The sequence below is a fragment of the Scytonema hofmannii PCC 7110 genome (assembly GCF_000346485.2).
Taxonomy (GTDB): domain Bacteria; phylum Cyanobacteriota; class Cyanobacteriia; order Cyanobacteriales; family Nostocaceae; genus Scytonema; species Scytonema hofmannii.
Map to the genome: position 1 here is coordinate 11,535,878 of NZ_KQ976354.1, position 57,671 is coordinate 11,593,548.

44 protein-coding genes and 1 pseudogene (2 of these 45 running past the window's edge) are annotated in these 57,671 nt (G+C 41.3%); 33 read left to right on the plus strand and 12 right to left on the minus strand.

Annotated features, from left to right (window positions below; genetic code table 11):
* Window positions 1-756: the beginning of a GumC family protein gene (locus tag WA1_RS48585; RefSeq protein ID WP_017742365.1), read on the minus strand. Its footprint begins 1,539 nt before the window's first position; 756 of the gene's 2,295 nt are visible here — the first part of the coding sequence; the start codon lies at window positions 754-756; the stop codon falls past the left edge of the window.
* A 384-nt stretch (window positions 757-1,140) separates the two neighbouring features.
* Here WA1_RS48585 and WA1_RS48590 point away from each other — a divergent pair, with 384 nt between their 5' ends.
* From WA1_RS48590 to WA1_RS48610, 5 genes are read left to right on the plus strand one after another with little or no spacing between them, the layout of a single operon-like run.
* Entirely contained in the window at window positions 1,141-2,481 is a 1,341-nt protein-coding gene (locus WA1_RS48590; RefSeq protein ID WP_017742364.1) for an O-antigen ligase family protein, read from the plus strand.
* Window positions 2,475-3,407, plus strand: a complete 933-nt coding sequence (locus WA1_RS48595; protein WP_017742363.1) for a glycosyltransferase family 2 protein — start codon at window positions 2,475-2,477, stop codon at window positions 3,405-3,407. The genes WA1_RS48590 and WA1_RS48595 overlap by 7 nt, the downstream gene beginning before the upstream one ends.
* Before the next feature lie 31 nt (window positions 3,408-3,438).
* On the plus strand, window positions 3,439-4,617 hold the full coding sequence (locus WA1_RS48600; RefSeq protein WP_017742362.1) for a glycosyltransferase: 1,179 nt from the start codon (window positions 3,439-3,441) through the stop codon (window positions 4,615-4,617).
* 16 nt (window positions 4,618-4,633) lie between these two features.
* Window positions 4,634-5,857, plus strand: coding sequence for a glycoside hydrolase family 5 protein (locus WA1_RS48605; protein WP_017742361.1), 1,224 nt, complete (start codon window positions 4,634-4,636; stop codon window positions 5,855-5,857).
* A gap of 8 nt (window positions 5,858-5,865) precedes the next feature.
* Window positions 5,866-7,017, plus strand: a complete 1,152-nt coding sequence (locus tag WA1_RS48610; RefSeq protein ID WP_017742360.1) for a glycosyltransferase — start codon at window positions 5,866-5,868, stop codon at window positions 7,015-7,017.
* A gap of 137 nt (window positions 7,018-7,154) precedes the next feature.
* Here WA1_RS48610 and WA1_RS48615 read toward each other — a convergent pair whose 3' ends face one another.
* Both WA1_RS48615 and WA1_RS48620 read right to left on the minus strand, forming a co-directional pair.
* Window positions 7,155-8,333: a glycosyltransferase gene (locus WA1_RS48615; RefSeq protein ID WP_017742358.1), complete on the minus strand. Its 1,179-nt coding sequence runs from the start codon at window positions 8,331-8,333 to the stop codon at window positions 7,155-7,157.
* A 130-nt stretch (window positions 8,334-8,463) separates the two neighbouring features.
* Window positions 8,464-8,850: pseudogene (locus tag WA1_RS48620) on the minus strand (GMC family oxidoreductase); the annotation flags it as partial.
* 292 nt (window positions 8,851-9,142) lie between these two features.
* On the opposite strand from WA1_RS48620, the gene WA1_RS56325 reads away from it, so the two are divergent.
* Window positions 9,143-9,322: a hypothetical protein gene (locus WA1_RS56325; RefSeq protein ID WP_148662912.1), complete on the plus strand. Its 180-nt coding sequence runs from the start codon at window positions 9,143-9,145 to the stop codon at window positions 9,320-9,322.
* A gap of 455 nt (window positions 9,323-9,777) precedes the next feature.
* Window positions 9,778-10,482, plus strand: coding sequence for a response regulator (locus tag WA1_RS48625; RefSeq protein ID WP_017742356.1), 705 nt, complete (start codon window positions 9,778-9,780; stop codon window positions 10,480-10,482).
* Window positions 10,483-10,584: 102 nt separating this feature from the next.
* Here WA1_RS48625 and WA1_RS48630 read toward each other — a convergent pair whose 3' ends face one another.
* On the minus strand, window positions 10,585-12,012 hold the full coding sequence (locus tag WA1_RS48630) for a response regulator (RefSeq protein ID WP_026134537.1): 1,428 nt from the start codon (window positions 12,010-12,012) through the stop codon (window positions 10,585-10,587).
* Window positions 12,013-12,629: 617 nt separating this feature from the next.
* Between WA1_RS48630 and WA1_RS48635 the strand changes: the two genes are divergently transcribed.
* The 21 genes from WA1_RS48635 to WA1_RS48740 all read left to right on the plus strand — a co-directional run bounded on the left by WA1_RS48635 (window position 12,630) and on the right by WA1_RS48740 (window position 41,872).
* Window positions 12,630-13,304, plus strand: a complete 675-nt coding sequence (locus tag WA1_RS48635) for a vWA domain-containing protein (protein ID WP_026134536.1) — start codon at window positions 12,630-12,632, stop codon at window positions 13,302-13,304.
* A 41-nt stretch (window positions 13,305-13,345) separates the two neighbouring features.
* The gene (locus tag WA1_RS48640; RefSeq protein WP_026134535.1) at window positions 13,346-14,125 is read left to right on the plus strand and encodes a PP2C family serine/threonine-protein phosphatase; all 780 of its coding nucleotides are present in this window, start codon (window positions 13,346-13,348) and stop codon (window positions 14,123-14,125) included.
* Between the two features lie 59 nt (window positions 14,126-14,184).
* Entirely contained in the window at window positions 14,185-16,377 is a 2,193-nt protein-coding gene (locus WA1_RS48645; protein WP_017742352.1) for a tetratricopeptide repeat protein, read from the plus strand.
* Window positions 16,378-16,681: 304 nt separating this feature from the next.
* Window positions 16,682-17,455 (plus strand): glucose-1-phosphate cytidylyltransferase, encoded by a 774-nt coding sequence (gene rfbF, locus WA1_RS48650; RefSeq protein ID WP_017742351.1) that lies wholly within the window; start codon window positions 16,682-16,684, stop codon window positions 17,453-17,455.
* A gap of 85 nt (window positions 17,456-17,540) precedes the next feature.
* A complete protein-coding gene (lhgO, locus tag WA1_RS48655; RefSeq protein ID WP_017742350.1) occupies window positions 17,541-18,761 on the plus strand; it encodes an L-2-hydroxyglutarate oxidase in 1,221 nt (406 codons plus the stop codon).
* 233 nt (window positions 18,762-18,994) lie between these two features.
* Window positions 18,995-20,023, plus strand: a complete 1,029-nt coding sequence (locus WA1_RS48660; RefSeq protein ID WP_017742349.1) for an NAD-dependent epimerase/dehydratase family protein — start codon at window positions 18,995-18,997, stop codon at window positions 20,021-20,023.
* Between the two features lie 181 nt (window positions 20,024-20,204).
* Window positions 20,205-20,840: a glycosyltransferase family 2 protein gene (locus WA1_RS48665; protein ID WP_051077031.1), complete on the plus strand. Its 636-nt coding sequence runs from the start codon at window positions 20,205-20,207 to the stop codon at window positions 20,838-20,840.
* 803 nt (window positions 20,841-21,643) lie between these two features.
* Complete coding sequence (gene rfbC, locus WA1_RS48675) at window positions 21,644-22,195, plus strand: dTDP-4-dehydrorhamnose 3,5-epimerase (protein WP_017742347.1); 552 nt, start codon at window positions 21,644-21,646, stop codon at window positions 22,193-22,195.
* A 119-nt stretch (window positions 22,196-22,314) separates the two neighbouring features.
* Entirely contained in the window at window positions 22,315-23,619 is a 1,305-nt protein-coding gene (locus tag WA1_RS48680) for an NAD(P)H-dependent oxidoreductase (RefSeq protein ID WP_017742346.1), read from the plus strand.
* 350 nt (window positions 23,620-23,969) lie between these two features.
* A complete protein-coding gene (locus WA1_RS48685) occupies window positions 23,970-25,058 on the plus strand; it encodes a glycosyltransferase (protein WP_017742345.1) in 1,089 nt (362 codons plus the stop codon).
* Window positions 25,059-25,095: 37 nt separating this feature from the next.
* Window positions 25,096-27,324, plus strand: a complete 2,229-nt coding sequence (locus WA1_RS48690; protein WP_017742344.1) for a GumC family protein — start codon at window positions 25,096-25,098, stop codon at window positions 27,322-27,324.
* 1,334 nt (window positions 27,325-28,658) lie between these two features.
* Window positions 28,659-29,489 (plus strand): heterocyst development glycosyltransferase HepC, encoded by an 831-nt coding sequence (gene hepC / locus WA1_RS48695; RefSeq protein WP_017742343.1) that lies wholly within the window; start codon window positions 28,659-28,661, stop codon window positions 29,487-29,489.
* 276 nt (window positions 29,490-29,765) lie between these two features.
* A complete protein-coding gene (gene hepA, locus WA1_RS48700) occupies window positions 29,766-31,610 on the plus strand; it encodes a heterocyst formation ABC transporter subunit HepA (protein WP_017742342.1) in 1,845 nt (614 codons plus the stop codon).
* A 320-nt stretch (window positions 31,611-31,930) separates the two neighbouring features.
* Window positions 31,931-32,881 carry a glycosyltransferase family 2 protein gene (locus WA1_RS48705; RefSeq protein WP_017742341.1) on the plus strand — a complete coding sequence of 317 codons (951 nt, stop codon included), beginning with the start codon at window positions 31,931-31,933 and terminating at the stop codon, window positions 32,879-32,881.
* A 279-nt stretch (window positions 32,882-33,160) separates the two neighbouring features.
* Window positions 33,161-34,135 carry a glycosyltransferase family 2 protein gene (locus WA1_RS48710; protein ID WP_017742340.1) on the plus strand — a complete coding sequence of 325 codons (975 nt, stop codon included), beginning with the start codon at window positions 33,161-33,163 and terminating at the stop codon, window positions 34,133-34,135.
* Between the two features lie 76 nt (window positions 34,136-34,211).
* Window positions 34,212-35,096, plus strand: a complete 885-nt coding sequence (locus tag WA1_RS48715; RefSeq protein ID WP_017742339.1) for a glycosyltransferase family 2 protein — start codon at window positions 34,212-34,214, stop codon at window positions 35,094-35,096.
* Between the two features lie 48 nt (window positions 35,097-35,144).
* On the plus strand, window positions 35,145-36,299 hold the full coding sequence (locus tag WA1_RS48720) for a glycosyltransferase family 4 protein (RefSeq protein ID WP_017742338.1): 1,155 nt from the start codon (window positions 35,145-35,147) through the stop codon (window positions 36,297-36,299).
* A 729-nt stretch (window positions 36,300-37,028) separates the two neighbouring features.
* Complete coding sequence (locus WA1_RS48725) at window positions 37,029-38,054, plus strand: glycosyltransferase family 2 protein (RefSeq protein ID WP_017742337.1); 1,026 nt, start codon at window positions 37,029-37,031, stop codon at window positions 38,052-38,054.
* 189 nt (window positions 38,055-38,243) lie between these two features.
* Complete coding sequence (locus WA1_RS48730) at window positions 38,244-39,278, plus strand: glycosyltransferase family 2 protein (protein ID WP_017742336.1); 1,035 nt, start codon at window positions 38,244-38,246, stop codon at window positions 39,276-39,278.
* A 99-nt stretch (window positions 39,279-39,377) separates the two neighbouring features.
* Window positions 39,378-40,355 carry a glycosyltransferase family 2 protein gene (locus WA1_RS48735; RefSeq protein ID WP_017742335.1) on the plus strand — a complete coding sequence of 326 codons (978 nt, stop codon included), beginning with the start codon at window positions 39,378-39,380 and terminating at the stop codon, window positions 40,353-40,355.
* A complete protein-coding gene (locus WA1_RS48740) occupies window positions 40,352-41,872 on the plus strand; it encodes a hypothetical protein (protein WP_017742334.1) in 1,521 nt (506 codons plus the stop codon). Before WA1_RS48735 ends, WA1_RS48740 begins: the two co-directional genes overlap by 4 nt.
* Window positions 41,873-42,097: 225 nt before the next feature.
* On the opposite strand, the gene WA1_RS48745 is transcribed toward WA1_RS48740, so the two are convergent.
* Complete coding sequence (locus WA1_RS48745; protein WP_026134532.1) at window positions 42,098-43,186, minus strand: glycosyltransferase family 4 protein; 1,089 nt, start codon at window positions 43,184-43,186, stop codon at window positions 42,098-42,100.
* A 230-nt stretch (window positions 43,187-43,416) separates the two neighbouring features.
* Complete coding sequence (locus WA1_RS48750) at window positions 43,417-43,722, minus strand: hypothetical protein (RefSeq protein ID WP_017742332.1); 306 nt, start codon at window positions 43,720-43,722, stop codon at window positions 43,417-43,419.
* 320 nt (window positions 43,723-44,042) lie between these two features.
* Here WA1_RS48750 and WA1_RS48755 point away from each other — a divergent pair, with 320 nt between their 5' ends.
* A complete protein-coding gene (locus WA1_RS48755; protein ID WP_017742331.1) occupies window positions 44,043-44,258 on the plus strand; it encodes a hypothetical protein in 216 nt (71 codons plus the stop codon).
* A gap of 600 nt (window positions 44,259-44,858) precedes the next feature.
* On the opposite strand, the gene WA1_RS48760 is transcribed toward WA1_RS48755, so the two are convergent.
* The 3 genes from WA1_RS48760 to petJ all read right to left on the minus strand — a co-directional run bounded on the left by WA1_RS48760 (window position 44,859) and on the right by petJ (window position 47,178).
* Window positions 44,859-45,665, minus strand: a complete 807-nt coding sequence (locus tag WA1_RS48760) for a tetratricopeptide repeat protein (protein WP_051077029.1) — start codon at window positions 45,663-45,665, stop codon at window positions 44,859-44,861.
* Between the two features lie 87 nt (window positions 45,666-45,752).
* Window positions 45,753-46,682, minus strand: a complete 930-nt coding sequence (locus WA1_RS48765; protein WP_026134530.1) for a tetratricopeptide repeat protein — start codon at window positions 46,680-46,682, stop codon at window positions 45,753-45,755.
* A 157-nt stretch (window positions 46,683-46,839) separates the two neighbouring features.
* Window positions 46,840-47,178: a cytochrome c6 PetJ gene (gene petJ, locus WA1_RS48770; RefSeq protein WP_017742328.1), complete on the minus strand. Its 339-nt coding sequence runs from the start codon at window positions 47,176-47,178 to the stop codon at window positions 46,840-46,842.
* A gap of 217 nt (window positions 47,179-47,395) precedes the next feature.
* Here petJ and WA1_RS48775 point away from each other — a divergent pair, with 217 nt between their 5' ends.
* Entirely contained in the window at window positions 47,396-47,803 is a 408-nt protein-coding gene (locus WA1_RS48775; RefSeq protein WP_017742327.1) for a hypothetical protein, read from the plus strand.
* A gap of 179 nt (window positions 47,804-47,982) precedes the next feature.
* On the opposite strand, the gene WA1_RS61130 is transcribed toward WA1_RS48775, so the two are convergent.
* Window positions 47,983-48,111 (minus strand): hypothetical protein, encoded by a 129-nt coding sequence (locus tag WA1_RS61130; RefSeq protein ID WP_017742326.1) that lies wholly within the window; start codon window positions 48,109-48,111, stop codon window positions 47,983-47,985.
* Window positions 48,108-48,314 carry a type II toxin-antitoxin system HicB family antitoxin gene (locus WA1_RS48780; protein ID WP_017742325.1) on the minus strand — a complete coding sequence of 69 codons (207 nt, stop codon included), beginning with the start codon at window positions 48,312-48,314 and terminating at the stop codon, window positions 48,108-48,110. Before WA1_RS48780 ends, WA1_RS61130 begins: the two co-directional genes overlap by 4 nt.
* A gap of 442 nt (window positions 48,315-48,756) precedes the next feature.
* On the opposite strand from WA1_RS48780, the gene WA1_RS48785 reads away from it, so the two are divergent.
* From WA1_RS48785 to WA1_RS48795, 3 genes are all read left to right on the plus strand, one after another.
* Entirely contained in the window at window positions 48,757-49,749 is a 993-nt protein-coding gene (locus tag WA1_RS48785; RefSeq protein WP_017742324.1) for an RNA ligase family protein, read from the plus strand.
* A gap of 196 nt (window positions 49,750-49,945) precedes the next feature.
* Complete coding sequence (locus tag WA1_RS48790; RefSeq protein ID WP_017742323.1) at window positions 49,946-51,148, plus strand: AAA family ATPase; 1,203 nt, start codon at window positions 49,946-49,948, stop codon at window positions 51,146-51,148.
* A gap of 97 nt (window positions 51,149-51,245) precedes the next feature.
* The gene (locus WA1_RS48795) at window positions 51,246-52,460 is read left to right on the plus strand and encodes an AAA family ATPase (protein WP_017742322.1); all 1,215 of its coding nucleotides are present in this window, start codon (window positions 51,246-51,248) and stop codon (window positions 52,458-52,460) included.
* Window positions 52,461-52,630: 170 nt separating this feature from the next.
* On the opposite strand, the gene WA1_RS48800 is transcribed toward WA1_RS48795, so the two are convergent.
* On the minus strand, window positions 52,631-57,671 hold the 3' portion of the coding sequence (locus WA1_RS48800; protein ID WP_017742320.1) for a Tc toxin subunit A-related protein. It continues 4,898 nt past the right edge of the window; 5,041 of the gene's 9,939 nt are visible here — the last part of the coding sequence; the start codon falls outside the window, past its right edge — the gene reads right to left on this strand; the stop codon is at window positions 52,631-52,633.

The following is a 57,671-nucleotide window of genomic DNA, read 5'->3' on the forward strand; positions in this document are numbered from 1 at the left end:
AGGATTAAAAACACCGTATTGCTGCTGAAAGGATTGTAGTTGTCCTTGAAGTGTCGTGACTCGCTGTCGCGATTTGGGAATTTGTTGTTCTACAAACCGCACTCCCTGACGTAAATTGGTTTGCTGCTGCTCTTTACTATAGTTTTGATAAGCTTTGACTACCCGCTCTAATATAACCTGAATTTTTTCCGGGTTTGTATCTTGATAGCGTACCTCTACGACTCTGGATTCTTCTTTGCCCTGGACAAGACGATTAATATAGAGTGTCCCTTCTCGCCCTTTTAGTAATTTGTGACCGGACACATCACTACCGACGAGTTGGTCATAACTTATATCTGGATATCGACTTTGAAGTTCGTTGACAACTGGATTGAGAAGTTTTGGACTTTTCAACACCTCCATCAATGCTTGATAATCTAAGGCGGTGTTGTTGTGTCGGGTAATTTCGTTAACGTCTTGTTTTAGAGTTTCAGAGAGTAAAACCAGCAGTTCGCTGTCTGCAGTTTGTAAAGGTTCAACAAGAAGTTGAACTCTTCCTTCGTATTTAGGGGTGAGGGTTGCAGCCCATACAGCCGCTACAGTTGTGACAATAACCGTTACGCCAGCAATCAAACCCAATCTCCGACGCAAAACTGCCAAAATTGGACTCAACCCTGCATTCTCTTCATCATTTACTAGACGCCATAATTCTTCTGGTTCCCTTAATGAAGAACTGGGATAGGTCAGTTGCTGCAAGCTACGTTCCTGAATTGGCATTTTTGGCTCCATTTTTAAAACAGACCCCCATGGGCGTTCGCAAAGCGTACCGGAGGTAATCGCCCACAACCAGGGAATGAAAATTTCTTACCCCTATTCCCTACTCCCCACTCCCTACTCCCTAGTAGACTTCAAGTAAAAGTAATTTAGCTCTTTCTGTGACGTTTCATCCTTTCTTTAAAAAAGATTGATATAAGCTACAGGATTATGAAGATTGAATAAAGCATAAATTGAGTAACTTTGTAAAAAAGTTATGAATTCAAATGTATAATATAGAGCGTATTTTCTAGCCCTATTTTCTTATCCGTTAGCCACGAGCGTGGGTGCATCACTGCGGCTAAAAATAGTTATTCTCTAAACTCCCTATAACCATAGAGATTCTCTATGCCAAGATTACCAAACCTGATTGAAAAGGTGTTTGTTGTAATTGCTCTTTTTCTTTCCACAACTGCTTTAGTTCCGCTTCTCATAGAAGATGAACAAAGCAGCATTGCAGAAGACCCCTACACTCCCCTCTTGTTTATGGGAGTTTATGCGGTGACGCTAGTGTTGATTCTGGCTAGGCGGAGAAGTTTTCTACGTATTGCCCAGAAACACATTTGGATCTGGTTAGTGATTGGTACTGCAATAGCATCAGTGGTGTGGACGATCGCACCAGAAGTCACATTACGACGCAGCCTACTTCTTTTAGGGACAACTCTGTTTGGGGTTTCCCTGGGCTTACGCTACACCATTAGAGAACAACTACAGTTATTAGCCTGGATGCTAGGTACTGTCATTGTCCTCAGCTTCCTATTTGCGATCGCACTTCCGAACTACGGTGTGATGAGCTATCAAGAGTCTGGAATCCATGCAGGGGCGTGGCGGGGTGTTATGACCCATAAAAATATCTTGGGTCGGATGATGGTTCTTGGTACGATGGTATTTCTATGTGTTGCGTTAACAAATCCTATAAGTAACCGCAGATACCAATGGCTTCCTTGGGCTGGTTATATTCTGTCAATTCTCCTGATTATTCTTTCCACTTCCAAAACATCATTGATTGTTTTTCTCACCATCACAGCTATTATTCCTCTATACAGAACTTGGCGACATCACTACACTCAACTCATTCCAATATCAATAGTTGTGTTATTCGTCCTTGGAAGTACAGCTATACTGCTGTTCGATAATCTGGATTTTGTCGCCCTTGCTTTAGGAAAAGACTTAACACTGACAGGACGCACGGAAATTTGGAATGCAATGCTAGACCTAATTTGGGAACGTCCTTTACTTGGCTATGGGTATAATGCTGTTTGGCGAGATTGGAATAATGAAGTCACCGCCTATCTTTGGCGTACCTTGGAATGGGAATGTCCTTACGGTCACAACGGCTTCATGGACTTGTGGATTGAACTAGGTTTAGGGGGATTATCATTCTTTTTAATAAGCTACGTTATAACCTATTTACGCGCACTCAAGTGGTTGCGGATAACTAAAACTGTTGAGGGTTTGTGGCCATTAACGTATTTGACGTTTCTAGTTATTTACAACGTCAGTGAAAGTACTCTTGTCGCAACCAACAGCATCTTTTGGATACTCTACGTCTCAACTATCTTTTCAGTAACTGTGGAATTTGAACGCGCAAAACTCTACCGTCGTGTCAGTCCTGTAATCGAAGAATGGTCAGGAATCCAAGCGCTAAAAGTCAAAAATCAAGAATCAAAACAGGTGAGAGGATGCTAGTTTCTATATGTGTAGCAACTTATCAACGTCTAGAAGGACTACAACGTCTGCTTGATGGACTCAATCAGCTAACTTTTCGTAAGATAGCTAGACCAGATATCGAGGTGGTTGTTGTTGATAATGATGCGAATGGTTGTGCAAATGCAGTTTACACAACTCAAGTGAGTCATTTTCAGTGGTCTCTGAAGTACTGTGTTGAATCAATCCAAGGTATTTCTTATGCACGCAATCAGGCGATCGCGTCCCTCAACCCAAACACAAACTTTGTCGCGTTCATTGATGACGATGAAGTCCCTAACCCATCCTGGTTAGATGAACTGCTATCCGTACAGCAAATATATGATGCGGATGTCGTCACAGGACCCGTTTTACCCCATTTTATTCAGTCAGATGTCCCTGATTGGGTTGTGAAAGGGAAGTTTTTTGAACCTCAGCGTTTCCCTACAGGACATTTGATGAAGGTTGCATTTACAAACAACGTCTTAATCCGCTTTGAAGTTTTACAAAAACTAGGCACCATTTTTGATGAGCGTTTTGCTCGCAGTGGTGGCGAAGATGTCCACTTTTTTATGCGAGTTTATCGTGCGGGATACAAGATTGTATGGGCGGATGAAGCCCTAGTGTATGAATGGATACCTGAAAGCCGTATGCAGGTGAAATGGATTCTAGAGCGAGGTTTTCTTGGTTGGAGTAGACACAGTTTTTGCGAACGAGAACTTTATCCCTCCTTCTTCGTACTTGCTACACGTATCGTCAAAGGAATCGGATTGATGACTCAAGGGATATGCTTGATTTTCCCATCCCTGTTTTTAGGACAGCATAGGTTGATTAAAGCCCTACTCAATATTTATAGGGGTGTGGGAACACTAGCGGGTCTCTGTGGAGTTCGTTATGAAGTGTACAAAGCCGTTCCCTGTTCCCTATAAGTTTTGTTAATGATGGAATATTTAGCCTACTATGAAGATTTTATACTTGACCACAGTTCTTCCCAGCCAAAGGAAAACTGGAGGAGAAATAGCTTCTCAGTGTTTTATTGACGCACTAAAGCAGGGCGGACACAAAGTTCTGGTGCTTGGATACCGACGACAGGGTGATGTTGTGCTCAACCCCGTCCCTGATGAAATGCCAGTTGGCTACCGATTCATAGAAACATATAAATCTAAATTTTACCCTCTTCTTTGGATGGGTTTAAGTTTAATCACAAAGCTGCCTTATTCTTCGGCTAAATATTACTCTCAAAACTATATCAGAAAAGTCACAACGCTTTTAAACAGCTATAACTATAACATTATCATCCTAGACCACGCACAAATGGGATGGCTGTTACCATTAATAAACAACAAATTGCCCTTTATCTTTATTGCCCATAATATTGAACGAGATATATATCAAGAACAGTTGACTACAACATCTAGTAAAGTCTGGAAACAGATATACAAGCGAGAAGCTAAACTCATTCAAGTAATGGAAGATTGTTTGGCTAAAAATGCTCGAGAAGTTTGGACATTTACAGACCATGATGCCAGCTATTTTAGCACCATTAATCAAGCGACTCGTGTTTTCCATCTTCCCTCCAGTGTAGTCAACTTAGAGAATCCAATTGTAAGCAAAACCTGTGATATTAGCATCATAGGTAGTTGGACGTGGAAAGCAAATATGTTGGGTTTAAAGTGGTTCTTCCAAGCTGTTTATCCCCACTTACCTACAGATTTATCTATTTATGTTGCTGGGAAAGGTGCGGAATGGTTACAGGGACAATATTCTAATGTTAAATATTGCGGTTTTGTTCCTGATGCACAAGAATTTATGGCACAAGCAAGGGTGATTGCGATTCCTTCTATCAGTGGTGGAGGTATACAGATTAAAACTTTAGATGCCATTGCTACTGGAACTTCTATTGTCGCCACTCCTACAGCCATGCGTGGAATATCTGAGTATCCATCCTCTTCTATCAAAGTTACCGAAAATCCAAAAGATTTTGCCCATAACTTAGTCGAATTACTCAAGGGAAAGGTTGGACAGATTTTTGATAAGGAGAATAGTCAAGAACTGCTGCCATTAAATCTTGCATGGTCTTACAATCGTCGAGAAAAATTTTTCGCAGATGTTGCTTATGCATTAAGACTTAACAGTTAACCAAATGTGACTACTGATGTTTTTACAGAGAAATCGGAGCCAAAACACCAATCTCAGAAAATTCATCAAGTACATCATCTGTGGCTTGGTGTTAGTGTTACTTAACTGTATTATTCATTTTGATTCGCCCAAATTATTGGCACGAGTTCAAAGCAATAATCCAGTAGCAAATCAAATTGTTCCCCCTTTATACACTCGCGGTTCTCAAATTGTAGATGCAAGAGGTCGAACCGTTATTCTCCAAGGTATCAACTGGTTTGGTATGGAAGTCAAAACCCATACCCCTAATGGGCTTTGGGTGAGAGATTACAAAGATATACTTGCTCAAATCAAAACTCTGGGCTATAATATTATCCGTTTACCCTATTCTGTGGAAGGATTGCGCTCAAAAGATATCAGTGGTGTTGATTTTTCTATTGGCGCAAATAAGGATTTGAAAGGAAAGACTCCTTTGGAAGTCATGGACTTGGTGATTCAAGAAGCCCAACGCCAAGGACTGCTGATTTTATTAGATAGCCATACTCTTAAAGATGGGCAGATTCCAGAGTTGTGGTATGGAGACGGTTATACCGAGAAGGACTGGATAGACACTTGGCTGTTCTTAGCAAAACGTTACAAAAATTCTAAAAATGTGATTGGAGCAGATTTAAAGAATGAGCCTCATGGTCGTGCAAGTTGGGGAACAGGTGATATCAGTACAGACTGGCGTTTAGCCGCCGAACGAGCCGGAAATCAGATTCTCAAGGTAAACCCAACGTGGCTGGTTTTGGTAGAGGGAGTCGAGAATAATGTACCTCAGCAAAAACAGTGGGGTTATGTATGGGGTGCCAATTTAGAAGGCGTCAGTAAATACCCAGTACGAATTAATGTATCAAAAAAACTTGTGTATTCTCCACATGAATACGGTAGATCTGAATATTCGTGGTTTAAAGAAGCTTCATTTCCTCGTAATTTATATAAACGTTGGGAAATTGGATTTCACTATATTGCCACTCAACGTATTAACCCTATTTGGGTAGGAGAATTTGGCGGTTACCATGTTGATAACGTATCAAAAGAGGGAATTTGGCAGCAAAAATTTGTTGAATTTATTGGTCAAAAAAACTTGCACTTTACTTACTGGTGTTTAAACCCTAACAGTGAAGGAACAGGAGGCATTTTGCTTGATAATTGGCGGAGTGTTAATGTTCCTAAACAGGCACTTTTAAATAAGATACTGCGATTGAATGCAGTTAGATAATACGACATATGTCACAACTCTTTCCACAAACGTTACATTCCTGCTCCAATAAACCACCACGTATTTTAGTGGTATCCATGCGGGGGTTTCATTCTGAAGCTTTTCGCTCTCCTGAATACGAGTTTGAAGATAATATTTGTAATTTTGATTATGCTGACCTCCTCACCCCTGTGTCAGCGTCTGGTTTATTCAATCAAGTCAATAAAAGGTTGTCAAACTTTGCAGGACAAGTTTTAGGTAAAGGCAAATTTTTGAAATCTGATCATAGTACAACTGTGATTGAGAAAGAGTATGACTTTCTCTTTTTTATCTGTCAGCATTTTTGGGATATCACTTCTATTAATTCCATTAAAGGATGGCGAGAAAAGTGCCGGAAGGCTATTCTATGGATAGATGAAATATGGGTAAAAGAGCTTCAAGAAAAGAAAGTTCAGCTTTGTTTTAACCTCGTTAAAGAGTTTGATTGTGTTTTGACAACTCAAAGTTTAAGTGTGGATGCGATCGCGCAGTTAATCCAACGTCCTTGTTACTCCTTACCATATGGAGTTGATGCAGTTAAATTCTGCCCTTATCCACAACAACCTCAACGCTTTATTGATGTTTATAGTATCGGTCGTCATTCGCCAGTCGTACACACAGCTTTCCGACAAAAAGCAGAACAAGAAAACTTTTTATATTTGTATGATTCTCTTAAGGGTCTAGAAATGAAGCAGTATCAGGAACATCGAACTTTATATAGTCATCTCATTAAGAGAAGCTGTTATTTCATTGCTAATAAAGCTAAATTTGATGCTGATTACCAAACAGGTGGACAAGAAGAATTAGGTTCGCGCTTTTTTGAAGGTGCAGCAGGGGGAGCTATCATGATAGGAATCCCGCCTCGTTGTGAAGCTTATAAAACTTACTTTGATTGGTCAGATGCTGTATTTGAAATTACTGATGATGCAGATCGGATCGCTGAAATTATTGCTGAGCTTGATACCCAACCCGACCGTTTAAATAGAATACGTAAAGATAATGTTGTGAACTCCCTACTGCGTCATGATTGGGTTTATCGTTGGGAGAATATTTTAGAAAAAATAGATCTGGATAGCACACCAGAAATGCTATCTAGAAAAGCTTATTTAAGACATCTAGCTGAGTTGGTAAATGCATTGTAAATTATCCGGAAAATTGCACCTGATTTACCCCACCCTAACCCAGACCTTGGAAAGGGGAGGGAACTGGAAATTCAATTTCCCCCCTTTCCAAGGGGGGATTAAGGGGGGTAAACTTTATAACTTCGTCGAATTTACGTTTAATTAGACTGAGCTAAAACCAGTCGGGTTTGTTGACAGCCATCTGGCGAAGTCCTCACCATTTCAGCTAAGTTTTGGAGATGAGCTTTCCGTTTGCTTATTTGTGGAGTGCTATCAAGCCCTAGGGTTGCCAAAATTTCTTCCCAACGGTATACCCAATCATGCTTGAGTAGGGAGTTAACAATATTGTTTGTACGTATTTTCTCTTGATACTCGGGCTGTGTATCTAACTCAGCTAGTATACTAGCTATATTAACGCAATCAAACGGAATTTCAATCATCGGCTCTGACCAATCAAGATATTTAGTGAAATCCTGACATTTTGGAGAAACCCCTAACATAATTGTTCCACCTGCTGCTCCCTCAAAGAAGCGAGGACCGACTTCTTCTTGAGGATTGGTTTTACCAGTTAAATCGAATTTTGCTTTATTGACTATCATGTAACGGCTTCGCTTCACAAAATTTGTATAAAGACTCCGATGATAGCGATAATCAACCATGTATAAATCTTTGATTGTGTCGTAGATATAAAAGAACTTTTCCCGTTCTACAAGTTCTAGTAGGGCGTTATGGGTGACTGTTGAACGCCGTCCAACATTTAAAACGTCAATACAACGGTAAAGGTCTGCTGGATAAGGGCAGAATTTTACAGTGTCAACGCCGTAAGGTATGGAGTAGCAAGGGCGCTGAACAATATCTTTGACTTGATTAATACTAGAACTAAAGTTCATAAAAATACAATCAAAGTCTTTAAGAAGCTGTAGCTGGACGCTCCAACTATCAATATCTTTTGCCCAGAGTTCGTCCAACCAACAAACAGCATAGCGGCATTTGTCCCGCCAGCCTTTGATAGAATTTAAAACAAGAATATCTTTGATTGATTGGCAGAATATGAAAAACAAATCATATTCTTTTTTGACTTCAAATTTATAATTCACTAAGGAGGGAAATAGGTGGCCATTTTTGAAAATTTTTGCTGCACTGTTAGCTACGGAATTAGTGACTTTGAAAAGACTGGGATTGAAGGTGGGAGAAACTAAATCTACTGTGTCACAATTACGGATAATATCTTCAAATTCGTAAGCTCCAGAGCGAGAAATATGAAATTTTAAATTCCGCATCGATACCATTAATACACGTGATGCTTCATTAACCGGGGATGTTATATTTTGTGTCATAATGACTTCCTAAAATTTAAGCAACACTGGAATTTTCTTGACAAACTAGAGGAAAAATCTCTCTAGTTTGAATTTTGGTGTAGAGTAGGGAAACGAAGCTAATAATGCTGCAACACTAAACTGACTTCTCTTAAACTGCTTGCGATGTCATAAGTTTTTTCAAATGGTCTGCAAGCCTAATGGCTAAAGCGACAATGGAGAGTGTGGGATTGGCGTATCCTCCTGTGGGAAAGACGGAACTCCCTGCTATGAATAGGTTGGAAATGCCATGGACTTGACAATTACGATCGACGACTCCCTGCGTTGGATCGTCATGCATACGTGTCGTTCCCATATGGTGATGCGTACCGGGATGAATTAACTCTGGCTGGTTTCCATCTCTATCAATTTCTAACTGACCGATTCCAGAACGGGCAATTTCTTCTTTGAGGATATCCTGCGATCGCTTAATTGTATGGATATCAATATCGTTCCCGCACCAATGTAATTTGACTTTCTGGCGACCAAGGCGATCGCGATGAGTATTTGGATCGAACTCAAGACCGCCACTTTCCAGAAGACAAACACGAAAATCTGCTGAGGTAAATTCGCGTGCTAAAGTATTGCCTGCTGGACCAGCACTCACAATACAAATTTCAGTTTCAATCGTTTCACCAGTTGGTAGGGTACGTGCATCAATTAACATGAGTCAATGACCTACAATATAATAATTTTTATTAAATTCATTGAAAATATTTGCTCATAGGGTGATATTTTCATCAGCCCAAGCAAGTTGTTTCTTTCGTATGCACGGAAGATAGAGGCTAGGGGTGAGGGACAATGGAAAAGGGATTTTTATCCTTCGTCGTAAGCGATCGCGAAGCGCAAGCCGTACCCGGCTTATCGCCGATGAAGAACTGGCTTGCAAGTTTGACCAAACAAAATTTTTAGAGGTAATTGCACTGGCGTTCGGACTGAAGCGTTGTGGATGCTTTTTGGGAGAAAGTTGAACTTAATCTTTGTAAGCTATAGCTAAGTTCTAAGTCCCTAGGCGGAAATCAACAGAACTACATTACAAAATGCAAATACGCCTGAAATCCTTACTAATGAAGAATGACGAGCCTGACTAGTTAACTTTAATTGTGCTGACTTACTTAGCAAGTCACTGTATTATTACAGTTTTTTCTAAATTTTTTGTCGGTAGTAGTAACTTTACACTGTTTTTCTAACAGGGGTGTGTTAATCATATGGCAAAGTTATGACATATTGACTAAGTTTAGTTGATGCTAACTGCAAACTTCGTGAAGGATTGGTAAACTACAGAGCAGAGAGATCGCTTATTGCTTCAGTTGCCAAGGCTTTAGCTGCTAGCTTGATTTTTGGTAAATCTGGTTAAATATTGTGATGAACTTTCTATAAAGTAGATTACCATGATACTGAGCACAACAAATCTTTATTCAAACCAATGGAGATTTTGATTGTTGAGGACGAAATTGAGATTGCTCAATTAATTCAGTTGTATTTGGAAAAGGAGGGATTTTCCTGTCACCACTGTCGAGATGGGTTAAGTGCAATTCAGGTGTTTCAGGAGCTACTACCTGACTTGATTGTCTTAGATTTGATGATTCCCGATTTGGATGGGTTGGAGGTATGCGCTCGCATTCGACAACAAGCCAGCCCTAAAGACCCTTACATCTTAATGTTAACGGCAAAGGGGGAGGAACTCGATCGCATTATCGGGTTGTCAACTGGAGCTGATGACTACGTAGTCAAGCCCTTTAGCCCCAAGGAACTGGTTGCTCGTGTACGTGCGCTGCTGCGAAGGACGCTGCGTCATGGCAAACAGAGCCAAATCTACCGTACCCAACACTTCATAATTAATATTGAGCAACGCTCGGCAAACCGGATTCTGAGTGACAATGAACATTCTCCTTTAGATCTGACTACCTTGGAGTTTGAATTGCTGGCAACATTTATGAGCTATCCCGGTCGGGCTTGGAACCGGACGCAACTCATTGACAAACTTTGGGGTAGTGATTTTTATGGTGATGAGCGGGTTGTTGATACCCACATAGCCAGACTTCGGAAGAAAATTGAACCCGATCCAGCGAATCCCACCTTTGTCAAAACTGTGATTGGAGTAGGTTATAAGTTTGAAGATATTGTTTAAATATTTTTATAAGTAAACCAGGCAGTCAAGATGAAAAAATTGTATCACCAATTATAAAAATCCTTCTTCTCTACTCCCCACTCCCCACTCCCTACTCCCCTCTTAAGCTAAATGCATAAATACCATTTTCAATAAATCTGCACGAGTAAAAGGCTTGGTTAAATATCCAGAAGCTCCTACTAATCTTGCTCTGACTTTATCTACAATTCCCTTACTTCCTGTCACCATGATTATAGGAGTTCTCTTGAACATAGAGTTGTTACGGACGAGCCGACATAGCTCGTAACCATCCATCCCATCCATATTCAAGTCCAATAAAATTAAGTCTGGTTTGTGTCGAATAATTGTCATCACTGCTTTGAGTGGGTCGCTAATTGTGACTACAGAAAAACTTTCATCCTCCAAAAAACGACTAATTTCTCTAAGAATGGTAGGGCTATCATCTACAGAAACAACTTTATAGATTTTTCTGGAAACTGTGGATGTTGTGAGAGTGGCGGGGACTTTTTCTGCTTCAACTTCTGTTTTTTCTAATGTTGTTAATTCGGGAACGAGTTCTTTCTTGTAAGAAGTGGGGACTCGTTCTTGACGATTGGCTAAGTTTTCTGTCTTGATAGGAATTCCTGCTTTTTCACCAGAGATGTTACTACTGGGTAGGGCTGCTATTTGAGAAGCTTTCTTGTTGGGTTCTGGTAAATAGATAGGAGTTTTTGAGATTTCAGTATAGGTTGTTGGTAATTTATCAAATGGTGGATCGGGTTCGTGCAATAAAACCGTTCCATTTGCAATATAAGGATATAAATTTCTCGTCAGAACTAATTCGTCTTGATTTACAATCACTGCTAGATGGCGCAAGCTAAAACCTTTCATCCAGTCAGTCAAACTAGGGTCTAGTCCTGATAAGGTAGGAGTTCGTTCGGTTGTTTTTATAACTAAATATGGACGCTGATATGGTGAGGAAATATGCGGAGCCAATGATTGCCAAATATGTAACCTTTGTTGACAGCGTTCTACTATTTTTTCTGCATCTAGCTTGCAAATGACAGGAACTCGATAAAGAGCATTCGTCAATTGATAAATTCCTTGTTGAATTGAAAGAAATGCTTCAAGAACTTCTTTGACTAACTCTTGAATCAGCATCGCTGCTTGTGTAGAATGTAAGTAGCGTTCGCTCACTAACCAGCATATAGCTTGATATTCAGGTGGCAAAGGAGGAGCTACGGTTTGTGCTTGGCGAGCGCTATATTCTATTGATTGAGCTTTTGCATCTGGTTCAAACATCAAACGTAATTGAACGCGAATTTCGCCCGTAATGCTATTGATTTGATGGCTGAGGCGACGTAAATGACGTTCTAGGCGATCGAAGGGTTCGACAGAATGTGTGGCGTAAGTGATTCTTCCTTGTTCTAAGTAAATTGACCAGGTCACTGAATTGCTGTGTACTTGCAAACACGTACTCTCCGAGGCACTATATAGGTGCCTAAGCAAACTTGAAGGACGCAGTTTTGTGAAAGTGCCAAAATTATTCATTTCTTAGATATTTTCCGGAAAATATGCTTTGTCGTCTGTAGTTATACTTTGTTGCTGAATATGGTGTTTAATTATTCTTGACGTTGTCTTTAGCAATATTTTTATATTCTGACAGTACGTAAATATATTACAAGATGTAAAAGCTACATTATAGCTATTTTTTAGATTTTTATTCAGAAAATACCGGTTGATGTCTTTTTAAAAAGGTTTAATTTATTAATTTGGTTAACAAATTAAACAAATATAGTGAATGGAGGGTTAATGACATGAAGATTTAATTGTATTTACCTAAAATATGACCTTTCTACATTGAATCTTTAAAATTCGATGTCAGCATGGCTACTAAATCATAGTATTCTATACGTGTGATGTATAAATTTTGCTAAACAATGTCCAGCAGGTGATGCCCTTTCATGATAGATTTACCTTGAAATAACTTCTGTCTTAGGTAAGATTTCACAATTTTGTAAGATACTTAGCAGAAGACATTTCTTTAATAAAGAGTAAACTATCCAAGATAAGCAAGAGCAATACATATAGTGCAATTGCCCGTTTAAACTATATACTTTGAGGAAAAGGAAATTTGAGCTTTGGACTATAACATAACACAAGAAGTTATGCAGGATACATTAAAACTCGATGAAGTCGTTGAGTTCGCGGAGAACCCAGAGCCACGTTGTCCTTGTGTGCTGCTGTTAGATACATCTGGTTCAATGCAAGGAACTCCTGTTGACGCCTTGAATCAAGGCTTGCAAACTTTCAAGGAAGAATTAATCAAAAATTCCTTGGCAGCGAGAAGGGTAGAAGTAGCAATAGTTACCTTTGATAGCCAGGTCAATGTTATACAAGACTTTGTGACTGCCGATCAGTTCAATCCACCGATGCTGACAGCACAAGGACTAACGACCATGGGTTCTGGTATTCACAAAGCTTTGGACATGATTCAAGATCGCAAAGCTCAATACCGTGCTAATGGTGTTGCTTACTATCGTCCTTGGGTTTTTATGATTACAGACGGAGAACCGCAAGGTGAATTTGAAGATGTGATCGACCAAGCGACACGGCGTCTACAGGCAGATGAAGCGAGTAAACGAGTGGCGTTTTTCACAGTAGGTGTGGAAAACGCCAACATGAATCGTTTGGGTCAAATAGCTGTACGCAATCCCTTGAAATTGACGGGGTTAAATTTTGTGGAAATGTTTGTTTGGCTATCAGCTAGTATGTCAGCCGTATCCCATTCTAAAGTAGACGAACAAGTGGCGCTACCTCCCATAGGATGGGGTTCTGTTTAATGGAAATGCGGCTGACTCCAGGTGATAGTAGACAACAATTCATGAATACCTCGAAACGAGTCCCCCACTGGCGGGTAGTGGCCGCGTCTGTGTGTGGTACTAGCCATGTAAAAAACAAACAGCTCTGTCAGGATGCTCACCACTGGCAAATATTGCCAGATAGCGTACTCGTTGCAGTAGTAGCAGATGGTGCCGGTTCCGCAAGCATGGGAAAAGTTGGGGCAATGGTGGCAACAGAAACAGCAGTTGACAACATATCTCTTAAAGAGGTCACTCGGCAAACCCTGACTGATGATGAAGCCGTGCGTTCAATTCTGTTAGACGCCATTATAGCCGCAAGGAAAGCTGTGGAGGAGGAGGCGGAAGCCTGTGAGAAACAGCCATCAGACTTGGCAAGTACCCTGATTATTACAGTTGCTGCCCCTGAAATTGTGGCGGTAGCACAGATAGGGGATGGCGTTGCTGTAGCGAAAGATACACAAGATAACTTAGTCGCACTGACTTTACCTGATAGTGGCGAGTATATCAATGAAACGGTTTTTTTAACTTCACCAGGAGCGTTAGATGCAGCACAATTAAGAGTATGGCGTCAAGCAATAGTAAATGTGGGAGTCCTGACTGATGGACTACAAATGCTCGCCATGAATATGGCAGTAGGTGCTCCTCATAAACCGTTTTTCTCTCCCCTGTTTGAATTTGCAGCGAATGCAGACGACAAAACAGTGGCAAAAGAACAACTTGTGAGGTTTTTGCGATCGGATAGGATTACGCAACGTACTGATGATGACTTGACGCTAGTAATAGCTGCCCTAAGCCACTAATTGGGCAATTATTATGAAGGTCACAAATCGTATACATTAGGCATAAGAATAAATATATCATGCAGGTACTACGTTATCTTCCCAATCAAAAACCTAGTAATATCGACCTCAGCGTTACTTTAGGGCAAGGTGGAGAGGCTTGTATTTATACAATACCAACTATGGACGAGTTGGTAGCAAAAGTCTATCACAAGCCAGTTCCCACGCAAGGGCGCAAACTAGAGGTGATGATTGCCAATCCACCAGAAAACCCAACTGCCAGTTTGGGACATATTTCTATTGCTTGGCCTGTGGAGTTACTGCGCTCATCAGATGGAAAAAACAGCGTCATTGGGTTTCTGATGCCCCGCATTCGGGGTATGCGTCCTATCATTGATTTCTATAACCCCAGAACTCGCCGCCAACACTGCCCTTTATTTAATTACCAATACCTCATCCGTACTGCTCGTAACTTAGCAGCAGCTTTTGCATCCTTACACGCCTCAGGATACTGTGTTGGGGATGTGAATGAATCGAATATTCTGGTTGGCGATACAGCCTTAGTGACGATAGTAGACACCGATTCGTTCCAGGTAAGAGACACACAAAATGAAATTGTCTACCGTTGTCCTGTAGGAAAACCAGAATTTACTCCACCAGAACTTCAAAACAAAACTTTTGCTGAATGCGATCGCGTTTTCGCTCACGATTTGTTTGGGTTGTCAGTACTTATCTTCCAACTTTTGATGGAAGGGACTCACCCATTCTCCGGTATTTTTCAAGGAATGGGCGAACCGCCACCATATGAAGCCCGCATTGCTGCAGGGCATTTTACCTACAGTCAAAAGCGACAAGTCCCTTACGTTACCACCCCTATCGCACCGCCGTGGGAAATGCTCCATCCCAACTTGCAAGAACTCTTCCTGCGTTGTTTTGAGGATGGACATTCTAACCCACTGCTTCGCCCCAGTGCTCAAACTTGGTTGCTCGCGCTGGCTGAAGCGGAAAATTCCCTCTTGACTTGTACCGTAAACCCCCAACACCGCTACAGCAATCATCTAGAAAAATGCCCTTGGTGCGAACGGGCTTTGCGTTTGGGTGGACGAGATCCTTTCCCATCTCATAGAGCAATAGCAAATAAAGAACACCTTAAACCGCAACCCAAATCCAAAAAACGTCACACTCAACCGACTCGCATACCACAACCAGTAGCCGCGTTTCATCGTGTTAATCCTCGCAATCCGATGCCCGCCTTTGGTCAAAACGTTCCTTACTACAAACCTCCCAAAAAACGAAGATACTACCCTGTCATTTTTTGCTTGCTAGGTTTTGGCTTACTGGGGTATTTAGACTTAATCATTAAATTTACAAATCGTCCCTTTGGAGCGCAAACCGCTTCCTACGCGCAGCCAAATCTGATTTCTATCAGTCACAAAAAGGGTATTGACTCTCAAAATTTTGCAGAATTCTACAAGCAGGGGCATGCTTCTTATAAAGTACGCGATTACGAAAAAGCAATTGAAAAGTTTTCTCAAGCCATTGAAAAAAACCCAAAATATGCTAAGGCTTACGTAAATCGTGGTAACGCTCACTACAATATTAAGGAGTATGAATCCGCGCTCGCAGACTACAATCAAGCTCTGAGCATTAATCCTAAGGAAGTAAAAGCTTTCGTCCATCGAGGAAATTCTCGATTTCTACTTGCAGAGTATAGCAGTGACCCTGATCGCGAGTACAACTTGGCAATCTTAGATTACAACTCAGCATTGCGTCTCAACCCCGGTGAAGTAGAAGCATACGTAAGAAGGGGTATAGTTCGTGCTCAAATAGCTAAGTACAGTGGAGATTCTCAACACGATTACAAAAGAGCAATTGAGGACTTTAATAAAGCACTCATGTTAAGTTCAGATAGGTCAGAACCCCTCTTTCAAAGAGGTGTTGTTCGCTATCAAATTGCCCAGTATAGTAGTGATTTTGAGAAAGAGTACAGACAAGCGATCCAAGATTTTAACCAGGCATTACGTATCAATCCCAAGCTTTCAAAAGTGTATTTAAAGCGAGGTATTGTACGCTATGAACTGGCACAATATGGTGGTGGAGTCTCCAGCCAATACCACAAGCAAGCAGTTGAGGATTTGCAAACAGCTGCCAAAATGGCTCTCGAACAAGAAGATATGGATAATTACCAACAAGCGCTTAGCAGCATTTGTGTTGTTGTAGAAAACAAATGTGACACTTTCTTGCAAACTTCAAGTGTTCAAGAAAATAAATGATGAAAGATAAAGGATGAAGCAAACCCTATAAATAAATGTAGAGGTTGGTATCTGTTTTTGGATAAAGAATGTAAGGTAAACTTTTTATCCTTTATCCTTGATTCTTCATCCTTTTTTACGTAATTCAGGTGGTGAAAAACTTTTTCATTTTTTTACACTTAAAATAAATTTATTTATCTTGCCTTTACATTTTTGAGTAAAATTACGGTTAGATTATATACTGAGAATTTGGAAAATAACCTTTTCTCTATTACGTTCAATTAAGATAAAGAAATCATCTACCTCAAACTTAAGAGATAACTCCATGAAAGCAGTAATTTTGGCTGGAGGACTTGGTACGCGTCTGAGTGAAGAAACAAGCGTCAGACCAAAGCCAATGGTGGAGATTGGTGGTAAGCCAGTTTTATGGCACATCATGAAGATTTACTCCGCCCACGGCATCAACGATTTTATCATTTGCTGTGGTTACAAAGGTTATGTCATTAAGGAGTATTTTGCGAACTACTTCTTATATATGTCAGATGTGACCTTTGATATGCGGTTTAATCAGATGAATGTACATGCTGGGAACGCAGAACCCTGGCGAGTTACCCTAGTAGACACAGGTGACAACACAATGACAGGTGGACGCTTAAGACGGGTGAGAGAACATATTGGCAATGAAACTTTTTGCTTCACCTATGGTGACGGCGTAAGTGATGTCAATATCACAGAAGCCATAAATTTCCATAAAGAGCAAAAGACGTCAGCCACAATGACAGCAGTTCAACCACCAGGACGTTTCGGTGCTATCGTTTTGGGACACGAACAAACCAAGATTACCAGTTTTCGGGAAAAGCCAGAAGGCGATGGAGCCTGGATTAATGGTGGTTATTTTGTGCTTGAACCCGAAGTCATTAATTTAATTGCTGATGATTCTACTGTTTGGGAACAGACGCCTCTAGAAAAATTGGCAGAAAAGGAACAGCTTTCTGCTTACAAACATCATGGTTTCTGGCAACCAATGGATACCTTAAGAGATAAAAATTATCTTGAGGATTTGTGGCTGAAAAATAAGGCTCCTTGGAAAGTTTGGTAAGAAGACCGCGAATTATGAATGCTCGGAAAATAACAATTCATAATTCATCATTCATAATTCATCTAGTTTCCTGTGGCAGTTGTGTATGTATGATTTTGCAATTATAGGTGGGGGAATCGTTGGTCTTTCCACCGGGATGGCTTTGGGCAAACGCTACCCTAATGCGCGTATTCTTGTTTTAGAGAAAGAAAACCAATGGGCATTTCACCAAACTGGCAATAATAGCGGCGTTATTCACTCTGGTATTTATTACAAACCGGGTAGCTTTAAAGCCAAATTTTGCCGTGACGGTTGCCGCACAATGGTGGAATTTTGCCAAGAGCATGGAATTGACTACGAAATTTGCGGTAAAGTCATTGTAGCAGTAGATAAAGAAGAATTGCCTCGTTTGGAAAATCTCTACCAAAGAGGTTTAGACAACGGGATAAATGTCAAGAGAATCACTAGCGAAGAAGTAAAAGAATACGAACCTCACGTCACCAGTGTTGGGGGAATATTTGTTTCTTCCACTGGAATTGTGAGCTACAAGCAGGTTTGTTTCAAATACGCTGAAATTATCGGACATCTTGGAGGCGACCTGCGTCTCAATACAAAGGTGGAACGCATCGTTAAGAGTGGTAACCATCAGGTACTGGAAACTAACACGGGTAGCTTTGCAACTCGCTTTGTTATCAATTGTGCTGGGTTACATAGCGATCGCATTGCTAAAATGGGCAAAGTCGATCCACAAGCAAAAATCGTACCTTTCCGGGGAGAGTATTACGAACTCACACCAGAAAAACGTTCTTTAGTGAAAGGGTTGATATACCCAGTTCCCAATCCAGATTTTCCTTTCCTGGGAGTGCATTTTACCCGCATGATTGATGGCACCGTCCATGCAGGACCTAATGCAGTTCTCAGCCTTAAACGTGAAGGATATCATAAAACTGACTTCGACCTGCGAGATTTTGCCGAAGTTATGACTTATCCCGCTTTCTGGAAACTTGCTGCCAAGTATGCAGATGAAGGAATGAAGGAAATCATCCGTTCCTTTAGCAAAGCAGTGTTCACAAAAAGTTTGCAAAAACTGATTCCTGAAGTCAAATCGGAGGATTTAGTACCAACTCATGCAGGTGTTCGAGCTCAAGCACTGATGAACGACGGCAAACTAGTGGACGACTTTTTGATTGTTCAAGGTGAAAACTCCGTCCATGTTTGCAATGCGCCTTCTCCGGCGGCAACATCTTCCATTGAAATTGGCAAAGCTATTGTTGCACAAATTCCCGAACAATCTCATTTGCAGCCAATTGTCAGTTCGGTAAATTAAATAAACTTGCCTCGGCTTTTTTCAGAAGTAAGAATACGGGCAATTTTGTTGATTGGGTAAATCAAGGTGTATGTACGGACAGTCCTTGAAAAGGTTTATGAAAGCAACATCGCTGACTACTGCAAAACTTTAAAAATAATATGTTACCGTGCGTACATACGGTGCAAAAGCAATGTGGTAGTCAATACACCATTAGTTATTACGAACACATCAACTCATAGGAATTCAAAACAATGAAAGTTTTAGTCACTGGTACCGAAGGTTATCTTGGTTGCTTATTACCACCCCTACTTATAGAAAAGGGACATGAAGTTATTGGTGTAGACACTGGCTATTATAAAGTAGGCTGGCTGTACAACGGGACTCAAGTGACAGCCAAGACCCTCAACAAAGATATTCGCAATATTACCATAGAAGATTTACAAGGTGTGGATGCGATCGTTCACATGGCAGAACTATCCAACGACCCCACCGGACAATTGGCACCGCACATTACCTATGAAATTAATCATAAAGGTTCTGTTCGTCTTGCCACGTTGGCAAAAGAAGCAGGTGTACGTCGCTTCGTCTATATGTCTTCTTGTAGCGTCTATGGCGTAGCCACTGAGGGTGATGTTACAGAAGAATCACCCGTAAATCCTCAAACAGCTTATGCAGAGTGCAAGACTTTCGTAGAGAGAGATGTGCAGCCCTTAGCTGATGATAATTTCTCTCCCACCTTTATGCGAAACGCCACGGCTTTCGGTGCGTCTCCCAGAATGCGCTTCGATATTGTTTTGAACAACCTATCAGGTTTAGCTTGGACAACAAAAGAAATCAAGATGACCAGTGATGGTACACCTTGGCGTCCACTCGCCCATGCCTTAGATATTTGCAAAGCCATTGTTTGCGCCCTAGAAGCACCCCGTGACATTGTACACAATCAAATCTTTAACGTGGGAGACACCGCAAACAACTATCGCGTTAAGGAAATTGCTGAAATTGTTGCTGCAGTTTTCCCTGGATGCCAACTCAGTTTTGGCACCCAAGGTGCAGATAACCGCAGCTACCGAGTTTCGTTTGAGAAAATTAACACCGTTTTACCAGGCTTCAAGTGCGATTGGGATGCCAAGCGTGGCGCACAACAGTTGTATGAAGTGTTCTCTCAAATTGATATGTCTGAAGAGACTTTTACGTCTAGAGGATTTACCCGCTTGAAGCAGCTGGAATATCTCATTCGTACCCAGCAAATTGATAAAGATTTCTTCTGGGCTAAGAAATAATCAGCGCTGTACTAGCACGTGTAAGCTATCGGAAGTTCCAAATCAACATATTTGATTTGGACTTCTTTAGTGTAAAATGACACGAGAGGAACAAGAGACTTACCATTGCGATTCCGACATACAACCGTGCAAATCTACTATCCAATCCAAAGGCATCTACGTGTAAAGTAGAGAGACACTTATGACTCAATTACTTACCATTGCGATTCCAACTTACAACCGTGCAAATTTACTTGACCAACAACTGGCATGGTTAGCTGGCTCAATCAAAGGTTTTGAATCTGTATGTGAAATTTTGATTTCTGACAATTGTTCAACCGATGATACGCCAAAAGTTGTAGAAAAATGGCGCTCTGCTTTTCAACAAATAACGTTTGAATATAAGAGGAATCAAGAAAATATTGGTGCAGTGAGAAATATCGCTTCTTGTATTCAATTTGCTAAAAGCAAATTTGTTTGGACAATTAGTGATGATGACAAAATTTTTGATAACTCCATAGCATACACAGTTAAGACTTTAACTGAATATCTCGATTTAGGATTAATCATTTTAAACTTTTCCAAAAGTGATGCAAAAACAGGTCAATTTTTTGAACCACGTTGCTTTGATGTTGAGACAGATGTAATGAATTCAAACGGCAAAGAGGTATTTGAACTTTGTTTAGAAGAAAGTATTGGAGGTGTAGGACTGACGACAGCTTTAGTATACAAAACAGATTTGGCAAAAGCTGCTATAGTAAGTTGGACTTCGGGTTTAAATAACTTGCAGTTCAAATATATTGGACAGCTTTTTGTGCTTCCAAAGCAGGTGCCTTAGTTACTAAAGATAATTATTTGGAATGTGTTGCAGGCACTCATTATTTTATGCAAAATCCCAAGCTTCTAGTTACATTAGAATATGCAGACATACCTGAAGTGATGTTGAAACTTAGGGAAATAGGGTTTTCTAAAAGTTTTAGTCAAAAAATGCTGCTCACACGCTTTGTCAAATTTAATTGGAGAGTTCTTGTGGGAGCTTTAAGAAGATGGCCTATTGTAGCCATTCAAGCGCTAAGTCGTTACTTAAGTTACGTGTACTTATCTACTGTCAGATCTTCGTCAAACTCCCTATTGGGTGCTCCTAGTACTCAAGTTAGAAACGATTGATAAGGTGTAAGTTGATGAGCCACAAAAAGTGTGGGGATTCCCCAAGCAACGCAAATTTTTTTTAAAGGATAATCATGAAATTTCTTCAAATAAATTTAAGTTCCAGAGTCTTGTCTCTCTCAGTTAGGAATTCCACTGAACAAAAAAGTTTTAATGTCTGATATGAAAGAGAAAACAAGTGTCAAAAATATAAGAGAAACAAATAGGTTTTTAGAAAATCTATAGTTTAAAACTTATGATGAAGGTGTTTGATGGTTTCTTGCTTGACATATAAAAAAATAAAAACCATCATGTAATCGCATCTACAAACTGACAGAGTTTATCAAAACGGCGGTAGGGTAGATTTTACCTTTGACGCGATCTCGCAGATGAGCAGTATCAACATGAACGATACAGCAAAAGTTTTCAAGTATCTGCTCAGTTTCAGAAATTGTTTTATTTACTTGTGTAGTTACAGTACAAAGTGAGGGTACCATGATTTTTACGAAAACCGAACTTCAAGGTGCATACATTATCGATTTAGACCAAAAGCCCGACCACAGAGGTTTTTTTGCTCGGACTTTCTGCGCTCAAGAATTTGAAGCACATGGCTTAAAGCCAACAGTCGCCCAATGCAACGTGTCTTTTAATTACAAAAAAGGAACATTGCGGGGAATGCACTATCAAGTTTCCCCAGCAGCAGAAACAAAATTGATTCGCTGCATAAGTGGCGCTATCTATGACGTAATTATAGATATGCGTCCTGAATCTCCAACTTACCTTCAACATATTGGTGTGGAACTTACCGCTGAAAACCGCCGTGCCTTATACATTCCAGAGCTGTTTGCCCATGGGTATCAAGCACTGACAGATGGGGCTGAGGTTGTTTATCAAGTAGGTGAGTTTTACACTCCGGGCTACGAGCGTGGTTTGCGCTACGACGATCCATTTTTCAATATTCAATGGCCTATAGAAGTGACTGTCATTTCTGAAAAGGATAAAAATTGGCCTTTGATGTCAATGATGACTGTTGGCGGAAGTGTTTAATTAAGGGTTAGTGGTTGGTGGTTAGCGGTTATTGGCAACTAACAACTAACCACTCACAACTAACAACCAACAACTCACAACTCACAACTCACAACTCACACCAGAGGAACCTTAAATCGATGATTATTGTAGATCGCGCTTTACAAGCCCGTGCAGAAGCTCTTAACCCTATTAAAGTCGGCATGATTGGAGCAGGCTTCATGGGTCGGGGAATTGCCAATCAAATTACAAATTCCGTACCCGGTATGAAATTAGTTGCTATTGCCAACCGCAATGTTGATGCTGCAGGACGTGCATATTCAGAAGCCGGAGTTGAGAATTATAAAGTTGTTTCCTCCGTTGGGGAATTGGAAAACGCGATCGCAAACGACGGGTATGCAGTCACAGAAGATGCGATGTTGCTGTGCCGTGCTGAGGGGATTGACGCGTTAATTGAGGTGACGGGTGCGGTGGAATTTGGCACTCACGTTGTGATGGAGGCAATAGCCCATCACAAGCACGTCATTATGATGAACGCTGAATTGGATGGCACTATTGGTTCTATCCTCAAAGTTTATGCAGACAAAGCAGGCGTTATCCTCACAGCTTGTGATGGTGACCAGCCTGGGGTACAAATGAACCTATATCGTTTTGTAAAAAGTATTGGTTTAACTCCACTATTGTGTGGTAACATTAAAGGCTTACAAGACCCATATCGCAATCCTACAACTCAAAAAGCATTTGCCGAACGTTGGGGTCAAAAACCTCATATGGTAACTAGCTTTGCAGATGGGACAAAAATCTCTTTTGAACAAGCGATCGTCGCCAACGCTACGGGGATGAAAGTCGCCAAGCGAGGTATGTTGGGATATGACTTTAAGGGTCATGTTGATGAAATGACTGGGATGTACGATGTCGAACAACTGAAAGAATTGGGCGGCATTGTAGATTATGTTGTGGGTGCAAAACCAGGCCCAGGAGTCTTTGTATTCGGAACTAATGACGACCCGAAGCAACGTCACTACCTCAATCTCTATAAATTAGGCGAAGGTCCGCTTTACAGCTTTTATACCCCATATCACCTCTGTCACTTTGAAGTACCACTGTCAGTGGCTCGTGTTGTTCTTTTCCAAGACTACGTATTAAGCCCTTTAGGTGCTCCTTTAGTGGACGTTGTGACGACTGCCAAAATTGACCTGAAAGCTGGAGAAACTTTGGATGGTATTGGTTATTACATGACCTACGGTCAATGTGAAAATTCCAACATTGTTCAAGAACAAAACCTCCTGCCAATTGGTTTAGCAGAAGGATGTCGCCTCAAGAGAGATATTTCCAAAGACCAAGTTCTGACATATGACGATGTCGAACTACCTTCAGGCAGACTGTGCGATAAACTGCGTGCCGAACAAAATGCTTATTTCTTTAAAACCCTAGCAGCAGTGTAGGGAGTAGGGAGTAGGGAGTGGTAATTTTGGATTTTGGATTTTGGATTTTGGATTTTAGATTGTCCCCAATACCCACTCTCTACTCCCTCACTCCCTCACTCCTCCTTGTCCCCAATCACAATCCCATTACGAAATATTTATTAAAAGTTAATAATAAAAAAATAAATTTTTAGTATCTTAAAAATCAATAGGAGGATAGAGTAGATTGCCAAATAGTTTATAAACTGCTAAAACGAGGGTACAGCGTTCAATACAGTCGTCATAAACTTTCCTACGGTGATGCCCAATCCCTAACCCCTGACGCCTAATTTCTATAAAAATTGGTATAGAGTAAATCCACCAGGTTTAGTATGAAAATTGCCCTAGTTCATGATTACTTAACTCAAAAAGGAGGGGCGGAGCGCGTTTTTGAATTGCTGTGCAAGCGCTACCCCGAAGCGGATGTTTATACTTCCTTGTACGATCCCGAAGAAACCATCGACTTGGGCGATCGCGCTGTCAATACCACATTCTTGCAAAGAATACCAGGTGCCATAAAGTATTTTAGATTGATGGCACCCTTTTACTTTCCTGCCTTCCGTGCATTAGATTTACAAGAGTACGATCTAGTTATTAGTAGCAGTACCAGTTTTGCGAAAGCAGTGCGGAAAAAACCAACAGCACGCCACATTTGCTTCTGTCACAACGTAACCCGTTTTTTATGGGATACAGAAACGTATTTACGGGAGTACGGGGACTATCGATATTTTGCTCCTTTCATCGAACAAGTTTTTGAGATGATGAGAAAAGTAGACCTAACCTACGCACAGGAGCCAGACCTTTACATTGCCAACTCCAGCGTTGTTGCGCGTCGCATTAAAAATATCTACGGTAAAAAAGCAATTGTTATCAACTATCCCATTGATACGAAAAGGTTTGTTTTTTCAGATACAAAAGAAGACTTTTATCTTGCCTCAGCTCGGATGATCGGTTACAAACGACTTGATATAATAGTCGAAGCTTTCAACTGGCTGGGGTGGCGGTTGTTGATATCAGGAGATGGTCCCGAAAGAGAAAGATTACAGTCTAAAGCATTAGGCAATGTAGAATTTGTAGGACACGTCTCCGATGCTCAGCGCACTCAGTTGTTTTCTAAAGCTAGGTCTGTTATAGTGGCAGCCCTAGAAGATTATGGATTAGTGCCAGTAGAAGCAAATGCTAGTGGAACGCCAGTTATCGCGTTTGGTGCTGGTGGCGTATTGGATACTCAGATCCCTGGTAAAACAGGGGTATTTTTCAAGAGGCAAACACCAGATTCGCTGCAAACTGCACTACTAGAAGCCAGGGATATCTATTGGGATTACGGGAACATTCGTAATCATGCGGTCGCTCATTTTTCAGAAGAGGCTTTCTTTAGTAAAGTCGAGCAAGTTATTGACCAAACTTGTGCAGTAAAGTAACTATTCATTTGATTTGATTAGCTGAGGGATAATAAACGTGGTTCAAAGCAGTCTCGGTCCATATGTAAATCCAGTTACTGAGTCAGAACCGGGTTACGGACAACTGTTAGCGGTTTTAGTACGCAGATTCCCCTGGTTTTTAGCAGTATTTGTGGCATCTCTTGCCATAGCAGGCTTGGCGACAAAAAGAACACCAACTACCTACGGAAGCTCAATGCAGCTACTGATAGAACCTAACTATCAAGGAAAGAAAGAAGCAAATGCTTCCGTAGATTCCCAGTACACTGACCCCAACATTGAAATAGATACCGCAACCCAGCTGAACTTGATGAAAAGTTCTGAACTGATGGAAAAAGCGGTTAATAAGCTGAAGCCAGAGTATCCTGATATAACTGTCGCCGAATTGAAAAGCTCCTTGGCTTTAGACCAAGTCAAGAGAAAAGAAGATAACATCATAACTAAAATATTCCAAATAGACTCTATCAGTACCGATCCAGCTAAATCCTACAAAGTATTGGAGACGATGCAGCAAGTTTATCTGGATTACAACATCAAACAGCAAGATGAACGTATCAGAAGAGGTCTGAAAGTCATCAGGGAACAGATTAAAAAAGTTAATAATGACGTTGTAGGAGCAGAAGCAAACCTACAACGCTTTCGTAGAAGTGAGAATTTAATCAATCCAGATACACAGGCAAAAGCTACAGAAGATGAACTGAGCAGAATTCAGCAAGAACGGGGTAAAACTCGTGCTGAGTATCAGGAAGCTGATGCTCGTTACAAAAATTTAGTCCAACAACTTCAAACGACTCCAGAAACTGCCATTGCTGAAGCCCGTCTCAGTCAATCGACTCGCTATCAAGGATTGCTGAACGAAATCCAGAAAACAGAACTGCTTCTGGCACAAGAACGCCTGCGTTTTACCGAACAAGCGCCCAGCGTACAAAAACTTATAGAACAACTTCAAAGCCAGAAGACGTTGTTGCAGCAAGAGCAAAGACGGACTTTGGGTGTAGACGCAAAACCCCAAATACAAGGTCTCCTAGAGCAAGGACAAAAAGGTCAAATTGACATCACCCTTTCATCAGATCTATTGAAAACAAGAACGGATTTGCTGGCTTTAGTGGCTCGCGATCAAGTTCTAGCAAAGAAAGAAGATCAACTGCGTAATGAACTCAAGCGCTTCCCCCGCGTGTTGGCTGAGTACAATCGCTTGGAACCTCAAGTACAAATTAACCGCGAAAAGTTACAACAGCTGGTAAAAGCAGAACAAGTCCTAGAGCAAGAACTCGATAAGGGTGGATATAACTGGGAAGTGATCGAAAAACCCAAAATGGGTGTGAAGTTAGGTCCCAACCTCCAGCAAAATCTTCTCTTAGGTGGAGTCGTAGGACTTATGTTGGGTGGTGTTGCTGCTTTCTTGAGAGAAGCGGCTGATGATTCCGTTCACACCACTGCTGAATTAGAAAAGCAAGTTGCCCTACCACTATTGGGAACAACACCAAAATTACCACCAGCAAGAGCCGCCAGAGACTCTGTGATTAAATTGCCCTTTGGCAAGCCACAGGAACCCGCACCTTGGACAATTCAAGTGTTGCAGTCCTCACCCCGTTGGGAATCATTAGATCTGATTTACAAGAACATTGAGCTTTTAAACTCCGTTTCTTCATTCAAATCTTTAATGATTACTGCAGCCTTACCAGATGAGGGTAAATCAGCTCTGGCATTGGGTCTAGCGATGAGTGCAGCCCGCCTGCACAAGCGAGTCCTGCTCATTGACGCTAACTTGCGCGAACCTACCCTGCACAAACAGTTGAACCTTCCCAACGAACAGGGGCTTTCCACTCTCCTCGCCAGTGATGTTTCCATACCCAATCAAATTAGCATTCAATCTTCCGGGTCATCTTACATTGATATTTTGACTGCTGGGCCTACCCCAGTTGACCCTGCTAATTTGTTGAGTTCTCCTCGTATGCAGCAGTTGATGGCAACATTTGAGGAAAACTACGATTTGGTGCTTGTAGACTCAACACCAGTCCTTGGCTTAGTAGATGCTCTGCTTACAGCATCATCTTGCCGTGGAGCAATTATGGTAGCCAGTATTGGTAAAGTGACTCGCACCCAAATGGCGCAAGCTACAGGCATGCTCAGCCGCCTGAATCTTCTTGGAGTTGTCGCAAGTGGCGTGTCTAACTCTGGCAGTGCTTACATACCCTACACAACGCACCAACATCGGTTTGCCCTCCAACAAGCCATTGAGAAATAACGTTTGTTGGGGCGCGGCGGCCTTGCGCCCCACTGTGGTTCAAGTTAGGGACTTCCAAATAAAAAAATACTCAAAAATTTCTTGTGGAGTGGGCGTCTCGCCCGTTGCAGGTGGCGGGCGAGACGCCCACTCCACAATATTGATTAATTTATTTCTTGGAAATCCCTTAATGAAAAATACTGTAACCAAGAGGGGATGCGATCGCATCCCCTCTTGTTTTTCTTAGAAACTGCATACAATGAATCACCCGTTCCCCATGCAATACTTAAGCCGTCAGATAGATGCTCTCCGTACCTTTTACGGTTGAATATAACAACAAGGCTCTACGCAAAATACTGCTAAAACGGCTGTATTATCTCAATAAACTGCCCGTAAATTATCTATTTTTCCGCCACTAAATGTTAAGAATTTGACTTTTCTCTAAGTCGATAATATGTTCTTTATAGATGAGTAAGCTAATATACATATCCCTTCTTTAAAGTAATGAACAAGTTAAGATTTTTTTATGTATAGGTTCTTTATTGTTTAACATTTAAACTTAAGTATTTACTTTTAAGAAAAAATATGGACTCAAAAGACTGGTTTTTCAGAAATCAGTTCTTTTGATGTTGAAATTACTTAAAGTCACTTACCCGTAGACTGGTTGGCAAAATAGGCCAAAGCTGCAACTAAAGCTTGCTCCAGGTCTAGAAAGGCAAGTAGTCTAACCTCTGTTTGTATTCGGAGTAAACTTTATACTGAGGCGAAGTACTGATTATGTAGAAATGTCAACTGTCAATCGTTACATATTTAAAGATTGAATTATACAAATATAAAAATTAGACAAGTATATAAAATTTATGCATATAAGAAGGTTTACGGAATTTGTGATATCTAATTAGTAGTAATAATTAAGGCTTTTGGAATTGTGAAACTGGCACTATGGTAAAATTACAAGTAAAAATGAGTCTTTACATAAAATCGTTCACGATAGCTTAATAATTCTAGGAAAAATGCAGTCACTCTATAAAGAGTGAATAAAGAATCTGCACGGGCAACTGTTATTTCTACTGCGTCTTATATCCTAGAGATCGAATATCCATGGGGATAAGTCAAGTCAAGTCAAAGAGTGGAACTTTAAAAGCTATTCGGAAAAGACTATCGTGAGCAATGGATTTGGTACATCAAAAAAAAGTTGAATGAATGGTGTGCGGTGGTTATTAGAGATAGTTTAATGGTTCCATAATTCCACTCTATGGGCCGTTCCTAGAGCAAGAGAGATGAAGATGGTTAGGGAATTATATAGCTTTCAAGTATCAGGTCGGCAATCTACTACCTTATGAGATGAAATACATATGACAACCTCAATAATACCAACAATACAAAACTACTATACGGTGAAACAGCAACCACAAGATAATCCTCCCCAATACTGCACAATTCAATGGCGGCAAAATCAGTTGTTAGTTAAGCCTGTAGGACAAGTTAAGCAACCGTATATGCCTTCACTGCATAAAAAGCAGCTACTTGTGGAGTGTTTAAAGGGTACTCCAGCAACTTTAGTCCGCATCGATCCAAAGTTGGGTGAAGCCCGGTTAAAATTTTGGGCAGACGCATGCCTTGTAGCTGACAAGCCTATTTTCCTTCGCATACCTTCTACTGACAAACAACCAAAAATCAGTAGCCCACTCTTTGGATGGTTAAAACGGCTGAGCAATTGGCTGGTTGCTTTGATATTCTTACTTGCATTTGCGCCTTTGCTTCTGGGTTTAGTTTCATTGATGCGCGTCCACTCCAAAAGTCCAATTTTCTCTCGTCAATGGCATATTGGCGAACGGGGTAGACTCTTCAAAGTCATCAAGTTTCGTACAACTGCGACAAAGCAGAAAGCGTTTGAAGAAGATGCAGTATACCAAAATAGTTTGGGCGAGCGCAAAGATGAAGAAGAGGTAACAGTACTTGGGCGCTGGATGCGTAAGTACGGATTAGACAATTTGCCGCAGTTGCTTAATGTTCTTAAAGGTGACATGAGTTTGACCGGACCTCGATGCTGGTCATTGGAAGAAGGAATACGGCTCAATCTCACAAGACAACGAGAGTTAAATGTCCAACCGGGATTTGTCAGTCTATCATTACTAGAAGAAAGGTTCAAGGCTGTTGAACCTGGTTACAGAGAAACAGTTTAACTGTCGATATTTACTGATTTAATTGTTGTAGTAGGATTTGTGCATTCTACTACATTTCAACTGTCACCAAAGTTCTCCTCTAAAGCAACGTTGTTTTTAAAACAATTAGACCTTCGGGGTAGATCTGGTCTTGGTCGTTTCAGACACCTTGCGGCAATATGAGCCAAGCTTCATATTCTGTTCTCACGCTCCATATCCAAATTTTCTCCTGAAAAAACCTCAAAATGGTATTTATGCCTTTCTGTCTACCCCGCTAATCTAATTTTTTACATAAACATGCCTCTCCAAATCTCCAAACAAGTTAACACTCTCCTAAAAAACATCATCAAAGCTAATAAGTTCTGGCAGGAAAACCACATAATATTGCGAGAGTTTAAGAATTTTCGCAAAATAACTATCTTAGCCATCGTGTTTACCTTCCTAGCAGCCACTTTTGAGGGTGTTAGTGTGGGATTTTTACTTTCCTTTCTTCAGAGCTTAACCGATCCCAGTAGTTCACCTAAAACCGGAATTGGCTGGTTAGATGCTTGGGTAGCAGCTAATGCCTCAGTAGTCAACCCTCTATACGTGATATCTTTGCTGATATTACTCAGCACTTGGACTCGTTCCGCCTTTAATTACTTAGCATCAATCTATACAGAATCTGCTCAACTCAACCTTGCAGACCGTTTGCGAAAACGGATCTTTGAACAGCTACAGTCTTTGCAACTCGGTTACTTTACTGAAGCTCGCTCTGGCGAAATCATGAACACGATGACGACAGAAATCGAGAGATTCAAACAAGGATTCAGTGGATCGGCTTTTGTACTAACTAGGGTATTGGTAGTCGTTGTCTACTTTATCTGTATGTTTTTGATATCGTGGCAATTGTCTGTCCTATCAGTCCTGTTATTTTCTCTGTTGGCAGTAGGCTTGACAACACTCAATGCTAGGGTAAGAGAAAGCAGCTTTGCAATTTCCAAAGCCAACGGTAGATTTAATGCGATCGCATTAGAGTTCATCAATGGAATTCGCACCGTTCATGCAAACGGGACTCAAGACTTCGAGAGACAGCGTTTCTACAAATCAAGTAAAGAATTACTGAATGCCTCAGTTAAAGTTGTCGCTACCTGGACACTAGTAAAACCCATAGCAGAAAGTGTCGCAACTACAGCTCTTATCAGTTTAATTATTATTTCCTTCGTTAAATTTACACTGCCCATCGCTTCGCTGCTAACCTTTTTCTTTGTGCTAGTGCGTGTGGTGCCAAGTCTCCAGGATATCAATGGAACTCTAGCCTACCTGAGTACATTGGGTGGTTCGCTAGAAAATATTAAGGATCTGTTGAGAGAGGAAGACAAAACCTACTTTCAAAATGGGAAAATTGAGTTTCCAGGGTTACAACGCTCAATTGACGTAGTATCTGTTGATTTTGGCTACGATCCCAGTAATTTAGTACTCCATAATGTCACCCTGTCTATTGAAAAGGGTAAAATGACGGCGCTGGTAGGAGCATCTGGTGCAGGTAAAACAACACTCGTTGATTTAATTCCTCGATTCTACGACCCGACAGAAGGACACATCTTTATAGATGGTGTAGATTTGCAACAGCTTGACATTAACTCGTTGCGTCGTAGGATGGCAGTTGTCAGCCAGCACACGTTTATTTTCAATACTTCAGTTTGGGACAACATTGCTTACGGTACACCAAACCCAACAGAAGCAGCAATTAGACAAGCAGCCCAACAGGCAAATGCACTTGAGTTTATCGAAAAAATGCCCCAAGGTTTTGCTACAGTGTTGGGCGATCGCGGAGCTCGTTTATCTGGCGGACAACAACAGCGGATTGCCATAGCCCGTGCATTATTGCGAGACCCAGATATTTTGATTTTGGATGAAGCAACCAGCGCTTTAGACTCAGTATCGGAAAGACTTATTCAAGAATCTATAGAAAAGCTTTCCGTAGGTCGAACAGTGATTGCGATCGCTCACCGACTCTCAACAATTGCCAAAGCAGACAAGGTCGTCGTTATGGAAGCAGGGAGAGTTGTAGAACAAGGAAACTATCAAGATTTGCTACAAAGACGCGGTAAGCTTTGGAAATATCACCAGATGCAGCATGAGGTAGGTAAAGTCGAGTAAAAATATTTTTTCATACTCAAAGTTCGTAATGACGGTGAATGAAACTTAAAAAGAACCGTATAAGCAGATAGTACAGAGGCATGATTGTTGTATTAAAGGTTACAAAATTTAATTTCTGCAATCAAGCCTCTGCCTTTCTTCTGGTAAAATTTATGAAAAAGCAATAGACAAATTTCTCTCTAAAAAAATAAACTACACAACCATAGATAAAGCAATATAAAAGTTTGGTTGATATATAGTTAAACCAATTGTAAAGACCTTTATTTTTTACCTAAATCTATCAAAATAAACAATAGAGATTATATTTTTTTGGATTCAATATGAAAGTATCAATTATTATCTCCAATTACAATTATGCTAAGTATCTACCTGCTGCAGTTGAGTCAGTCATAACTCAAACACATAAAAATACGGAAATTATCATCGTAGATGATGGTTCCAAAGACAACAGCCCAGAGGTTATTCTGCAACTTGCCCAAAAGTACCCTGGTAAAATCAAAGCAATTTTTCAAGAAAACCAGGGACAAGGAGCTGCATTCAACACGGGATTTGAGGCAACAAGCGGAGACATTGTCGCCTTTTTAGATGCTGATGATACTTGGAAACCCAACAAATTAGAGCAAGTTATAAAAGCTTTCAGCCAGTTAGATGTTGTTGGTGTGATGCACCTGCTAGATAACGTTGATAGTGAAGGCAAACTTATCCCCAATTCTTCTGTTGTAGGAAGGGTTATGGATGACGATTTAGCAAAAGTCATTGTAGAAACAGGTAACGCATGGTGTTTCCCACCAACTTCCGGGCTAGCTTACCGACGTAGCATCCTGACAAAAATTTTTCCCATAGACAGTGTGAAGTGGCGGCTGTGTGTTGATGGTTGCCTTATTTACTGCACGGCATTCTTAGGAAAAATTAAGACACTTAATGAAGTTTTAGGAAGTTACCGCCTTCATGGCAACAATAACTTCATTCAAGCAAAAGTAGAATTAAGTATGGACGGACAAACGGGAATCAGGATGACCAACCAATACATCAATACCTTTTTGGAACAAATCGGTCATCAAGCCAGAGTAGATTTATCCCGTAACCTTCAGTATCGGCGCACAAACTATTACATAAATCATAAATGGAATTATAAAGAAGCCCTAGCTATTTCTAATTTAATACTGGGTTGGCCATTCTATAGTTTCTTAGATAGAATTTACTACCTCACTCGGTTTTGGATAAAAAATTCACAATTCCTTTACAAACAAATTGCTTATGCGAAATCTTGACAAGACCTTTGTAGTAGTTAAATAGATCATACGTTTGCCGAGAAACCAGACGAGAAACCCGGTTTCTTCAAGAAACCGGGTTTCTAAAGTCCATTAAAAAAATTCATCCTCTAGTATTTCCACCAAGTGCGATAAGGAAACTTCAAACAAATGACAAATGACAACCGATTGTAATATTATTTACACAGATTTTTCATACAAATATGTTATCCACTATTTATTAGTTGAAAATTCTTTGAAATATTCCTGTTCAAAGTAAAAATACACAGTAATGAGAATATGAATGGTGATAGAAAATCCCTACAACCCTTAGTCAGCGTTATTACACCAACTTACAACCGTCCTGATTATCTAAAGGCGGCGTTAAGCAGTGCAATTAAGCAGACTTACCGTAATATAGAAATTATTGTTTCTGACAATTGCAGCCCGGAAAACCCCCAATCCATTGTGGAGTCTTTTAATGATGATAGAATCCGATTCTATCGCAACTCAACAAACTTGGGGATGTTTGCCAATACTATGAACGCTTTTAAGAAAGCAAGAGGTAAATATGTAGCGAGTTTGCTTGACGACGATATGTGGGAAGAGAACTTTTTAGAAAAGCTCGTACCACCTTTGGAAGCTCATCCAAATTTAGCTCTGGCTTTTTGCGACCATTATATGATGGATGCTTATGGGGAAATAGATAGTGCTCTTACCGAGCATTGTTCGCACCTGTTTAAGCGATCTCATCTAAGAGAAGGAATCTTTCAACCTTTCTGTAAGCTTGGCTTAATAGATAGGGCAGTGTCTTCAGCGACAGCAGCCGTGATTCGTCGAGACGTTGTAGATTGGAAAAGCATTCCATCAGAAGTCGGTGGTTCGTGGGATTTATATGTGAACTACCTGTGTTGCCGTAATGGATTGGGAGCATATTATTGTCCTGAAAAATTAACTCGGTACAGAGTTCACGAACAAACAGACACAATGTTGAGCGGTAGCCGAAATTATCAAGCGAAAATCCGAAAAGCCCAAGCCGATATTTTCTGCTTTGAAAAGTTTATGGAAGATGAAAGGCTCAAGGAATTTAAACCATATTTTCTCCAACAATGGGGATACGTGAGTACCACTTTAGGAATTGGTTTAATGCGCTCTAAACAAATTAAAGAAGCGCGTCCTTACTTTTGGCGTTCCTTGCGTCAAAGTCTCAGCTTCCGAACAATGGTTGCACTTGTCTTGAGTTTTGGACCACCCAAAATAGCAGCTAAGTTCTAAATTAAATTTAGGAACAGCTAAGTATTTTATACATCATAAAAATTGACATCACACCAGCTAACAACAACAAAAGACTATGCGAGTATCAGCTTGTATTACCACGAGAAATCGTACAAAAAACTTAGAAGAATGTTTGCAAGCACTGTGGAATTCTGATGTTAAACCCTACACTGTTGTTGTTTCTGACGACTCTTCAAGTATAGAAGTACAGCAGCAGAATTATCAGATTGTTCAGAAATATCCGGGAACCAAATACATTACAGGTCCTCGCCTTGGAGTTTGTGCTAACCGCAATAATGCAGTTAATGCAATCCCCTCCTCTGAAACTGATTTTGTCGCCTTTATTGATGATGATATTTGTGTTAAACCAGACTTTATTGCTCGTGCTCTAGAGAGATACTCTCAACTGTCTCCAGAACAAAGAAATCGCACTATCCTTTCAGGCGTCAGTCGCAGCCCAGATGGTTCCTTTGAGATGGTTTCTGGAAAGTTGTCTTTTCGGGGATATTTCTGTAAATCCGATGTTCCTGAATCTGTAGCTATTCATGCCACCCTGTTCCCTCGGAAATTTTTTGACCAAGAACAGTGGGACGAAAATATTTTCTTTGGCTATGAAGATGCAGAACTTTGTCTGCGAGCTTTAAAACAAGGCTACAAAATTCAACACTGCCCTGAGTTGTTAGTCACTCACGCTGCAAGCGAGGGTTTTACAAGTACGTTGAACGAACCTGGAGTGGGTAGCTTGACAAGATATGAAATCTCAATAGAAGCAGCTCGGCTTTACATCGGCATAAAACGTTATAAAGATTTATCTCCCGATCCAATTAAACTAGTAGTATTTCTCATTTTATATTTTGTTCATATGACACTCTATTTGATGAAGCGGGGAGCAATTCAAGCTTGGCCTCAAATTGTTCGTCTATCCCGCATTCAGAAATTATGGCGTCCGTCTGTCGTGTAGATAGTCAATCTCAGGTTCTGGCACAAATCATTTTACAGGAAGTTAAGTGTGAAGCTCTGCATCGTTACCCACAGCGTTATTAAAGGTGATGGACAGGGTCGAGTCAATTACGAGGTTGCCCAAGAAGCAATTCGGCGCGGTCATCACGTTACCTTGTTATCAAGTCAAATAGCCCCGGAATTACAACAAAACGACCAAGTTCATTGGTTTCCAATTCCGGTTGAAGGATGGCCGGCTGAATTGCTTCGTAACTTAATTTTTGCTCTTGCCAGCACAAATTGGTTGCGTAAGCATCGTTCTCAACTTGATGTAGTCAAAGCCAATGGTGCGATTACTTGGGCAAGGAGCGATCTCAACGCCGTCCATTTCGTGCATGGTTCTTGGCTAAAATTCTCCGCCAAACAGGCAAAGCCTAAGTCAGTCAAAACTGGATTCAATCCACGCCAAGTTATTTACGATTTATATCAGTGGTTTTACACAGCTTTAAATGCAAGGTGGGAACAAAAGGCTTTTCGTCAAACACAAGCAGTAGTGGCAGTTTCTGATAAAGTCGCTAAAGATTTATTAGAAATTGGTGTACCCCCAGAGTCCATTCAGATCGTTGTCAATGGCGTCGATTTGCAAGAGTTTTCCCCTGGTGTTAGCGATCGCAAAAAATGGGGTCTTCCAGAAGGAGTTCCCCTTGCTTTATTTGCAGGTGATATCAGAATCCCTCGGAAAAACTTAGACACGGTACTGTATGCCCTTGTGAAAGTACCCAATTTACACCTAGCAGTTGCAGGCATTACAGAAGGCAGCCCCTATCCCCAACTTGCAGCAACACTAGGGATAAATGACCGAGTCCACTTTTTAGGATTGCGCCGTGACGTACCATCCGTCATGAAAGCAGTCGATTTCTTTGTTTTTCCCTCCCGGTACGAACCTTTTGGCTTAGTTGTGATTGAAGCTATGGCCACAGGCATACCTGTCATCACTGCTACCTCCACAGGAGCAGCAGATTTGGTAACACCGGAGGCGGGGATCGTTTTACCAGACTCAGACGATGTTGAAGCTTTAGCCACTGCAATGTCAACCCTGACAAACAACCAACAGCTGAGAACTCAAATGGGTCAAGTCTCCCGAACCATAGCAGAACAACACAGCTGGAGCAAAATGGCACAAACCTATGTGGATTTGTTAGAAGAGTTAACTTCTAGGGGTTAAGGGTTAGGGGTTAGGGACAAGACGTGCTAATCCCCATTACCCCTTATGCCCAGAGGAGACCTCACCTTCCCCAATCCTTTTGTCATCTATTCTGGTGTCAGTAACTTACTTACATTTATTTATAGACTTTGTGATGTTTTTAACGTTATAATAAAACGAATAAGCTGAAAAAAAAAAGGATATTAGGCGCTATAGAAATCCTATTTGATTTTTGAAATACAAGTAGGTTGGGTGGGCAATGCCCTATAGTACGACATTACTGAATTTCATGAATAATTGAGGTTTCTATAATACCGATATCTCTTGGAATCTGAAGAAGCAACAAAGAAGCTTGATAGCGATCGTATGCTTTCTAATATGGTTCTTGTAACTCATTGACTTTGTAGAGTTAAGTAAAAGTAGTGTCATCAAAGAAAAAATGTAAAGAATGTAAACATTTTTCCATTTTCGCATAAAGCCTTTTTGTATATCCGATTAAGTAAAAGAGGTTGAAATTCTTCTACTTAAAAGCTCTTTAGCTTTGCCTAAACGAGTTCTATTTTGATACAAATAACTTTCTGGCGTTCTGGTAAAAGGCTTCACCTTTGGTTGTAGCAATATTTATACCCGCACGTCTCAATTGTACAAAATTCAACAACTGAATTCGAGTTCTTTCTCAATCAAAGTTAACATTTATTAACTAAGTTGAGCAATAACGAATAACTGCTCATCAAAAGGAGCCACCATAATATGCAGGAATTGCCATCAGTCGCTGTCTGTATTCCCACTTATAATCAAGCCCAATACCTCATTCATTCCGTAGCAAGTGCTTGCAGCCAAACATATCCCAATGTAGAAGTGTGGGTTTCAGACAATGCTAGTACCGATGAGACCCCTGAAGTCATGGAACAATTGTGCCAGCAGTTTCCTCAACTGCGGTATCATCGCCATCCAGAAAATATGGGGATGACTCCTAACTGTAACTGGGTTTTAAGCCAACCAGATACTGAATTTGTGATTCGCCTGGACTCAGACGATAATATGTCACCGCGTTATGTGGAAACTTTAGTAACTCTCATGCAAAAGTATCCAGATTCAGGTTGGGGTCATGTTGCAACATTGGAAATCGACCAATTTGGAAAATACCTTTCCGAACGACGAGTCATCAGAAAGCATGAGTTTCAAAATGCAGAAGAGGCATTAAAAGCTTCCGTGTCAGGGTTGCGAACTGCTTCCAGCATTTTCATGTTTAAAGCCAAAGCTTTACGAGAGGTAGGGTTTTATGGTGATGGGCAGCTCAAGTATAGCGAAGACTACGATCTCGCAGTAAGAATGTCCGATGCTGGTTATGGGAATGTCTACTCGGATGCCTTATTGGCTGAGTATCGTGTATGGACTGATACTGCACGCGTGCGACCCAAGCGAAAAGGCGATCAGCTGCGGGCTTATCTGTGGATATACAACCAGTCATTAATGTCTGCTTTTCAAAGACGCGGTTGGGATACGAAGGTCATTGATAAATTTCGGCGCAAAATGGCACTCATTCATGCAGCAGCTTGTTTTTCTCCCATTTTTTCCAAAACAGAACGAGCAGAACTAGTCGATTTGTTAAAGGAATTGGGCGATTCACCAGCTTTGCGGATTCGTCTTTTTGCATTTTCCCTGGGTTTGGCTCCTATCTTTGAGTGGCAGCATCATACAGAATTAAAGTTAAAAGGCATAGTTAAGGGCTGGTTGAGCAAAATCAAGACCATGAACCAAGTCACAACAGCATAATCAAAACACGCTAAAGTCATCCTGAGAATCAAACTTACTCAACGAAAAAAAATTAGGTTGCAAATCCTCTTCGGAATTGAGCATAATAAAACTGTTTTTATTGTAAGGATGAGAGTCCTTGCTTTGTGAGTCAAATCAGGCTCTTATCCTTAACTACAAACTGCTCCATCCCGTAAGACCTGACTTAAGATGACTTCAATGCCAGATTCCCCCTCTATAGCTGTTTGTATTCCCACATACAATCAAGCTCAATACTTAATTCACTCCGTGCGTAGTGCTTGCAATCAAACGTATCCAAATGTCGAAGTTTGGGTTTCTGACGACGGTAGCACTGACGAAACTCCTCAAGTTATGGAACAACTGTGCCAGCAGTTTTCCCAGGTTCACTATTATCGCCAACCAAAAAACCTGGGAATTGCTGGCAACAACACTTGGTTAATGAGCCAGCCTAAAACTGACTTTATCGTGCGCTTAGACTCAGATGATGTGATATTTCCCAACTATGTCGAGAAATTAGTCGCGCTACTACAAAAATATCCAAAAGCAGGTTATGCTCATACTGCTATTCAGGAAATTGACGAGTATGGAAATACCCGTTCCACGTGCCGAGTTACCAGAAACCATGAGTTTCAAGATGCAGACGATGCCCTTATGGCAGCAGTTTCTGGCTATAGAGTAGCAGCAAACATAGTCATGTTTAGCGCGAAGGCATTACAGGAACTTAGGTATTATGAAAACCGTCCTGAATTTGTGGAGGATTACGATTTATCCGTAAGAATTGCAGATGCAGGCTATGGTAATGTCTATTCAGATGAAATACTAGCTTGCTATCGAGTATGGACTGACGTTAAAAAAACCCGCTCAAAACGCAAGCATTTGCAATTAAAAGGATACGTTCGGATTTTCACCGAAAGTTTTTTACCTGCTTTTCAACGTCGAGGTTGGGATACAAAGGTACTAGACAAGCAGAGACGCAAGATGGCAGTTTTGCACTCAGCTTATTGTTTTCTTCCTATCTTTAATAAAGAGGAACGAGCAGAACTTGTCAATCTCCTAAAACAGTTGGGAGATTCATCATTATTGCGGCTGCGCCTTTTTGCCCTATCTTTTGGACTTGCTCCTTTCTTTGAGTGGCAGCTCCATACAGAACTCAAGTTAAAAGGCATAGTAAAAGATTGGTTAAGCAAGCTTAAAGCTCGTTCAACACTCAACACAGTAAGTTAAGTTATCTGTTAGCAGTTATTAGCGATCGCTAGTAACTGCCCGGTACAGGTTACTGTTAACTCCTCAGTACTAACTGATTCACTACTTAAGCAGCAACTCATGATTACCATCACTGCCATTGTTCCAACCTACCGTCGCCCGAAAGATCTCAGTCGTTGTTTGGAAGCACTCAAAGGACAAAACCGTCCGGCGGATGAAGTGTTAGTGGCGGTGCGCGACACAGACAGCGACAGTTGGGCATTTCTTAAAGAATATAACCCCGAACCTTTAAAATTAAGGACTGTAACAGTTACAGTACCAGGAGTCGTAGCTGCCCTAAACGCCGCCCTGAAAGAAGCCAAAGGAGAGATCGTGACAGTTACAGATGATGATGCCACACCACATAGGGATTGGTTGGAACGGATTGAAAAGTATTATCTGTCAGACGATCGCATAGGGGGTGTGGGTGGAAGAGACTGGGTATACTGGCAAAACAAATTGCTAGATGATGGCACAAGCGAAGTTGTAGGTATAGTTCAATGGTGGGGACGTGCGATCGGTAAACATCACATTGGTGTAGGTAAAGCCCGCGAAGTCGATCTTCTCAAGGGTGTGAACATGAGTTTTCGCCGACATGCGATCACCCTCATTGGTTTTGACGAACGGATGAGAGGTACGGGTGCTCAAGTTCACTTTGAAATGTCATTATGCTTGGCATTGAAACGAGCTGGTTGGAAAATTGTTTACGACCCAGAAATTGCAGTAGATCACTATCCCGCACAACGTTTTGACGAGGACAAGCGTGACAGATTAAATGAAACTGCAGTGATCAATTCAGTACATAATGAAACCGTAGCTTTACTGGAACACTTACCCTTTGTCAGACGTATAGCATTTGTTATATGGGCTATGTTAATAGGAACCCAAGAAGCTTTAGGTTTAATACAATGGTTGCGATTTTTACCTAGTGAAGGAAGCTTCGCCAAACAAAAGTGGTTAGCATCTATTCGCGGACGATGGCAAGGCTGGTTAACCTGGCAAGCCACCCAAAACCAAGCATCAGCGAAGACGTTATTAACAGTGACCAGTGACCAGTGACCAGTGACAAATTACCTTGGAGTGGCGCAGTGTTTCAAAAGCAGCCGATCTCAAATTCATACCCTGTAGCAAATAATATTCCAAAACCACCACCCCTATATGCTTGGATAGCCATTGGAGCGCTAATACTTTTTACGGTTGCGGGTATTGCAGTACGTGCTGCTAGTATTATGCGGCCGGGATACATACTCGTATCTTTTGCTGTTGCGCTCCTCCTATATTTTCGATATCCTGCCCTCTACGTTGGGTTCACTTTATGGATGTGGTTTATTACGCCATTCGTTTCTCGCTTAATTGATTATTATAGTGGCAGCTTTGATGAGACTCGATTGATACTAGTATCCCAATACTTGGTGAGTTTTATCACCATGTACTCCTTTAAGGACTTACCAAAGTATGCGCGACAGGGAGGGTTACCATTTATTCTTGCCCTCATGGGCGTGATTTATGGTTATCTTATAGGATTCATTAAAACTTCACCAGTCACCGCAACCCGTTCGCTTTTAGACTGGCTGGTTCCTGTTTCCTTCTCCTTTTATTTCATTTCTAACTGGCGAAATTATCCTGAGTATCGTAAAAGCATACAAAGTGCATTCTTGTGGGGCGTGTTAATCACAGGAGTTTATGGAGTTATACAATACCTATTTGCACCAGAGTGGGATAGATTTTGGCTGCTCGGTACAAAAATTACCAGTTTTGGAGATCCAGAACCATTAAAAATCCGGCTTTGGAGTACAATGGCATCTCCCGGCCCCTTTGCTGTCACGATGATGGCAGGGTTGTTACTATTATTTAATTGCTCTGGCCCGTTAGTAATTCCGACGGCTGCCTTTGGCTACCTCTCCTTCCTATTAGCATTGGTACGTACTCTATGGGGATGCTGGTTGGTAGGACTGCTCAGTATGATTACTGCTATCAAGCCAAAACTGCAAATGCGTCTGATGGTAACCATTTTGGTAATGACACTTTGTGTCGTCCCCTTAACTACCATGGAACCATTCGCCGAGGCAATCAACTCCCGTTTGCAAACATTAACAGCGCTTGATAAAGACGATAGCGCTAATGTCCGAAAAAAGATTTATGAAGATGGTCTCGGTAGAGCATTGACAAACTATCTAGGAAATGGTATAGGAAATGCGTTTATTGTTGATAGCGACGGCAAAATACAGCCAATTGTTTTTGATAGCGGAATCCTAGAAACGTTTTTTACCATAGGTTGGTTCGGAGCGATTCTTTACTTAGGGGCAATGATAATGCTGTTGCTAAAGGTATTCCAATATACTGAGTATCGTTTCGATGCTTTTATGGCAGCATCTCGTGCTGTTGCCCTTGGTTGTGTTGTAGCGCTACCCGGTGGTGGTGCCATGCTAGCATTTTCTGGTATGTTGCTTTGGGGCTTTTTAGCTATTGTGATGGCAGGGCATAAATATTATCAACACCAAACACAGGTAAACAATTTTCAACAAGCATATCCGCAGTACTACCAACAAAATATAAATAATTTTCCTCAAGGTTGAATGGTTGGGGATTGGCAAAAAATAAATTATACTTCCCACGGGTATAGATTGAGCTTTTCAACCCAAGTGTAGGGGCGCAAGGCATTGCGCCCTTACAAAAGATGTTGTTCATTTGAACACTCAGCTTATGACCGTGCAAAGTATATCCATCTTGTGGGCTTCTGCTTCTAGCCCGCCAAATTTGTAGGACAGGCTAGAAGCCCATCCTACAAGAAGTAAACTGAATTAACCACTAACAACTGAAAAAACATTACGGTTTGCAGTTAATTCCCCATACACTGCCATAGTCTCTTCATGAACGCGCAACACGCTCAATCTTTCCAAGTTTTGTTGCGCTTTATTTTTCCATGTTTGCAGTAAATCGGGAGAACTGAGCAATTGCTTTAAAGCATCTGCAAGGGCTTCACTGTTAGCAGGTGGAACTAGTATCCCAGCTTGACCATCATCTAATGCTTCAGGTATTCCGTCTACATGAGTAGCGACGATCGCGCAACCAGCTTCGCGGGCTTCTGGAATGACAAGTGGAGACGGGTCACGGTGAGAAGCCAACACAAAAATATCACATCCTAACATATAAGGTTGTGGTTCTGCTTGAAAGCCTTCAAAATGGATTCTGTCTTTAAAAGGAGTGCTCTTGGCTTGCTCTTCAAACATGGGTCGGTCAGGACCATTCCCCACCAAGTAGAGATGGGTATCCGGAAAATCACCAGCAATGAGAGCAAAAGCACCAATTAACTCACCAATACCCTTGCGCTGATACATTCCTGCAACAGTTGCGATTGCTGGTTTATGCAATTGCATTGGTAAGTACTCTTGAAGCCTTCGACTACGAACGCTTCCCAAAGTCCCATTAGACACAACCCTCAGTTTTTGCCGCGAAATACCGCGCTTTGCCATCGACTCAGCAACAGCATGACTCACTGCAATGACGCGGTCTGCGAAACCCATTAGTGTTGAACTGCGCTGGAATTCGTTGTGTACTGTAGAGACTAAAGCATAGCTAGATGAAGCCTTTAACAATCTTGCCAGTACAATCCCAGTCATCATATGGGTATGGACTATCTGTGGCTCAAACGCTTTGACAATTTCCCGGTAACGCAAAGACGCATTCCATATATTAATGAGCGTCCTTTTTTGATCCAATTTGAAGTGCTTGACACCATAACTTGCAAGCAGTGCCTCATACTCTCCACCTATAGAGGCAATACCTACATCATGACCATTTTTAGCTTGCAGGCAAGCTAAATCCACCGCCACATTGACAATTCCATTACCGATTTCTTGGACGTGGTTTAAAATATGTAGAACACGCATTGAATTCGGCTCATCTTCAGAACATACAATATCAATCAAAAAAAGTTTGGTTTCTCCGGATAAATTTGCCAAATTATGCATACAGGAGAAAAAGGTCAAAGAATCTTTTAAGAATTGCAATCTTTTTTTACAGAAATTTCTTTATTCAAAAATATTTCAAGGGAATTCTATTTGAACTTCGTTGGCTACTTAGGGTTGTTAGATCCAAAAAAGATTTTATATAATAATGACTATTCCTTAGGAAAAATCTCAGGGCTGTTTTTACGAGGTATAGGCTTTTCTTCTATCTGAGGTTGCGGATTTACTTTAAGAACAGGCTCCTTTGAAGAATTTTGTCTTTCTCTAAGAATTTGAATTTCTCTCTCTATCACATCCTGTCCCTTATTAAAAAAGTCTTGAGAGTTGAAAGGAACTAGATCGCGGGAGAAACGTTGAATTTGTGTTGGAGTCAGATGAGGTGTATCTTGGATGGCAGAAGCAGACGTTTGTCCGACTAGTAGAAAAGGCACTAAGTATACTAAAGTTTTGATTTTCATAGATGGAGAGATGGCAGTTTGAATGGGATACCTGCCATAACGTAGGAATAGTGTTTCAAACCTTCTTGTGTAAGTTTGATTACTACCAGGATAAACCAATCAACTTTTTACTGTCCTCCTACAAATGGGTGAGCTATTGATAAGAGGCTACTTCAATTGCAGAAGTCAGGTGCGGACATTCAATCGAAAAGCCCTGTATTGCTACAAAGTTTGTTCTGTCTAGTTTTCAGTCTTTTTTTAACGTCGAACTCAGGTTTTTTGGAACGAAAACCAACAAATTAAAGATAAAATGGGAAGCAAACTCAATCACCTTGAGCGCTATGAAAACATCAGCACTTCAGCAAGCCATTGAATCAGTAGAAAGTTTACCCATAGAAGATCAAGAAATCTTGCTCGATCTCCTGCAAAAACGATTACTTGAACGGCGAAGAACTAACTTATACCAAGAGATTAGCGAAATTAAACAAGAATTTGCCTCAGGAGACGTAAAATTTGGCTCAGTAGATCAATTTTTAGCAGAATTAGATCAACCATGAAAATCGGTTGGACACCCAAATCCCTTCGTGCTTTTAAACGTCTAATACGTAAAAACCCGAATCTTAGACCCCTAATTGAACAAACCGAGTCGCCAATTAGCCGAAGACCCCTTTCATCCTAGCTTACATACCCACAAGCTTAAAGGCGATTTATCAAATATCTGGTCATCATCAATTGATTATAGTTATCGTCTTTTGTTTGAATTCGTGGAAGACCCTGAAGATCAAGAAGAGGCGATATTACTCATAAATTTGGGATCGCATGATGAAGTATATTAGTTGGGGTCCTGTCCGATATTATAGTGCGATCGCAGCATTTCGCGGTGAGTAGCCAGATAACGGAGTACACGCAACGTAAATCACCGTCACGCGGTATGTGGTTGGCAAACCCATTATCCTCAACCTATCCCTTGGATTACGGTTTATAATGAAACTAATTGACTATCTTTGGAGCGGGCAAAGACCCGCGCCACAAGATTTTTTTTACCAAGTGCCTCTCAAAAAAATTATACCAATTTGAAAAAATAATGCGACAGATAGTTGACTAAAATTAAGTCCCGCAAGGCTTTTTCAATCCAAAATCTAAAATCCAAAATGATATTACCTTTGAACTTCTTTGAGGATTTGAACAACTTGGTCATACCTATTTTGATGACCCTGCTGCTGAAACAATTCTGCTGCTTTTTGTAAATCTTGGATTCCCTGCTGTGTTTTCTTTGTATTTAAGTACAGAATTCCTCGGTTTTTATAAGCGAGGGCATAGTCTGTTTTCAGAGCGATCGCTTGATTGTAATCTTCTAGTGCTCCTTGGCGATCGCGCATCTGCAATTTGACATTTCCGCGATTGAGATATGCAGAGTAGGGTCCTTTGTCCGTCCAGTTGTTGACTTGAATTGCCTTTGTATAGTCAGCAATGGCTGCTTTCCGAACGCCCATATTTTGCTGAACAATGCCTCTGTTGTAGTACGCTTCAGAGTCTTGAGGATTTATACGGATAGCTTGGTTATAATCGGCTACCGCTCCTTTATAATTACCCATCTCATCCCGTAGTTGTCCTCGGTTAATATAAGCGTCAACAATCGCTCCTTTACCCCAACTTTGGTTGACTTGAATTGCTTTATTATAGTCAGAGATCGCGGCTTCTTTATTTCCTAAATCGTAATATGTTATGGCTCTATTGTAGTATGCTAGGGAATAGCGGGGGTTGAGGCGGATTGCTTGGGTATAGTCTGCCAACGCTCCTTGTAAGTCTCCTGCATTGGATTTTTCCAGTCCTTGATTGAGTAAGTCACTGGGGCTACTTTGAGGGCTTTCTATTGGTGGTGGTGTTTGAGCATAAACTTGAGGAATATTGACCAGAACAGCGAACGCACCCAGAATTGCAATGGAAGTGGAAGTTAATCTCATAACTTTATATTTAGTCGTGTGATTATACAGAAAGTAAGTTCTTTCCAACTTAGGATGCCCAATTCCATTGCAAAATAACAACTTCAATCAGAGAAGAGCAATTTCTGATAAAAATGGAAGTTGCCGCCGTATATTCTCAAGAAAATCCAGAGTTTTTTCGTATGCTGCGGTTTCTTTATGGAAAGCAAAGTTATCCGCCGCCTTTTGTAAGTCTGTAATTGCTGCTTGTTTGTAACCAAGCAAGTGATAAGCAACACCCCGATTAAAATGAGCATGGGCGTTGTTTGGGTGTAACTTGAGTGATGCCGTAAAGTCAGCGATCGCACTCCTGTTATCCCCACTTCGCCCACAAACACAACCTCGATTGTAGTAAGCTCTGTAGTTATTGGGGTCGATACGAAGTGCTGTTGAGAAGTCGAGTAAAGCCGTTTGTAAGTTTAACAACTGGAAATGAGCCAGTCCTCGGTCATTGTAGATATCTGCTAAAAGTTGATTGGATATCTGAGGAATCTGAGTTAACGCCAAATTGTAATCGGATATTGCCTGTTGGTAATTCCCTAACATGGCATTGGCTACCCCTCGGTTGTAGTAAGCTTTAAAGTTATGGGGTTTAAGTGCAGTAACTTGATTGTTGTCAGCAATCGCCGCTTGATAATCCCCCAGTCTGTAGTGTGCTAGTCCCCGATTAAGGTACGCATCAACATTGTTCGGTGCAAAATTTATGACTCGATTGCAATCGGCAACGGCATTCTGATAATCTTCTAACTGAAGATAAGCAAGGCATCGATTGCTATAGGCGGCGGTAAAATTACTTTTAAGTTGAATAGCCTCTGTAAAATCTTTAACAGCTAGGATATAATCGCTGTTGAGCATCTTTTCAACACCTAACTTAAAGAAGTCGCCTGCTGTCATCTGGGTATCAGGGGTAGATGACGGGTACGCAGGTAAAGTAAAATAAAGGCAGGCGAATGCAACAACAATACTGAAATTGAGCATGAATCGAAAGCAGCGATTCATAGGCAATGTCTCACATTAAATTACAATACGTAAGCTTCTAGAAGCAGTCAGGGTCAGGGGGTCAGGGATTAGGGAAAAACCCAATGCCCAATGCCCCTTGCCCCTTGCCCATTTTTATATGTCTTGGTATACGCAGTTCATGATGGGTACTGAGATTTTACTTCCATTCCTTATTATTAGCTTCGTCTAGCACATATGCTGCTACATCTTCAATTTCCTCAGGTTTCAAACGACCTTTGAAGGCAGGCATTGCATTTTTACCCTTTGTGACTTGGGCAATGATGGCGTCAGGTGAGTTCATCTCGTACTTGTCTAAGGCATCTTTCTTCAAGCTTTTCTGAGCTTGAACTAAGTTCTTACCACCCGCATGACAAGAAGCACAATTGGCGTTAAAGATTTTGGCTCCCTTGACGGTATCAGATGCCAAAGCAGGACGGTTGAAAGCAAAAGTAAATATTGCTATAGCCAGCAACAGCACTGCAACAAATTTTTTCATCCTTTGTCTCCTCTACAAACAGGCGCATTCTAGAAAATCCTTCATAATTCTCTGGTGCATGGTTTATGCCGTCAAAAGACAACCTGTCAAACTTGGCTTGTTGTTGCAATAGCAGTGCAATAACAAGTTACTGAAAAGTGACCTTGGGGAGTAATTTCGGTTTAAGATTTGTTGTGAGAGAACTTTAGCTCCATTATTTAAAGACACTTAGCAATCAATGGGACAGTATGAACGCCTAATTCTCATGGCAGAGGATGAACTGACGCAGTACAGTACCGATGCTCGTAAAATCGAAAAACTTCGGCAGAAGATTGGTCTTTCTGTTTCCGCAAAAGAACAACAAGAGGTCAAAAAAGTACTGCTTGCTGAAATGCCCTCCGATCCGATTTCTCAACTAGTGGAAACGCAGCGTCAGGCTGTGGCGCTACCTTTCTGGGGTATTGCCGGTCTAGGACTGCTGCTGGGAATTTCTTTTATGCAACCTTTAGACTTGATTGCTACCGTAATTGGTACGGCGATCGCTATCCGTGTGCAAAAGTGGGGCTGGCGGTTGCAAGCTAAACGTTTGGTATTACAAACACTGGAGGATATTGAAGAGCGAATTCGGAAAGAGCGATCTGCATGATAACGTGCGATCGCTTCACTGAGGAGTGATTGTAAGATAAAGCTATCCACAGAAGAGAAAATTCTCTTAACTTGGATAGGTCTGTGACATTTAACATGAAAGCATCAACTTGAACACAACTTCACGTCGCGGATCGCGGTTAACCAGCACAACGAGCAAACTAGCATCCACAATCACACTCATTGGCTCAAATGTCCCCGTTCTTCCAGATCCTCCCGACTAAGACGAATTAATTCAACTGCATCGACCAATGGTAGGCGACTAGTTAGTTCATCTAAACTTTCAAGGGCAACGTGTGGAGTCGTCACGCAACGCCAACCTCCAGATCCACGTAATATGATTCTCCTTCCTGGTTCAGTTCCTCAACAACTTCCAAGTACTCTTGAATTGCAATCTTAATATTTTCTAAAGCCTCTGCCTCCGTTTCACCTTGAGAACAACATCCACGCAAGGTAGGACACCAAACAGCGTAGCCTTCTTCAGTTTTAAGCAGTTTAACTAGATATCGCATGAGACGTTCGATTACTTTTATAACTAGAACTATATTTATTTTACTAACCTTAATTCTAAGGTGCGATCGCTCCACTAAATTTTGTCTGGTGAAAAAAAGTACCGCTTGACATTTTGTAGTATATGTATTATAAAGATATTGTACTGCATTCTACAGATACGTTGCGCGAACAGGGGTTTGTACAACTTTACGCTCGGTCAAAAAATTTTATGCATTAACGTTCCTGATGAATTATAGACTTTTCATCCTGATTCTAAGTTGTGGATAATTCACAGCGATATATCGTTGTGCTATAAAAACACTATTTTAAAATACTCTAATTCTGTGAAGAGGTGATACCAAGTTGACAAAATAATGCGACAAATAGTGGGATGAAATTGAGACGCTAGCAAAGCTTTCTCAATCCAAAATATAAAATCTAAAATCCAAAATTCTATGAGTTATGAGCATATTTAAAGTTGAGGTTGTTGAAATCAAGAGTGTTACTTCTCACCCAAATGCTGATAGACTTGACATTATAACTTTGGAAGGCATGGCGTATCAAGTCATCGGTGCAAAAGGAAACTTTAAACCTAGAGACTTTGCCTTTTACTTTCCTATAGATAGTGTGATTCCAGAAGACTATCTTGATAAATTTGGAATTCGTCCTTATTATTCCAAAAAACTTCGTGCTGCCAAACTACGGGGCATTTTTTCTGAAGGCTTGCTCATTCCTGTAGGAGCGAATTTTACAGGAAATCCTGGGGATGACTATACCGAGTATTTCGGTGTTACTAAATATGAATATCCAATTCCTCAAGGAATGCGTGGGGAAATGGAAAGCTACATTGGGCATTATAAATTTCCCAGTCCAGAAAATCTCAAGCGCTACAAAGATGTCTTAATTGAAGGTGAGGAAGTCGTAGTCACAGAAAAGCTCCATGGAACTAACTTCACAGTATTAGTAGATGCTGATGGCAATACTCATATGGGCAGCCATAACTACTTTTGGAAAAATAATGAGGTTAATAAAAATCTAGTTTATGTTCGTGCTTATCACGAGAATATTGTTTTACAAAAACTTCCACCTCTAACTCAAGTCTTTGGAGAAATCTATGGTGTCCAAGATATTAAATACGGTTTACCAAATGGCAAGATAGGGCTGGCTGTATTTGCTGTCCGTCAGGGTAAGGAGTTTCTCAATTACAGCGATTTTGTTGCTTTTTGTGAAGAATTTTCTTTACCAAGAGTACCTGTACTTTACACAGGTGCTTATAGTTGGGACGCGGTGTCGCAATTTAACAATGCCAATAGTACACTCAGCCCAGACTGTATAATGGAAGGTGTTGTTGTGCAACCTACCGTTGAAAGACACCATCCTGAAATCGGTAGGGTTGTGCTGAAGTTAATTAGCGATAGATATTTACTTCGCCATGAAGGAACAGAATTACATTAATAAGGATAAAGGATGAAGAAATATAACAACTACTTTTATAGCAATCCTAAATCATTCATGAGATAAAGAAACCCGGTATCTGAGAGATACTGGGTTTCTAAGGCTCAGTATTTTCTCGCAAATCCCATAAAATTGCTATACCAAACTCTCACGAAAAAAAAAGACATAATATTAACACTGCTGCATTATTAAAATCATGGATTTTGATTACTACAGACACCGTGAAGGCGCTCCCATTAATAATAATCGTCAAAGTTTGCTGGAAAGTGGTTGGCGACCCTTTCATCGAGAGTTAGACTGGGAGTTTGTTTGGCGTCTATTGTATAACGATACAAAAGAAATGACTCAAAAAAGTTTGAATCTTGCAAGTAGTGTTGCTGAGATTTTAGGAAGAAATAATTATACCTGGTGGGCTAACTTATTAAATGTTGTTTCTGACAATACCCGTTATGAGGTAGAAAAATTTTGGAACTATATTACACCCGATCCCCTCACACCAGATCACCGTTATAAAGATGTCTTAAGTACGGAAACACCTATTGTTCATTTCGTCAGTCGCAATAGCATACCCATTGATTACGTTTTGAATCGCCTTCAAGAAATTACTGTATTGCGGGTTTTAGATTTATTGAAATGCCCGGATATTATTACGCAGCATTATTTAGAACGAGACTTTTATTTTCCTGCAGAAAAGTTTGTCAATTGGGAACGATTGGACGTTGTCAACACTGTTTATGCTTACTGGAGCAAGTATGATGTTTGGTTGCAAATTGATGCTTACGATCGCGGTAGGCGGCAATATACTATCATGGCAAAAAATTTAGCACCACTGATTAATAAAGCAACTTACGATTTAGCAGTCATGCTCAGTGGGTATCAAAGCCGTGTCGGTAAGGTTCACAGCCAATTTCCCATTCGTAGCTTTCCACCAGATATTCAAAGTTTTACCGATGCAGTACAGCAGGCGATTCTTAACCAGAACCAGTTAGCTGTTTTGGTACATGGAGAGCCAGGGACGGGGAAAACAGCTTGGACACAAGCAGTCGCCAAAGAAATTTTGATGCCTTTAGGGTATGTGATTTTTATTTTGGATCACGATGCGATCGCCAACTTTGTCCCTCCAACGTACTTGGAAAAAATTTGTATTATCATTAATGAAGCTGATAATTTGGCACAAGACCGCGCCAGTGAAGTTGCCCAGTACAGTAATAAAACAGAACACATTTTGAGTTTATTAGATGGCACTTTATATCAAAGCGTGATTGAAGATTCAGGCATTCAAATACAACAGCAATTGGTTATTCTCATGACTTGCAATACAACAGAAAGACTAGACCCAGCTATGTTAAGGAAGGGTAGGGTAGATTTAATGTATGAGTTTATCCAGAAATTTGTCTAGTATAACAATTTGTATCCTGATGTAGTACGTTGTCTGTGAAAATAGAGAATAGTCGCTCGACAAGAAATATTTTGAAATATTAAAAAGCAAAAAAATTGTGAAAAAACAACAACTAATTTTAGAAGCACTCAACCTTTCTCCTAATGCGATCGCTTATCACATTAGCCAAGAATTAGCAGCATTTTATCCTAAAAAAGCATTATTAGAAGGAAGCGATTCTGCCTTTGATTTTGAAAAATATGCTGAAGCGAACTTTTGTAGCCTTAAATATGACACTTCCATCCACAACCAAATGACTTCCAGTTGGAATGGTATGGAAAATACAATTTATCACTGCACCGAAAATGCCAGTGTAGAAGTGACATGGGAAGGATATCAATTTGAGATTCTGCTCGTGAGTTTCCAAGATGGTTTTTGTCGAAATAAATATTATTGGATGTTAGCTGACAGCAAAGAAATTGCTGAAAGATTTTTTACAACTGTTTGTGCATGGAATACAGAAGTAAGAAGTGAAATTTTGGTATTTGAAGATGGTTATTGGTCAAAAAATCCAGACTTGTTTGACTCGATCCAGAACGCAACTTTTGAGAATTTGATTTTGTCTGGGACACTCAAGCAAGAAATTCAAGAAGATTTAGCAAGCTTTTTTGCTTCACAAGACACTTATGAAGCTTGTGGAGTCCCTTGGAAACGTGGGATTTTATTTATTGGCTCTCCAGGAAATGGTAAGACTCATGCGGTCAAAGCTTTGATCAATAAAATGCAGCAACCATGTCTATACGTTAAAAGCTTAAAATCGCAGTACGATAATTCCCACCACAGTATTCGTGACGTTTTTCAGAGAGCGCGACAGACTGCACCCTGCATTCTGGTTTTAGAAGACCTTGATTCCTTAGTAGAAGCAGAAAATCGTTCATTTTTCTTGAATGAACTAGATGGTTTTGCTGCCAATACGGGAATTGTCATTTTGGCGACAACCAACTATCCAGATCGTATAGATTCAGCGATTTTGGAACGCCCCAGTCGCTTTGACCGCAAATATTACTTTGAATTACCTGCTTTGACAGAACGCACGGCATATCTCAGCTTGTGGAACGACAAATTTAAAGAAGCAATGCGTTTGTCAGAAACAGTCATCACTCAAATTGCTGAGATGACAGATGGCTTTTCCTTTGCGTACCTCAAAGAACTTGTTCTCTCATCAATGATGCATTGGATGGGAGCAATGGAAACGGGTGGTATGGATAAGAGTATGATTTTGCAAGTTGCTGTTTTGCGAAAGCAAATGAGCAGCAACAATTCAGAAGAGTAGAATGCAAGTTAATCGCACAAGTGATGGTCTTCCCGATCAACATTGACGCTATTTTTCAAATAGTCCTGTTCAGCTAGTACCAATGATCTAGCTCTGGATACAGGGTAAGTTTTATCAGAAAGATTAAGAGGTGATTTTGGCACTCGCTTATTGCCAGAATCCCAAAGCATTTACAGCATCTTGTACCAACAGAATAAATAGGTATCCGTCACATCACTGATATCTATCGGAAATCTGAATACACCCAAATCCTGAGGGTTAGACGTAATGAGTGATTCAAAGTCAATTTCCAGCACACCATGGAAAAGTCCTGGCCAATTAGCATTAGCTATACAAACAATACTGTACACATCGCGATCGCATTTTTCTTCTTTTATTTGACCAACACGCTGCCCAACTAAAAATTCAACGATGTGGTGTACACTTGGATCGGCTCCGGGTGCTTCAAAAAATATTTCCAACTTTTGTACGCCAATCTTTTTATTTCCGGTTATGTACGGGAACATATTCCTACTCAGTCGAATACCCAATTCCTTAGGCATTAACTTAGATGTAACACCTACAAATGAGTGCCAAGTATCGGGAAACTCACGTTTCACATCGAAGAAACGCACACCTCCACCTGGCAAATTTTTCTGAGCGCATTCGTTAGCTGCTTTGCGAAGATTTTCTCCACCTTCGCGTGCCATAAAGTTCACGTGTAGTACTACGTCACTGAGTGTCTCCATGTCAAAATGGTTGTTTTCTAATGGTAGTTCTATTTGCCAACGGCTGACTGCACCTGAGAACTCAAATGGCAAATAACGTTCATCGCGGAAATTGAGTTCAAACATCCCAGAGTCATTTTGTCCGGTGGATGTTGCGATCGCTTCCGTTGCAGCATACATCGACACAATACGGGGATCTTCAGGCATCGCTTGATAACCATTTTTCCATCGTTCGTCGTCACAACAGGGATGAGGTAGATCGATGAGTCTTGGATCTACACGGGTTTTGCTGCTCAACAAAGTCAGGCGACAGTGTACTCCAGTGTAAGGTCCTACAACACATGGAATCGTCATTGTTACGTTCTTGATCCGTCGCATATAATGCCCTGGATAATCAAGATCGAACATCCATTCAGGGATTTCAATCTCGCAACAGCCAGTTATTTTGAGTTGCAGGAATGCCATCGGAAAATGCAAGCGCAGAGAAATATGCTTGGTTAATTCATACTCGCGAACATTTTCATCGTAGTAAGCTTTTTCCATATGACGGAGGGCTAATTGTAGGCGATCACCACACAAGAGTCCTTCGTGGAGGTTGTCCCAAATTTCTGCTGGAATAAATTGTCGAGCGGTGTGTCCGCGCTCAAAATTGAAAGCGCGTTGAGCTTGTCGGGCGCAGTGCAATGCCAATTCATACATCTGATAATGCATTGCTGCTGTTTCCTGTTGCATCCATAGGTAGAGTGCGTGGTTGGTGAACTTGTCGCGTAAGAAGTCGTGTACTTCCATCGCGTTCTCGATTTGTTGCTGATGGTTATTTAATTCACGTAGCGCAATGTCACGTTGTCTCTCAGCTGCCAGGATTTGCCGCTCAATTTGCTCAATTTCAATGGTGAGCACGTCTACCTGATGTTTCCATTCTTGTTCGCGGCGTTCCCAACCAGCTTTTGTCAATCCTAAAGATGCAACCGTATTAAGAATATCTGCAACTGTAGTGGCAATCGTGCCAGATGCAGAAAAAATCATGCTCAATTTTTTGCCCGGTGGCAGCGTGATAAAGTTCGTAGGAAAGCCGACATTTGGATCGGGAATTAAATTCATTGCCTGACCGATCGCTTCTGAAATATTACCAGCAGTTCTGACCGTATTTGAGCTAATAGTCAGTGGTTCGTATTGTGCTTCTCCGCCAATCAGCCCAAAAGCAATCAAATTTTTGTAATATTGTAGGTTTGTCTGGGCGATTTGCTTGGTCTTGCGTAAAGCCTGTACTTGCCAGTCTGCCTCTCGCCACTGGTTCTGCCGCACTTCCAGCAATAAATTGAGCAACTGCCGCTCGTGCATTGCCCGCATGGTAGACAGATATTCAGCATCTCCTTTTTCATAAGCGGCTAGCAAAGCACTGCCAAAGGCACGCACGTCACCTGCCATTTCCAGCGCCTTTTGTAGTAGGACTATAAAACGATAAGGACTTTGTAGTAAACACCATTCACCTTCGTCAGCACAAACCTCACGGGTAGTTTTCCAGCAATCCCGAAGATCGCTATTGCCAAAATAGGGCATATCAAGGTTTGGACGACCGTTCTTTAGGCGTTTTGCGTTCAGACAAGTGTGAATTAATATTAGTCGATCGCTGACACTTGTGTACAAGCACATCAGCCGTGAGTTGATAGGCGCACATTTGGGTTGAAAACGTGCAACGATGAATGAGCCTAATGTTAGATCTTTTGTCAATACTGTAATCGGTGTATTTCCTAAGATCTTAGCTGCTGTGTCAAATATTAAACGTGCTTGCTGGAATGCCTCTGGCGTGTTTTTTCGCATTAAGGCATCACCCCACTGTAGCAAAGTTTCCAAGTAGTGCAGCAGAATTGCTCGCTCCTTCACCTCAGGATCGGAAACCGGATCGCTAGGGCAACAACATTCTTCGGTTGGTTGAATGACCTCTGCTTCGATTGGAACTGCTCCTGGAATATTGGGATCTTCACCTTCCTGGTCATCAGGTGGGCAAATATGCCAGGTATTGTCATTCAGCAATGGGTTGTAAACTAGTTCGTACCATTTCAAGGCTGCTTCAAAGCGACAATGCGATCGCAGATGACCCGCTACTGCGATGGCTGGGCTAAACATTGAGGGTGGCAATAATGGCGCACCAGGGTCAAACCAGGCAAAGAAGGGAAAGGCGGCTAATCCACCAACGGGGGCTGGTGCAAGAGGTATCACAACTTCTGGTACTACGACAGCTTCGTCAGGAGCGAGATCGTAACGGAATCCAGGGGGAGGGGAAGGTAGGGGTGCTGGTGCTGGAAGTAGTGGTGGGGCTGGAAAACCGACTGGGGCTTCACCACCTACAATCTCAAAAAGAAGCGAGTCACCACTGCGTCCTGAGAAGACTAATTGCGGTGTCATATCCTTTTGAATTCGCACTCCTTTATCGGATTGGCGAGGTTGTTGGAACTCGCCATTATGGACGCGACACCAACGCAGATGTACCATTGGCTTTGAATTCCAATGCAATAACCCTGGTAATTTGTTTGGGCGATGCCAGTCGGTTTGTGGGTCACCAACAATATTTTGCTGTGGATCGTCAGCGATCGCACCCCACTCAGCTATTTGTTCTATCGCACCTTCTTTCGCATCGTATTCTTTAGCATCATAATATCGTGTTTCTTCAATCCAGAAGTAATACTCATCCATCAGTGCTGGATGCACTTTACCACAGACGCTACAGCAAGCTGAAGATTCCGAGACACCACATTTTGGTTTAAAGGTTGTTGTTGCTGGTGGTATGCCAGCTGCTGCTATCCTGATAAATTTTGTACCTAAGCGAACAGCTGCTTGCAGCCACATCGGTAGGCTTGCACTGTTAGGTTGTTGGGGATTAATAACAGCAAAAAGAACTGGTTCCTCAGATGGTTGGTTACCTGGTGGTTGACTTGAGCCATCCTCTGGTGGTTGTTCTCGTTCAGTGGTATTTAAAGGAGCCAACCAAGTCGGACGAGCATGGCGATCGGGCGTACCCATCAAGCCCAGTCCCTCCGGTGCAGGGTTTAGGAGTTGCATGGTTGCTGGTTCGCGGTGCTGGAGAAGAGTTATTCCTGGGTGAGTGGGCGGACGCGAACCGTTCCAATAAGTCAGTCCTCCAGGTACTGGCATTGTTAAAGCAGCGCGACGCAGTTCAGATTCTAAAAATTGGAATGCTTCTGTTTGCTTTGCTGCTTGCAACTCATCCCATTCTATCCAGTTTTCCCGGTAAATGAGTCGCCGTTTGCAGGCTTCCCAATCGCGGAAAGTAGCAAAATGCCGCTCCCATACCAGAATAAAATCTGGCAACACCACAAACTCAGGTTCCAAACCCAATCGGGCGCGTTGAACAAACAGGTGAATAGCACTAACTGCTTCTTCGATACGGCTGGCTTTTTGGCAAAGTCCCACTTCTACATCAAGTAGTAGCAATTCGCTTAAGTGTTTTGCTTCTGTGGCGAACCCACCCCAGGGAAGGGATACTCGGTTGAGGTGTGTTAGATAAGCTACTAATGCTGCTCGTCCCCGTTGGCGCAACCCGTCATTTAAGCATTTAATTTCTTTATAGCGATGCGGTTCGCCGTTTTCGATGCAACCATTGCGATAAAACTGGGTCAGGTTAGCATTACCAGATTCCGTAGTTCCAAAAGCAGTCTCTGGTACAGATGGGTCATCAGAAGCCCAGAGATCGGGTCGAGCTTCGCGGATATTTTTGGGATAAAACCGCTTCAATAATGCACGAATCCATTTTTCTGACTGCCAAACTCGCACCGCCCAGCGATCGTCTTCTAACTCGGAAGAGGTGACCGGAAAAGCCTGATAATATTGTAACACTAAAGTAGTGTGCTTTAAATCGATTCCCAAATGGCGGATTAAATCAGCAGGGTTATCGGGATGCAATTCAGCAGATTCATGGAACAAAAGCCAGTCTGGTTGTTCTAGCGATCGCTCAGTTTCGCGGCGCATCAACGTGTAGTCAAACAGACGTTCCCACCAGTCAAACATCGCCTGCTGGCGTTGAGGTGTTGGTGCTACCCGTTGGTCTTGTGCTAAAGGTGGTGCCAGATAGTTGTCGAGTACGGGTAGGAAATTCAAATCGAAGTTGGCTTTGTGTGTTGCGAATGCACCACCACTGCGATAGTAGGCTTGTCCGGCAAAATTAATTGGGTGAGCGAGCATATAGCCCAGTTCCGATTGTCCGCCGTCAGAAATCCGTTGTGCTGAGAGATGCAAGCGACTGACAAACAGCATAGCTTTGAACGCACGCTGATAGGTACGCCGAATGTCACGTATTGTACTGGTGTAATGAATAGTCAAGAAATTTTGCGCTGCACCGACCAATTCGATGCCCTGTAGTAACGTAGCGTTTTTTCTATCTTGGAACAGTTTGTCATGAGGTATTGCCAACCAGTTCATACCAGCATCCGGACCATTGTACTTGAGTTGAAAACCCGTGGTTTGCGGGCAAACATCTTCTGGTCCA

Excerpts from the sequence above, each read along its gene's own strand:
- rfbC (WP_017742347.1), top strand. The coding sequence starts at position 21,644 with ATGATTTTTACGAAAACCGAACTTCAAGGTGCATACATTATCGATTTA.
- hepC (WP_017742343.1), top strand. The coding sequence starts at position 28,659 with ATGACAACCTCAATAATACCAACAATACAAAACTACTATACGGTGAAA.
- WA1_RS48735 (WP_017742335.1), top strand. The coding sequence starts at position 39,378 with ATGATTACCATCACTGCCATTGTTCCAACCTACCGTCGCCCGAAAGAT.
- WA1_RS48600 (WP_017742362.1), top strand. The coding sequence starts at position 3,439 with ATGAAGATTTTATACTTGACCACAGTTCTTCCCAGCCAAAGGAAAACT.
- WA1_RS48680 (WP_017742346.1), top strand. The coding sequence starts at position 22,315 with ATGATTATTGTAGATCGCGCTTTACAAGCCCGTGCAGAAGCTCTTAAC.
- WA1_RS48765 (WP_026134530.1), bottom strand. The coding sequence starts at position 46,682 with ATGAATCGCTGCTTTCGATTCATGCTCAATTTCAGTATTGTTGTTGCA.
- lhgO (WP_017742350.1), top strand. The coding sequence starts at position 17,541 with ATGTATGATTTTGCAATTATAGGTGGGGGAATCGTTGGTCTTTCCACC.
- WA1_RS48745 (WP_026134532.1), bottom strand. The coding sequence starts at position 43,186 with ATGCGTGTTCTACATATTTTAAACCACGTCCAAGAAATCGGTAATGGA.
- WA1_RS48725 (WP_017742337.1), top strand. The coding sequence starts at position 37,029 with ATGCAGGAATTGCCATCAGTCGCTGTCTGTATTCCCACTTATAATCAA.
- hepA (WP_017742342.1), top strand. The coding sequence starts at position 29,766 with ATGCCTCTCCAAATCTCCAAACAAGTTAACACTCTCCTAAAAAACATC.
- WA1_RS48615 (WP_017742358.1), bottom strand. The coding sequence starts at position 8,333 with ATGACACAAAATATAACATCCCCGGTTAATGAAGCATCACGTGTATTA.
- WA1_RS48590 (WP_017742364.1), top strand. The coding sequence starts at position 1,141 with ATGCCAAGATTACCAAACCTGATTGAAAAGGTGTTTGTTGTAATTGCT.
- petJ (WP_017742328.1), bottom strand. The coding sequence starts at position 47,178 with ATGAAAAAATTTGTTGCAGTGCTGTTGCTGGCTATAGCAATATTTACT.
- WA1_RS48715 (WP_017742339.1), top strand. The coding sequence starts at position 34,212 with ATGCGAGTATCAGCTTGTATTACCACGAGAAATCGTACAAAAAACTTA.
- WA1_RS48705 (WP_017742341.1), top strand. The coding sequence starts at position 31,931 with ATGAAAGTATCAATTATTATCTCCAATTACAATTATGCTAAGTATCTA.
- WA1_RS48660 (WP_017742349.1), top strand. The coding sequence starts at position 18,995 with ATGAAAGTTTTAGTCACTGGTACCGAAGGTTATCTTGGTTGCTTATTA.
- WA1_RS48605 (WP_017742361.1), top strand. The coding sequence starts at position 4,634 with ATGTTTTTACAGAGAAATCGGAGCCAAAACACCAATCTCAGAAAATTC.
- WA1_RS48635 (WP_026134536.1), top strand. The coding sequence starts at position 12,630 with ATGCAGGATACATTAAAACTCGATGAAGTCGTTGAGTTCGCGGAGAAC.
- WA1_RS48645 (WP_017742352.1), top strand. The coding sequence starts at position 14,185 with ATGCAGGTACTACGTTATCTTCCCAATCAAAAACCTAGTAATATCGAC.
- WA1_RS48760 (WP_051077029.1), bottom strand. The coding sequence starts at position 45,665 with ATGAGATTAACTTCCACTTCCATTGCAATTCTGGGTGCGTTCGCTGTT.
- WA1_RS48630 (WP_026134537.1), bottom strand. The coding sequence starts at position 12,012 with ATGAATAATTTTGGCACTTTCACAAAACTGCGTCCTTCAAGTTTGCTT.
- WA1_RS48610 (WP_017742360.1), top strand. The coding sequence starts at position 5,866 with ATGTCACAACTCTTTCCACAAACGTTACATTCCTGCTCCAATAAACCA.
- WA1_RS48785 (WP_017742324.1), top strand. The coding sequence starts at position 48,757 with ATGAGCATATTTAAAGTTGAGGTTGTTGAAATCAAGAGTGTTACTTCT.
- WA1_RS48775 (WP_017742327.1), top strand. The coding sequence starts at position 47,396 with ATGGGACAGTATGAACGCCTAATTCTCATGGCAGAGGATGAACTGACG.
- WA1_RS48665 (WP_051077031.1), top strand. The coding sequence starts at position 20,205 with ATGACTCAATTACTTACCATTGCGATTCCAACTTACAACCGTGCAAAT.
- WA1_RS48685 (WP_017742345.1), top strand. The coding sequence starts at position 23,970 with ATGAAAATTGCCCTAGTTCATGATTACTTAACTCAAAAAGGAGGGGCG.
- WA1_RS48625 (WP_017742356.1), top strand. The coding sequence starts at position 9,778 with ATGGAGATTTTGATTGTTGAGGACGAAATTGAGATTGCTCAATTAATT.
- WA1_RS48790 (WP_017742323.1), top strand. The coding sequence starts at position 49,946 with ATGGATTTTGATTACTACAGACACCGTGAAGGCGCTCCCATTAATAAT.
- WA1_RS48640 (WP_026134535.1), top strand. The coding sequence starts at position 13,346 with ATGAATACCTCGAAACGAGTCCCCCACTGGCGGGTAGTGGCCGCGTCT.
- WA1_RS48730 (WP_017742336.1), top strand. The coding sequence starts at position 38,244 with ATGACTTCAATGCCAGATTCCCCCTCTATAGCTGTTTGTATTCCCACA.
- WA1_RS48750 (WP_017742332.1), bottom strand. The coding sequence starts at position 43,722 with ATGAAAATCAAAACTTTAGTATACTTAGTGCCTTTTCTACTAGTCGGA.
- WA1_RS48595 (WP_017742363.1), top strand. The coding sequence starts at position 2,475 with ATGCTAGTTTCTATATGTGTAGCAACTTATCAACGTCTAGAAGGACTA.
- rfbF (WP_017742351.1), top strand. The coding sequence starts at position 16,682 with ATGAAAGCAGTAATTTTGGCTGGAGGACTTGGTACGCGTCTGAGTGAA.
- WA1_RS48780 (WP_017742325.1), bottom strand. The coding sequence starts at position 48,314 with ATGCGATATCTAGTTAAACTGCTTAAAACTGAAGAAGGCTACGCTGTT.
- WA1_RS48710 (WP_017742340.1), top strand. The coding sequence starts at position 33,161 with ATGAATGGTGATAGAAAATCCCTACAACCCTTAGTCAGCGTTATTACA.
- WA1_RS48755 (WP_017742331.1), top strand. The coding sequence starts at position 44,043 with ATGAAAACATCAGCACTTCAGCAAGCCATTGAATCAGTAGAAAGTTTA.